General features: G+C 45.7%; 53 protein-coding genes (1 of these 53 running past the window's edge). 19 read left to right on the plus strand and 34 right to left on the minus strand.

Features of this window, described 5'->3' with window-relative positions; all coding sequences use genetic code 11:
- Nucleotides 1–886: 886 nt before the first annotated feature.
- The 4 genes from XMG48_RS08595 to XMG48_RS08610 form a co-directional block, all read right to left on the minus strand.
- Nucleotides 887–1,384: a hypothetical protein gene (locus XMG48_RS08595; RefSeq protein ID WP_173481660.1), complete on the minus strand. Its 498-nt coding sequence runs from the start codon at nucleotides 1,382–1,384 to the stop codon at nucleotides 887–889.
- A gap of 251 nt (nucleotides 1,385–1,635) precedes the next feature.
- A complete protein-coding gene (locus tag XMG48_RS08600; protein ID WP_173481661.1) occupies nucleotides 1,636–3,054 on the minus strand; it encodes a phage/plasmid primase, P4 family in 1,419 nt (472 codons plus the stop codon).
- Entirely contained in the window at nucleotides 3,054–3,251 is a 198-nt protein-coding gene (locus XMG48_RS08605) for an AlpA family transcriptional regulator (protein WP_173481662.1), read from the minus strand. Before XMG48_RS08605 ends, XMG48_RS08600 begins: the two co-directional genes overlap by 1 nt.
- Nucleotides 3,252–3,373: 122 nt before the next feature.
- On the minus strand, nucleotides 3,374–4,051 hold the full coding sequence (locus XMG48_RS08610; RefSeq protein ID WP_173481663.1) for a hypothetical protein: 678 nt from the start codon (nucleotides 4,049–4,051) through the stop codon (nucleotides 3,374–3,376).
- Nucleotides 4,052–4,360: 309 nt separating this feature from the next.
- On the opposite strand from XMG48_RS08610, the gene XMG48_RS08615 reads away from it, so the two are divergent.
- Nucleotides 4,361–4,756: a DUF3429 domain-containing protein gene (locus XMG48_RS08615; RefSeq protein ID WP_173481664.1), complete on the plus strand. Its 396-nt coding sequence runs from the start codon at nucleotides 4,361–4,363 to the stop codon at nucleotides 4,754–4,756.
- Between the two features lie 4 nt (nucleotides 4,757–4,760).
- Here the strand turns inward: XMG48_RS08615 and XMG48_RS08620 are convergent, their stop codons facing one another.
- The 9 genes from XMG48_RS08620 to bktB all read right to left on the minus strand — a co-directional run bounded on the left by XMG48_RS08620 (nucleotide 4,761) and on the right by bktB (nucleotide 15,338).
- Nucleotides 4,761–5,228, minus strand: a complete 468-nt coding sequence (locus tag XMG48_RS08620) for a MaoC family dehydratase (RefSeq protein ID WP_173481665.1) — start codon at nucleotides 5,226–5,228, stop codon at nucleotides 4,761–4,763.
- A 71-nt stretch (nucleotides 5,229–5,299) separates the two neighbouring features.
- On the minus strand, nucleotides 5,300–6,226 hold the full coding sequence (locus XMG48_RS08625; protein ID WP_173481666.1) for a branched-chain amino acid ABC transporter permease: 927 nt from the start codon (nucleotides 6,224–6,226) through the stop codon (nucleotides 5,300–5,302).
- Between the two features lie 3 nt (nucleotides 6,227–6,229).
- Nucleotides 6,230–7,108, minus strand: coding sequence for a branched-chain amino acid ABC transporter permease (locus tag XMG48_RS08630; RefSeq protein ID WP_173481806.1), 879 nt, complete (start codon nucleotides 7,106–7,108; stop codon nucleotides 6,230–6,232).
- 64 nt (nucleotides 7,109–7,172) lie between these two features.
- On the minus strand, nucleotides 7,173–8,378 hold the full coding sequence (locus XMG48_RS08635) for an ABC transporter substrate-binding protein (RefSeq protein ID WP_217363841.1): 1,206 nt from the start codon (nucleotides 8,376–8,378) through the stop codon (nucleotides 7,173–7,175).
- Between the two features lie 51 nt (nucleotides 8,379–8,429).
- A complete protein-coding gene (locus XMG48_RS08640; protein WP_173481667.1) occupies nucleotides 8,430–9,143 on the minus strand; it encodes an ABC transporter ATP-binding protein in 714 nt (237 codons plus the stop codon).
- A complete protein-coding gene (locus XMG48_RS08645) occupies nucleotides 9,143–9,922 on the minus strand; it encodes an ABC transporter ATP-binding protein (RefSeq protein ID WP_173481668.1) in 780 nt (259 codons plus the stop codon). Before XMG48_RS08645 ends, XMG48_RS08640 begins: the two co-directional genes overlap by 1 nt.
- A 257-nt stretch (nucleotides 9,923–10,179) precedes the next feature.
- Nucleotides 10,180–11,937, minus strand: coding sequence for an acyl-CoA dehydrogenase (locus XMG48_RS08650; RefSeq protein ID WP_173481669.1), 1,758 nt, complete (start codon nucleotides 11,935–11,937; stop codon nucleotides 10,180–10,182).
- Between the two features lie 14 nt (nucleotides 11,938–11,951).
- On the minus strand, nucleotides 11,952–14,075 hold the full coding sequence (fadB, locus tag XMG48_RS08655; RefSeq protein ID WP_173481670.1) for a fatty acid oxidation complex subunit alpha FadB: 2,124 nt from the start codon (nucleotides 14,073–14,075) through the stop codon (nucleotides 11,952–11,954).
- A gap of 84 nt (nucleotides 14,076–14,159) precedes the next feature.
- A complete protein-coding gene (gene bktB / locus XMG48_RS08660) occupies nucleotides 14,160–15,338 on the minus strand; it encodes a beta-ketothiolase BktB (RefSeq protein ID WP_173481671.1) in 1,179 nt (392 codons plus the stop codon).
- Between the two features lie 144 nt (nucleotides 15,339–15,482).
- Here bktB and XMG48_RS08665 point away from each other — a divergent pair, with 144 nt between their 5' ends.
- Complete coding sequence (locus XMG48_RS08665) at nucleotides 15,483–16,487, plus strand: AraC family transcriptional regulator (protein WP_173481672.1); 1,005 nt, start codon at nucleotides 15,483–15,485, stop codon at nucleotides 16,485–16,487.
- Here XMG48_RS08665 and XMG48_RS08670 read toward each other — a convergent pair.
- Together XMG48_RS08670 and XMG48_RS08675 are read right to left on the minus strand one after the other, a co-directional pair.
- Nucleotides 16,484–17,509 (minus strand): MBL fold metallo-hydrolase, encoded by a 1,026-nt coding sequence (locus XMG48_RS08670; protein WP_173481673.1) that lies wholly within the window; start codon nucleotides 17,507–17,509, stop codon nucleotides 16,484–16,486. The two genes, XMG48_RS08665 and XMG48_RS08670, sit on opposite strands and share 4 nt — an antisense overlap.
- Nucleotides 17,510–17,528: 19 nt before the next feature.
- On the minus strand, nucleotides 17,529–19,169 hold the full coding sequence (locus tag XMG48_RS08675; protein WP_173481674.1) for a fatty acid--CoA ligase: 1,641 nt from the start codon (nucleotides 19,167–19,169) through the stop codon (nucleotides 17,529–17,531).
- A 179-nt stretch (nucleotides 19,170–19,348) separates the two neighbouring features.
- Between XMG48_RS08675 and XMG48_RS08680 the strand changes: the two genes are divergently transcribed.
- The 3 genes from XMG48_RS08680 (at nucleotide 19,349) to XMG48_RS12210 (ending at nucleotide 23,253) form a co-directional block, all read left to right on the plus strand.
- Complete coding sequence (locus tag XMG48_RS08680) at nucleotides 19,349–22,099, plus strand: cache domain-containing protein (protein ID WP_173481675.1); 2,751 nt, start codon at nucleotides 19,349–19,351, stop codon at nucleotides 22,097–22,099.
- A gap of 6 nt (nucleotides 22,100–22,105) precedes the next feature.
- The gene (locus XMG48_RS08685; RefSeq protein ID WP_173481676.1) at nucleotides 22,106–22,804 is read left to right on the plus strand and encodes a response regulator transcription factor; all 699 of its coding nucleotides are present in this window, start codon (nucleotides 22,106–22,108) and stop codon (nucleotides 22,802–22,804) included.
- A 341-nt stretch (nucleotides 22,805–23,145) separates the two neighbouring features.
- Entirely contained in the window at nucleotides 23,146–23,253 is a 108-nt protein-coding gene (locus XMG48_RS12210; protein WP_371740525.1) for a hypothetical protein, read from the plus strand.
- On the opposite strand, the gene XMG48_RS08690 is transcribed toward XMG48_RS12210, so the two are convergent.
- Both XMG48_RS08690 and XMG48_RS08695 read right to left on the minus strand, forming a co-directional pair.
- Nucleotides 23,203–23,475 (minus strand): MaoC/PaaZ C-terminal domain-containing protein, encoded by a 273-nt coding sequence (locus XMG48_RS08690; RefSeq protein WP_173481677.1) that lies wholly within the window; start codon nucleotides 23,473–23,475, stop codon nucleotides 23,203–23,205. The two genes, XMG48_RS12210 and XMG48_RS08690, sit on opposite strands and share 51 nt — an antisense overlap.
- Nucleotides 23,476–23,493: 18 nt before the next feature.
- Nucleotides 23,494–24,519 (minus strand): MBL fold metallo-hydrolase, encoded by a 1,026-nt coding sequence (locus tag XMG48_RS08695; RefSeq protein WP_173481678.1) that lies wholly within the window; start codon nucleotides 24,517–24,519, stop codon nucleotides 23,494–23,496.
- A gap of 187 nt (nucleotides 24,520–24,706) precedes the next feature.
- Here XMG48_RS08695 and XMG48_RS08700 point away from each other — a divergent pair, with 187 nt between their 5' ends.
- Both XMG48_RS08700 and XMG48_RS08705 read left to right on the plus strand, forming a co-directional pair.
- Nucleotides 24,707–25,171: a DMT family transporter gene (locus XMG48_RS08700; RefSeq protein WP_173481679.1), complete on the plus strand. Its 465-nt coding sequence runs from the start codon at nucleotides 24,707–24,709 to the stop codon at nucleotides 25,169–25,171.
- Between the two features lie 38 nt (nucleotides 25,172–25,209).
- Nucleotides 25,210–26,013: an enoyl-CoA hydratase-related protein gene (locus XMG48_RS08705; protein ID WP_173481680.1), complete on the plus strand. Its 804-nt coding sequence runs from the start codon at nucleotides 25,210–25,212 to the stop codon at nucleotides 26,011–26,013.
- Between the two features lie 165 nt (nucleotides 26,014–26,178).
- Here the strand turns inward: XMG48_RS08705 and XMG48_RS08710 are convergent, their stop codons facing one another.
- The 6 genes from XMG48_RS08710 to XMG48_RS08735 are packed head-to-tail and all read right to left on the minus strand — an operon-like array spanning nucleotide 26,179 to nucleotide 33,632.
- Complete coding sequence (locus XMG48_RS08710) at nucleotides 26,179–28,065, minus strand: AMP-binding protein (RefSeq protein WP_173481681.1); 1,887 nt, start codon at nucleotides 28,063–28,065, stop codon at nucleotides 26,179–26,181.
- 41 nt (nucleotides 28,066–28,106) lie between these two features.
- Nucleotides 28,107–28,997 carry a 3-hydroxyisobutyrate dehydrogenase gene (mmsB, locus tag XMG48_RS08715; protein ID WP_173481682.1) on the minus strand — a complete coding sequence of 297 codons (891 nt, stop codon included), beginning with the start codon at nucleotides 28,995–28,997 and terminating at the stop codon, nucleotides 28,107–28,109.
- A 38-nt stretch (nucleotides 28,998–29,035) separates the two neighbouring features.
- Entirely contained in the window at nucleotides 29,036–30,133 is a 1,098-nt protein-coding gene (locus tag XMG48_RS08720) for an enoyl-CoA hydratase/isomerase family protein (RefSeq protein ID WP_173481683.1), read from the minus strand.
- 10 nt (nucleotides 30,134–30,143) lie between these two features.
- Complete coding sequence (locus tag XMG48_RS08725; RefSeq protein ID WP_173481684.1) at nucleotides 30,144–30,920, minus strand: enoyl-CoA hydratase; 777 nt, start codon at nucleotides 30,918–30,920, stop codon at nucleotides 30,144–30,146.
- Nucleotides 30,921–30,938: 18 nt separating this feature from the next.
- Complete coding sequence (locus XMG48_RS08730) at nucleotides 30,939–32,096, minus strand: acyl-CoA dehydrogenase family protein (RefSeq protein WP_173481685.1); 1,158 nt, start codon at nucleotides 32,094–32,096, stop codon at nucleotides 30,939–30,941.
- A gap of 42 nt (nucleotides 32,097–32,138) precedes the next feature.
- A complete protein-coding gene (locus XMG48_RS08735; protein WP_173481808.1) occupies nucleotides 32,139–33,632 on the minus strand; it encodes a CoA-acylating methylmalonate-semialdehyde dehydrogenase in 1,494 nt (497 codons plus the stop codon).
- 140 nt (nucleotides 33,633–33,772) lie between these two features.
- On the opposite strand from XMG48_RS08735, the gene XMG48_RS08740 reads away from it, so the two are divergent.
- The 6 genes from XMG48_RS08740 to XMG48_RS08765 all read left to right on the plus strand — a co-directional run bounded on the left by XMG48_RS08740 (nucleotide 33,773) and on the right by XMG48_RS08765 (nucleotide 39,596).
- Nucleotides 33,773–34,663, plus strand: coding sequence for an AraC family transcriptional regulator (locus XMG48_RS08740; protein WP_173481686.1), 891 nt, complete (start codon nucleotides 33,773–33,775; stop codon nucleotides 34,661–34,663).
- Nucleotides 34,664–34,675: 12 nt separating this feature from the next.
- Nucleotides 34,676–35,071, plus strand: a complete 396-nt coding sequence (locus tag XMG48_RS08745) for a GFA family protein (protein ID WP_173481687.1) — start codon at nucleotides 34,676–34,678, stop codon at nucleotides 35,069–35,071.
- A gap of 83 nt (nucleotides 35,072–35,154) precedes the next feature.
- Complete coding sequence (locus XMG48_RS08750; protein WP_173481688.1) at nucleotides 35,155–36,312, plus strand: acyl-CoA dehydrogenase family protein; 1,158 nt, start codon at nucleotides 35,155–35,157, stop codon at nucleotides 36,310–36,312.
- Between the two features lie 3 nt (nucleotides 36,313–36,315).
- Entirely contained in the window at nucleotides 36,316–37,419 is a 1,104-nt protein-coding gene (locus XMG48_RS08755) for a CaiB/BaiF CoA-transferase family protein (protein ID WP_173481689.1), read from the plus strand.
- Nucleotides 37,420–37,463: 44 nt separating this feature from the next.
- A complete protein-coding gene (locus XMG48_RS08760; protein WP_173481690.1) occupies nucleotides 37,464–39,119 on the plus strand; it encodes an AMP-binding protein in 1,656 nt (551 codons plus the stop codon).
- A gap of 72 nt (nucleotides 39,120–39,191) precedes the next feature.
- Complete coding sequence (locus tag XMG48_RS08765; RefSeq protein ID WP_173481691.1) at nucleotides 39,192–39,596, plus strand: PaaI family thioesterase; 405 nt, start codon at nucleotides 39,192–39,194, stop codon at nucleotides 39,594–39,596.
- Nucleotides 39,597–39,599: 3 nt separating this feature from the next.
- On the opposite strand, the gene XMG48_RS08770 is transcribed toward XMG48_RS08765, so the two are convergent.
- The 11 genes from XMG48_RS08770 to XMG48_RS08820 form a co-directional block, all read right to left on the minus strand.
- The gene (locus XMG48_RS08770) at nucleotides 39,600–40,214 is read right to left on the minus strand and encodes a response regulator transcription factor (protein ID WP_173481692.1); all 615 of its coding nucleotides are present in this window, start codon (nucleotides 40,212–40,214) and stop codon (nucleotides 39,600–39,602) included.
- Nucleotides 40,215–40,216: 2 nt separating this feature from the next.
- The gene (locus XMG48_RS08775) at nucleotides 40,217–41,728 is read right to left on the minus strand and encodes an ATP-binding protein (RefSeq protein ID WP_173481693.1); all 1,512 of its coding nucleotides are present in this window, start codon (nucleotides 41,726–41,728) and stop codon (nucleotides 40,217–40,219) included.
- Complete coding sequence (locus XMG48_RS08780; protein WP_173481694.1) at nucleotides 41,725–42,549, minus strand: class I SAM-dependent methyltransferase; 825 nt, start codon at nucleotides 42,547–42,549, stop codon at nucleotides 41,725–41,727. The genes XMG48_RS08775 and XMG48_RS08780 overlap by 4 nt, the downstream gene beginning before the upstream one ends.
- Nucleotides 42,550–42,596: 47 nt before the next feature.
- Nucleotides 42,597–44,288 (minus strand): AMP-binding protein, encoded by a 1,692-nt coding sequence (locus XMG48_RS08785; protein WP_173481695.1) that lies wholly within the window; start codon nucleotides 44,286–44,288, stop codon nucleotides 42,597–42,599.
- 33 nt (nucleotides 44,289–44,321) lie between these two features.
- The gene (locus XMG48_RS08790; protein WP_173481696.1) at nucleotides 44,322–44,906 is read right to left on the minus strand and encodes a peroxidase-related enzyme; all 585 of its coding nucleotides are present in this window, start codon (nucleotides 44,904–44,906) and stop codon (nucleotides 44,322–44,324) included.
- Complete coding sequence (locus tag XMG48_RS08795) at nucleotides 44,906–45,829, minus strand: hydroxymethylglutaryl-CoA lyase (protein WP_173481697.1); 924 nt, start codon at nucleotides 45,827–45,829, stop codon at nucleotides 44,906–44,908. The genes XMG48_RS08790 and XMG48_RS08795 overlap by 1 nt, the downstream gene beginning before the upstream one ends.
- The gene (locus XMG48_RS08800; protein ID WP_173481698.1) at nucleotides 45,829–47,823 is read right to left on the minus strand and encodes an acetyl/propionyl/methylcrotonyl-CoA carboxylase subunit alpha; all 1,995 of its coding nucleotides are present in this window, start codon (nucleotides 47,821–47,823) and stop codon (nucleotides 45,829–45,831) included. The genes XMG48_RS08795 and XMG48_RS08800 overlap by 1 nt, the downstream gene beginning before the upstream one ends.
- Before the next feature lie 6 nt (nucleotides 47,824–47,829).
- Nucleotides 47,830–48,624 (minus strand): enoyl-CoA hydratase/isomerase family protein, encoded by a 795-nt coding sequence (locus XMG48_RS08805; protein WP_173481699.1) that lies wholly within the window; start codon nucleotides 48,622–48,624, stop codon nucleotides 47,830–47,832.
- A 9-nt stretch (nucleotides 48,625–48,633) separates the two neighbouring features.
- Nucleotides 48,634–50,241 carry a carboxyl transferase domain-containing protein gene (locus tag XMG48_RS08810; RefSeq protein ID WP_173481700.1) on the minus strand — a complete coding sequence of 536 codons (1,608 nt, stop codon included), beginning with the start codon at nucleotides 50,239–50,241 and terminating at the stop codon, nucleotides 48,634–48,636.
- Between the two features lie 71 nt (nucleotides 50,242–50,312).
- Nucleotides 50,313–51,479: an isovaleryl-CoA dehydrogenase gene (locus tag XMG48_RS08815; protein WP_173481701.1), complete on the minus strand. Its 1,167-nt coding sequence runs from the start codon at nucleotides 51,477–51,479 to the stop codon at nucleotides 50,313–50,315.
- A gap of 21 nt (nucleotides 51,480–51,500) precedes the next feature.
- Nucleotides 51,501–51,917, minus strand: coding sequence for a MerR family DNA-binding transcriptional regulator (locus XMG48_RS08820; RefSeq protein WP_173481702.1), 417 nt, complete (start codon nucleotides 51,915–51,917; stop codon nucleotides 51,501–51,503).
- Between the two features lie 300 nt (nucleotides 51,918–52,217).
- Between XMG48_RS08820 and XMG48_RS08825 the strand changes: the two genes are divergently transcribed.
- From XMG48_RS08825 to XMG48_RS08850, 6 genes are all read left to right on the plus strand, one after another.
- The gene (locus XMG48_RS08825) at nucleotides 52,218–52,985 is read left to right on the plus strand and encodes an ABC transporter ATP-binding protein (protein ID WP_173481703.1); all 768 of its coding nucleotides are present in this window, start codon (nucleotides 52,218–52,220) and stop codon (nucleotides 52,983–52,985) included.
- Nucleotides 52,982–53,692, plus strand: coding sequence for an ABC transporter ATP-binding protein (locus XMG48_RS08830; protein ID WP_173481704.1), 711 nt, complete (start codon nucleotides 52,982–52,984; stop codon nucleotides 53,690–53,692). The genes XMG48_RS08825 and XMG48_RS08830 overlap by 4 nt, the downstream gene beginning before the upstream one ends.
- 92 nt (nucleotides 53,693–53,784) lie before the next feature.
- Entirely contained in the window at nucleotides 53,785–54,996 is a 1,212-nt protein-coding gene (locus XMG48_RS08835; RefSeq protein WP_173481705.1) for an ABC transporter substrate-binding protein, read from the plus strand.
- A gap of 62 nt (nucleotides 54,997–55,058) precedes the next feature.
- A complete protein-coding gene (locus XMG48_RS08840; protein WP_173481706.1) occupies nucleotides 55,059–55,946 on the plus strand; it encodes a branched-chain amino acid ABC transporter permease in 888 nt (295 codons plus the stop codon).
- A gap of 8 nt (nucleotides 55,947–55,954) precedes the next feature.
- Nucleotides 55,955–56,884, plus strand: a complete 930-nt coding sequence (locus XMG48_RS08845; protein WP_173481707.1) for a branched-chain amino acid ABC transporter permease — start codon at nucleotides 55,955–55,957, stop codon at nucleotides 56,882–56,884.
- A gap of 77 nt (nucleotides 56,885–56,961) precedes the next feature.
- A protein-coding gene (locus XMG48_RS08850; RefSeq protein WP_173481708.1) for an acetyl-CoA C-acyltransferase crosses the window boundary here: on the plus strand, nucleotides 56,962–57,671 show its 5' portion. 472 nt of this gene lie beyond the right edge of the window; the window shows 710 of its 1,182 coding nt (coding positions 1–710); the start codon lies at nucleotides 56,962–56,964; the stop codon falls past the right edge of the window.

Here is a 57,671-nt window from a genome sequence, read left to right on the forward strand (position 1 = left end):
TGAAAACGAATCATATAAGGTGTTACTTGATCAACTTTCAAGCATCTAAGGCGATTCGGGGCTTGCCAATGTTTTAATTGGCTAGATTCTGATTTAATTCGCAGCTGTAAACGACTGCTATGTGCCGGTAACAGCCACTGAACTAGCCACCCCTCAATCGACGTTTACCACTCCTAACGGAGTGTCATCATCTCTTATACTTCGCGCTTATGGAGTGACGTAGCTTCGTGTCGCTTCGCTAACTCAGCTACTGCCCCAGCGCTCAGTAACGAGATGGGCAGCCTTACTTCCTTGTTCTTAAGTTTAGTTTTGTTTTAATTTTTTCTTATAGAAAAATGGAACGATCTTGCCTGACTATTAATGCAGGACTGTTATCAAAACTAGGGGATATGCCCCGGAACATACTCGCTAACCATTACTCCCTAGTTCCCCTTCAGTGCCAACCAGAACCGCTATACGGCAAATTGCTCGCGTTTATTCTGGAGGTATTACTTATAGAAAAAATATATTTACTACACATACCCCCCCATACGCATATCAAATGGCTGAGGTTTACGAGTTGGCATGAATCTGTGAACTAGGGGATGAATCACACCTAGCTACCGCGCTACGCTTGCTGGATACCTTCACAAGCACCATTAAAAATAGTGCTTGCTCGGCATCAGATATTTACTCCCTAGTTTTATGAACAGGAACTAGGGGAGTGTTTTTGATTTCTTTAGAATGATGGCGTAGCCATAAGAACGTTCTCAGCCTCTGCCGAGGCTTCGTCATCTTTACCCCTTAGTCTTTTGCTTACGGAACATCGAAGCACTTCGCTTCGCTCGGGTGCTTCTAGTTCCGACGCAACGACACGGGGTAAATCTGACCACTAGGGGTGTGAGGGTTATGATTTAGTTGGCATGTCCTTCCATATCTGTGCAATTCTTTTAAAGTCTTCAGATGGTATAAACATATGTGGATTGAGCATGTAAGTACCTGGCTTTACTTGCTTCAGTACCCCTTGCTCCTCTAGTTTCCTGCGATTGCCGTTTTCACTCATCTTCTTTTTTATACTCTTGTGCAGCTCGTTGTCTTGATTCTTCTCTAGGATGATTAAGTTTGGATTCTCTACCCTTCGTTTTGGGTAACTGTTATTGATATTTTGAGTTACCAAGATGTCTTTTAAGTTGATGAAGAGCCATCTGAGGTCCGGGCTCAAATTACTCATTACTCTAAAGGTATCTATCACTATATGTTCCGGATACTCTTTGCTTGATCTTCCATTGCCTACAATAAGGTAGGGAGGCAAGTTATCGTTCGTTTGTTTGCTAATCTGAACGTTTACGCGTTCGTTAGATTTTAGTTCTTTGATGTTCTGCCCAAGTTCGGTAATTGTGGTCATTTTTAAAATCCTATGGTTGCAATCGATTTTAAGAATAAAAATCGATTGATTTGATATGTGAAAATAGATTTAAACCATTGTTATAAAAGGCTTTTTATATGTTATTTAAATAATAAATAAAGGCTGCATTTAGATGGTGTCGGCTGTAGGTGGAGTGGCGGCAATTTCCAGCTTGTACTTCACAAAAAAGTTAACTGTAAATTGCTGTCACTCGTGTCACTCGTGTCACACCTGTCACCTAGATCCAACTCTTAGCAGAGTTGAACACCCTCATAGCCTCGATCTTTGTTAGTTCGGAAATCTTTAACTTTGCCTTTCATATAGGTCTCGAAGTACCAACGTGCTCGCTTGCTAAAGCCTTGTTTGGACTCAGCGGGTTTAAGGTTGGTTTCGCACCACTCGTTGTAACGGTCGAAGAGTTGTTTGATCGGCAGTCTGCTACCTAGCTTCTCTTGAGTGTTTCTCTTTAAAAAGTCGGATACTGTATCTTGACTCTCTCTGTAGTCGTTTCCGTCTTTCAAGATCTTCTGGGGTGTTTGTAGACCATTTTCTTGCCATTCTGACAACCCTTTAAGGGCCCAGTTAAGAATGCCTGGTAACTCATTCTTGAGCTCCGCAAGGAGGTTGGGATTTCGATCTGCTTTAGGTACGACGTGTTCGAACTTAATGTATCGGAATCGGCGCCAGAAGCCTTCGTCATTCATATTAGCGTGTGGTTTGTCATTACCGTACATAACCACTTTGGTAGTTGATTTGAACGTGATCGGGTTTGAACGTAGGAAGCGTCCTGTTACCTCATCATCACCTGAGATGGATTTCAGCATTTGTGCATCAAATGTTGCGTTTTCACCAGTTTCATCTGTTATGGCAAGTCGAGCCCCAGCGAGCATTGCCAGGCTTGCTTGAGCGCCTAGGTTAAGCGTTCCACTGCGCTTCTTCATGAAACTGTCAGAGGATAGCTTAACGCCGTAATTGCCAAGTAGAGTCTTAACTAGGTCAAGGAATGTCGATTTTCCGTTAGCGCCGGTTCCGTATAAGTAGTAGATCTCCTGCTCTTGAGTACTGGCAGTTAAGAAGTACCCAACAAGACATTGTAGATAGTTGATCATCTCTTGATCACCTTGCATTGCTGTCTTTAGGAAGCTTTCCCATTTAGGGCATTTGGCGTCAGGATCGAAGCTTGTACCTAGTGACTTCATGACAAGATCACTAGCGAGGGCTGGTCTACTCGAGCCTTCAGCAATGTCGTACACCCGATCTTGAATGCCAATCAGATTGTGGTCAGCATCTAGCTTATCCATACTAAGTGCTTTTTCCTCTTCAACTATTTTGCGTACAGCGGCGATCTTGCTGGTGTTCATCGCGCTGGTAAGCCATTTCTCATCCACAATGTTCAGATGCGGGTACTTGTAATCAGCAATGTTAGAGATGATCTCCTTGTGGAAGGCTATAAGCATTCGTCGTGCATCTTCAGCCCCAATCCAGGCTCCATTACTAAAGACACGCCATTGTTTTTTGCTGTTATCGAAGACAATGTTTTCGCCATGCTCTTTGATGATCAGTTCTGCGATCATTGAGTCATGTTTGCCTTCTAGCATTTCAGTCTGATTGTGGTCTGCTAGTTCGAGATCCGCTTTGGTTGCGATAATGTTAGTGTTTAGAGAGTTCATTACGCTACCTCCTGATTACGAAGGGCGATGCGGCTATCAATCCATGCTTCTAATTCTGATTGCACCCAAGCGCTTGAGCGTTCGCTAAGTTTGATTGGTTTAGGGAATGCACCTTGTTTAGCAAGATGGTAGATGTACGAACGTGATAGGCCAGTAGCGGCAATTACGTCTGTTAATTTGAGAAGTGTAGTTTTCATTTTGTGTTTCCTTTAATCAGTTAATTTGCTCGCCGTCTTGGCGAGGTTTGATTAAAAGAAATCGAGGGTTTTGCTCCCTCACAGGTGGGGGAAGAGGATTCCCCAGGTGGGGAATTTCCTAATTAGTTCTTTTGTGTCTCCAGGTACTTCATGGCTTCAGCTAAAAGGCGTTCATCGACTTTGCTAAGGCCGTAATTGTTAATATCCAGTTCAACGGCTAGTTCTAATAACAGCTCTTTAATTTGGCTCTTATTGGGGGTTGTGCCTGAAGCGTATTTGGGGCTTTTAGCCAGATGATGCATTAGCAAACCAATAACCTTTAATGCAGTTGTAGAGGGTTTTTCTGGTGCAATCCCTGGGGCGCGGTCATTAGCATTGGAAGTAGATGGGTTTGGATTGATAAATAGATTGTCAGTGATGGCCTCATCATCGGCTTCACGATTTAAACTCGTCAGTACATAACCGTCTGGGGTGCCAAGATCAAAAAGCTCTTCAAAGTAGAGTCTGTTGTTGCCTTCATTTTCGGCTTTCCATAAGCCTTTCAGATAACCATCGGTGAGTAGAATGAAATCGCAAATGTTGTACGCATGCTCAATAAAGCTAGGTGCCTCGCGGAAGTTTTTATCAGTTACAGTGCCGTTGCAGAAGTCCTCTTCGAGTACGTAAGTGACTTCGGCCCAACGATCGAAAACATAGTAAAGCTCAACTTTGCCAGCTAAAGCTTTAGCCAGAACTTGGCGGTAGATCAGCTTTTCTTTTTCACAGTAGACTGCGAGAGGTGTTAAATCATCTAGCTGCATTTTTTAATTCATCCAAATAGTCAGCCCAGCGCTGCATCATCTCAGTTCTTTGTGCTAGGTGCTTGGTGCGGTTGTAGGCGAATTGGTATTCTATTGTATGACACTAGTTGTAACTCAATGGATTGGTAACGGCAATCCTGTTGGTGGGTTAAATGGTGGGTAAAAACTAAAAAATACGAATCGTATTTTATTAAGTTGCCGATATATATGTATTTTAATTTATTATTCTATATTCAGATACAGAATATCGAATAAGATCCTGAATACCGACAGCTGCGTAACTCATAGAAACAGTTAAGAGTATTTCGCGTGATTAAGTTAGCACACCGTCTGGGTTATGCCGGGTTGATCCCTTTCGTCGGATTGGCTTTTCAGTTTGAAGATGCAGCGTCTGTATCGGCTTTTATGAGTTATTCCGCTGTGATCCTCTCGTTTTTAGGAGGGATTCACTGGGGAGTTGCTATGCGGGATAGCAACTTTGCTTCTGATGCTCGTTTGGCCATTTGCATGCTCCCTTCACTTTTAGCCTGGTTGGCACTTTTACTCCCCCTCTATTTAGGTTTGTGGGTTGGGTTAATTGCCTTTTTGGTTTGGTGGGCCTGGGATCATACTCAGATTGAAGATGGCGATTATCGGAGATTGAGAACTCATCTAACGGTGGTCGTTTCGCTATGCCACATCTGGTTGATTGCTCATTTAAATTAGTTGACTATTTTGGAGCGAAAATTCCGCCTTTCACTCCCGCGCTGGTGCGAAATACCAATAGCGAGCTATCAAATGTTTGGCGTGTTTCCCCATGCTGGTTGATGGTTTTAGCATGAATCTTCACCACACCGCGATCTGGTTTCGACTTCGAAGGGATCACCTCTAAAATTTCTGTCTCAACGTGTAGTACATCTCCAGGACGCGTTGGTGTTAGCCAGCGAAGGGTGACTCCACCACCAATAACCCCTGAGGCAATCGGCAAGGATTTGGCAATCAGACGCATAGTGATAGAACCCACCTGCCAGCCACTTGCTGCAAGGCTCTCAAAGAAGGAGTCCTGCGCAGATTCATCTGATAGATGGAAGGGTTGTGGGTCATAGTGCTCAGCAAAGGCTACGATATTTTCATCAGTGATCTCATAGCTTTCACTCTCAAATCTATCTCCGGCATTCAGGTCTTCAAGGTAGAGCATTGATATATCCTAGTCTTAATAGATAAAAAAGGCCGACAAAATGTCAGCCCTTGTGAGAGTAACTTAAATTGTTAGAAGTTACGCTCTTTGAATTTTTTGAATTGGCCAACAATACCTGCGCGGAATGCAAGTACACAGATAACAAACACCGCACCCATAATGATGTGAATGTAGTTACCTAGGTCGCCTGTAGATAGGTAGTTTTGCATTGTTACTATGACACCTGCCCCCACCACTGGTCCCATGAGAGTGCCTACACCACCAACTAGAGTCATCAGGATAACTTCACCCGACATGTGCCAGTGAGCATCGGTAAGTGACGCTAGGTTGAAGACAATAGTCTTGGTTGAACCCGCTAGTGCTGCAAGTGCAGATGAGATAATAAATGCCAGCCACTTGTAGTTGTTAACGTTGTATCCCAGAGAGATTGCACGTGGCTCGTTCTCGCGGATAGCTTTAAGAACCTGGCCAAAAGGCGAGTGCACAGTACGCTGAATGATCGCAAACCCAATCAGGAAGATGACAGCGACCGTGTAGTACATCGCGACATTATCTGTAAGGTCGATGAGGCCAAAGAGGTTACCGCGGGGAATGCCCTGCATGCCGTTCTCGCCACCTGTGAAATCAGATTGCAGGTATACGAAGAAGGTTAACTGAGCGAGAGCAAGGGTAACCATTGCAAAGTAGATGCCTTCGCGCTTGATTGCCAATTTGCCGTAAATTGCCCCAAGTAGTGCGCCAGCTAGGGTACCCATAAGAATACCAATCTCAGTTGATACGCCAAGATTCATCATCGCCCATCCGGTAATGTAGCCGCCGGTACTTAGGAAGGCTGCGTGGCCAAAAGAGAGGATGCCAGCATAACCAAGAAGTAGATTGAATGCGGCTGCAAATAGCGCAAAGCAGAGAAGTTTAGCCAAAAAAACTGGGTAGAGTAGGTAGGGCGCCACGCCAAGCACTACTACGGCAATAATTAGATTTCGAATATTGGTATTCATCTGTTATGCCTCTTTTCCAAATAAACCAGCAGGTTTAAACATCAGAACCAGCATCATCACAACAAAAATGACTGTAGTGGATGCTTCTGGGTAGAAGTATTTAGTTAGACCTTCAACAACCCCCATGCCTAAACCGGTAGCGATAGCGCCACCGATGGAGCCCATGCCACCAATGACTACGATGGCAAATACAATAATCAAAATGCTAGAGCCCATATCCGGTGATACAGAGTAGACAGGTGCTGCAAGAACACCGGCTAAACCAGCTAGAGCCACACCAAAACCAAAGGTTAGTGTGACCATCAAGGGTACGTTAATACCAAAGGCTTGAAGGAGTTTAGGGTTCTCAGTACCTGCGCGAAGGTAAGCTCCAAGTTTGGTCTTTTCAATCATGAACCAGGTGCCTAGGCAGACCACAACTGATGCAACAATGATCCAAGCGCGGTAAGTAGGCAGGTACATGAACGGTAGTTTAATACCGCCTTTTAGTTCAGCTGGCACAGGGTAGCCCTGACCAGATGAACCGAATATGTGGGTAAAAGTACCCTGCAGCATGAGAGCGATACCGAAGGTTAAAAGTAGACTGTATAGATGGTCTAAATTAGCGATCGGACGGATTAAGAAACGTTCGATAAGTATGCCCAATACACCGACAGTTACTGGCACGACAACAAGTGCTGCCCAGTAATTCAAACCGGTCCATTTGAATGCTAATAGCGCAGCAAAAGCACCAAGCATATACATTGCGCCCTGAGCGAAGTTGATGATTCGCAACAGACCAAAAATGATGGCAAGACCTAAACTTAAAAGGGCGTAGAAAGAACCGTTTATCAGTCCTACCAGCAGTTGCCCGCTTAACGCCATAATATTGATATCGAACATGCTATTACCGATCTCAAACTGAAAGATGGGGAGCGCCAAGCACTCCCCCTTTATTTAACCGCAATTACTTAGCAGAGAAATCACACTCTGGGTTCATTGGGTTGTAAGCTTCGTTACCTGGGATAACTTTTACGATGTCGTAGATGTCATCTTCAGATTTACGGTTTGCAGGATCTTTGATCTCTACTAGAAGCATGTCGTGAACCATACGACCGTCGCCACGTAGAGACGCGTTACGAGCGAAGAAGTCAGTTGGGTTAGCAGACTTCATCTTAGCCATAACAGCGTCAGCATCGTCGGTACCTGCTGCTTCAACAGCTTTCAGGTAGTTCATAGTTGCTGAATAAGCACCTGCGTGAACCATTGTTGGGATTGAGCCGTGGATCGCTTTGAAGCGGTTGCTCCATTCACGAGTCTGCTCGTCCATATCCCAGTAGAAACCAGTTGTTAGACGCATGCCTTTAGCAACATTGCCGTCCATCGCTTTAGTATCTGTTGCGAAAACAAGCAGACCTGCGATATCAGACTGTTCTGTTAGACCGAACTCGATAGCAGCTCTTAGAGCGTTAGTTGTGTCGTTACCTGCGTTAGCAAGTGCTACAACTTCAGCGCCAGAAGCCTGAGCCTGTAGTACGTAAGAAGAGAAGTCTGTTGTACCTAGTGGAGCACGAACTGCACCTACTACTTCACCGCCGTTCGCTTTGATTACGCCGCTAGAAACACCTTCAAGCGCGTGGCCGAAAGAGTAGTCAGCAGTGATGAAGAACCACTTCTTCTTGCCTGCAGCAACCATGTTCTTAACAGTACCGTTTGCAAGAGCTGCTACGTTGTATGTCCAGTGAGCGATGTATGGAGAACAAACACCTGCTTTAGCTGTGAAAGAGTGTGAAGCTGAACCAGTGATCAGTGCGATGTTTTTGTTCGCAGAAGTCACCTGAGTTACAGCGCCTGTTACAGCTGAAGATACTAGGCCGCCGATGGTGTCTACGCCTTCGTCTTCAACCCACTTACGAACGATTGAAGAGGCAACGTCTGGCTTAAGCTGTGAATCTGCTGAAACAAGTTCGATTGGCTGACCAAGAACTTTGCCACCGAAATCATCGATAGCCATCTGAGTAGCTTCGGTCATACCCTTGCCGCCAACGTCAGCGTATATGCCGCCCATGTCGCCAATTACACCGATTTTAACTTTGCCGTCTACAGTTGCTGCAGTCGCTGTTGCTGCCATGCTAGCTGCGATCATTGAAGCGAGTAGTGTTTTACGCATCATCTTTTCTCCACATTGGATTTTTTTGTTATCTGACTATCTTCGGCTGTTTAATTAGACGCCTAGGTAGCTGTTTAGAAGCTCTGTTTTTGCTTCCAATTCATCTGCTTGAATCTCTTCAACTATGTGTCCGTGCTCCATCACGTAGTGACGGTCAGCTATCGGAGCCGCAAAGCGGAAGTTTTGTTCAACAAGCAAAATTGTTAAGCCGCGCTCTTTAAGCTGTACAAGAACATCGGCAAGTTTGTCGTTAATAACCGGTGCAAGACCTTCAGTGATTTCATCAAGTAGAAGGATGTTGGCACCTGTTCTTAGAATGCGAGCAAGCGCAAGCATCTGCTGCTCACCACCTGATAAGCGCGTGCCCTGACTCATTCGGCGCTCATATAGGTTAGGGAACATCTCAAAAATTTCATCGACGCTCATCCCGCCAGAGCGAACATTTGGAGGAAGCATCAAATTTTCCTCTACGTTCAAGCTTGCGAAGATGCCACGCTCTTCGGGACAGTAGCCAAGTCCCAAATGGGCAATGCGGTGTGAAGCCATGTTGATGGTTTCATTGCCATTAATGACGATCTGACCGCTACGTTTGCCTACCAGGTTCATGATCGCTTTTAAGGTTGTAGAGCGCCCTGAACCATTGCGCCCTAACAGGGTGACAAGCTCTCCCTCCATAACATGAAGGTCGATACCGTGCAGGATGTGACTTTCACCGTAGTAAGCGTGAAGGTTGCTAATGCGAATCTTTTCTCGATGACTATGGCTCATTAGTGTGCTCCTGCTGCATCTGCTTCGCGGCCCATGTAGGCTTCGCGAACTTGTGGATCTGCAGATACAGTTGCGTAATTACCCTCTGTAAGGATCTGGCCGCGTTGCAGAACGGTTATTTGATCGGCTAGGGTCGAAACTACCTTGAGGTTATGTTCAACCATAAGAATCGTGCGATTTTTGCTTACCTGTTTGATTAGATCCGTAGTGCGACCAACATCCTCATGTCCCATACCCTGAGTTGGTTCATCAAGGAGCATCAATTCAGGATCTAGTGCGAGTGTTGTGGCAATTTCTAGGGCGCGTTTACGGCCGTATGCCAGGTCAGTCGTAACTGTGTTTGCAAACTCTTTAAGACCTACTGATTCCAGTAGTTCCATGCAACGGTCATTAAGGCCGTTAAGAATTTTTTCTGAGCGCCAGAAGTGCATGCTGTGCCCCTCTTTACGCTGCAAAGCAACACGGACATTCTCAAGTACCGTCAGGTGTGGAAAAACTGCAGAGATTTGGAATGAGCGGATAATACCCATTCGCGCAATCTCAGCTGGCTCTTTTCGAGTAATGTCATGCCCATTGAATGTAATGACGCCCGAAGTTGGCTGAAGGAACTTAGTCAGCAGGTTGAATACTGTGGTTTTACCTGCTCCGTTTGGACCAATAAGCGCGTGGATATTGCCGCGTTTAACATTCAAGTTAACATCAGAGACGGCGGTAAAGCCTTTAAACTCTTTCGTCAAATTTTTGGTCTGGAGAATGAATTCTGACTGATTTGAAGCCATTACTTTTATTATCCCTTGGTTTCCACTTCATTTAGTGGTTCTAGCTTTTCATCCAAGGTTAAGTAGTAAGCTTGTCGTAACTATTAAGAGAATGCGACGAATTGTGTTTTGCGGGGCGGTCTTTTCAACATTTGTGACACAATTTAAATAAATGCATATTTTTCAGATGCTTAGATAATATTATCCATTGGTATTAGAGCGCTTTTTAGACAAAAAAATGCCCTGCTGTGACAGGGCAAAAGATTTAAGTCTGAAATTTAAAATTGACTGATTTCGAACTTAAATAGGGAGTTAAGACCTTTTTGTGCCAGACCTAGGTGGGTTTGAGCACGTGGAAGTAGATACTCTATGTAGAATTGAGCGGTAGCTAACTTAGCTGCAATAAAGTCGCTAGAATAGCTGTCGGTTGAGCTCGTTTTTGCTGCCGTAGCCGAGCGCGCAAGCATCCACCCGCCGCAAAGGTAACCCATGCCCATGAGGTAATCGAAGCTAACGGCCGCACCCTGGTTTAGATCTGATGCTGTTATAGCTTTTACAGCGGCTTGAGCCTCTTTCACTGAGTTGGCAAGCGCTTCCCCGATTACAGATAAACCCTCAACTTGGGCAGTTTCTTGTGCTGTATTTAACACTTCTGCTAGGAAGTTGTTCACTGTAGCGCCCTGATCTAGAAGCGTTTTGCGTCCCACTAAATCAAGCGCCTGGATTCCAGTTGTTCCTTCGTATATTGGAAGAATTCGTGCATCTCTAAAGTGTTGCGCGGCACCTGTCTCTTCAATGAAGCCCATGCCGCCATGAATCTGCACATTAAGTGAGCATACCTCCTGGGCAAGTTCAGTCATCCAGCCTTTAACAATAGGTGTGTATAGTTCAACGCGCTTTTGGGCTTCTATGTTGTCCGCGTCGTGGTGTGCACGATCAATCTCTGCAGCTGCTTCAAGGACAAATGCGCGCATCGCCTCAGTTGCAGCTCTTTGCATCAGAAGCATGCGACGAACATCAGGAAATTCGATGATGGCAAGTTTGTCGCCATTTTTTGAGCGGCCTTGGATACGATCGCGGGCATAGCTAACAGATTGTTGGCGAGCGCGCTCAGCGATTGAAAGGCCCTGTAATCCGACAGATTGGCGAGCGTGATTCATCATTGTGAACATGTACGCTAAGCCTTTGTTTGCTTCCCCAATTAGGTAACCCACTGCGCCGCCCTGATCACCAAAACTCATGACACAAGTTGGACTAGAGTGGATGCCTAGCTTGTGCTCAAGGGCTATGGCATGTGCATCATTTCGTTGTGTGTAATTACCCGACGCGTCTTTAAGAAACTTAGGCACTAAGAATAGTGAAATCCCTTTTACGCCTGCTGGAGCATCTGGAAGGCGTGCTAATACCAAGTGGACAATATTATCTGTCATCTGGTGATCGCCCCAGGTGATGAAGATTTTTTGACCTTTAACTAGGTAGTGATCGCCCATAGGTGTTGCTGTTGATCGAATGGCAGCCAGATCTGAACCTGCATCTGGTTCTGTAAGGTTCATGGTGCCCGTCCACTCACCTGTAACCATTTTTTCTAGGAACTCTGCTTTAAGTTCTTCGGAAGCGTGTTCTGTTACTGCTGCAACAGCACCCTGGTTTAGTAGAGGGCAAAGTGCAAATGCTAGATTGGCGCTCTGCCAAATTTCGTTCACAGCGGTACCTAATACATTGGGTAGATTTTGACCCATGTACTCCTCTTTAGAGGTGAGGCCGTTCCATCCGCCTTCTACAAATTGTGCATACGCCTCTTTATATCCCGCTGTCTCTTGGACGCCGTTAGAGTCCAGTTTTGGTGGGTTTTTATCACCAATAGAGTTTAATGGTGCCAATAGTTGGCTGCCTAGTTTTCCTGCTTCGTTTAAAACTATAGCGCCTAATTCGGAGTTGCACTCTTCAGCGCCAATCGTATTGCAAAGCTGATCAAACCCAATCACTTCATTGAGTACGAAAAGTGCATCATCTTGTGGGTGTTGGTAGTCACTCATGGATAATACTCCTATTAGTAAAATGTTCTGTTTTCGGTCGCGCGAGCGATGAAGCTTTCAGTTGTTTGGTATAGCGCGCCTAGCGAGGCATATTGCACTACCTTTGCTTGGAACTCTTTAATGCCTACTAGGTCGATATAACGTAGCGCACCGCCTCGGAATTTTGGAAAGCCTAGTCCGAGTATTAAACCCATATCTGCTTCGGCTGCAGATGAGACGATTCCATCTTCTAAGCAGCGAACGGTTTCCATGCACAAAGGAATCATGAGGCGATCAATGATCTCTTGATCGGTAAAGCTGCGCTGATCCGATGCATGCTCTGAAATGAGCGTAAGCGTGCTTTCTGCTGGACGTTTGAAACGATTACCATTTTCATCTTTGCCATAACTATAGAAGCCTGAGCCACTCTTCTGTCCTAGCTCACCTTTTGCAAGCAACGACTCAGCAATTACAGTACCGTCATGCCCCATGCGATCAGGGAAGCCTTGCTGTAGAACCTGATCAGCATGTACTAACACATCGATGCCAACAACATCGGCAAGGTAAGCAGGTCCCATCGGCCAGCCGAACGTCTCCATTACACGATCAATCTGCTCGAAATCTGCGCCATCTAGAAGTAGGCGGTTAAATGCATTGAAGTAGGGAAATAGAATTCGGTTAACTAGAAAGCCTGGACAATCATTTACAACAATAGGTTTCTTACCCATGGCGAGTGCGTAATTTACTGCACGAGCAACTGTTGCTTCGCTGGTTTTTTTGCCGCGAATAACTTCAACTAGAGGCATCGCATGTACGGGATTGAAAAAGTGCATACCGCAAAATTGCTCTGGACGCTTAAGCGATTCTGCCAAGCTTGTAATTGAGATGGTTGATGTATTCGAAGAGAGTACAGCGTCATCCCTTAACACACTCTCTACATCACTCAATACCATCGCTTTAACTTTTGGATTTTCGACCACAGCTTCAACAACCATATCGACATCACCAAAGCCTTCGTAATCGAGCGTTGGATTGATTTTAGTGAGTGTTTCAATCTTCTGTGCTTCGGATAGCTTACCCTTCTTAATTTGGCGATCGAGTAGTACGGTTGCTGTCGAAACACCGAGATCTAATGCAGGTTCGTTGATGTCTTTCATCTCAACCGGAATGCCGCTGATTGCAGACTGGTATGCAATACCACCGCCCATGACGCCGGCGCCAATAACTGCACCCTTGCTTACAGAACCGCCTGCTTTCGCAAAACGTTTAGCTTGAGTTTTAATGAATTGATCACTCGCAAAGAGGCCGCTTAATGCCTTGCCGGCATCGGATTGCATCAAAGTTGCAAAGCACTGAGCCTCAGCCTCGAGTGCTGAAGTGAAGTCTAATTGAGCTGTGTTACTGATTAGTTCGATGATCTCATTTGCAGCGGGTGTATTTGCATCCAACTGGGATCCAAATTTATTTAGAGCTGCAGCTTTGATGGCTTCACTGGTTTGTTCTGATGCTAGGTGTTTACGCAGACGTTGACTCTCTGTCTTTTGCTTGTTGCTGCTTAAGATTAGTGAGTTGGCGGTTTCAATTCCCGCATCATCAACAATCGCATCAACTAATCCTATCTCACGGGCTTTATCTGCCTTTAATGGTCTGCCAGATAGGATCATCTCAAAAGCCTTGTCTGCTCCAGCTAATCGAGCAACTCGAATATTTCCACCCCAGCCTGGGCAGAGACCTAGAGTAATTTCGGGTAGACCAATAAGTGCGTCCTGGGTAGCTACACGAAAATCGGTAGTTAAAGCGATCTCTAAACCACCGCCCAGCGCCATGCCGTTAATGATACTGACTGTTGGGAATGGCAGGTTTTCAATTGAATTAAAAAGGGCATGGGTTTCGTCAAGCATCTCAAGTATTGCAGCCTTCGGCTGTTTCTGTAGCTCGATTAGCTCAAGTATATTTGCACCTACAACAAAGGAAGATTTACTGCTGCGAATAATTAAGCCCAGCGCACTGCTTTCAGATTTGATCGTTTGAATCGCAGTTTTCAGTTCAGATAAAACAGCGGCGCTTAATGTGTTTACACTTGCATTATTCGAGTTGATGACAAGCTCAATTATAGAGTCTTTGCGTTGAATAACTTGGATATGTTCGCCTGTATACATCGTTCTTTTACCTTATAAAAAATGGCGGGTGAAATTCACCCGCCTAAAGACACTTCAAGGGTGATAGTGTCGAGCGAAAATTGATTAAGTTCGTTCTATTAGTGCAGCTATTCCTTGGCCGCCACCGATACATAGGCTAATGATTGCAAAGCGGCCTTGGGTGCGCTCAAGTTCGTAAAGTGCTTTTGTCGTGATGATGGCGCCCGTCGCACCAATTGGGTGTCCTAGAGATATCCCGCTTCCGTTTGGATTTAGACGATCCATAGGTAGTTTTAGCTCTTTAGCAACAGCCAAAGCCTGTGCTGCAAAGGCTTCATTGACTTCATATAGATCGATGTCATCTACAGAAAGGTTCTGGCGCGCAAGGATCTGTTGAATCGCAGGCACTGGACCAATTCCCATGTAGGCTGGGTCTACACCAGCAACGCTGTAATCGACCAGTCGTGCCATCGGTTTTAGGTTGCGACGCTGAGCCTCTTCTGCAGACATCATGACTACAGCAGCTGCCGCATCATTCAGTCCCGATGCATTACCTGCAGTTACCGTACCCTCACGTTTAAATACAGGTTTTAAATTGCTCATGTCAGTTAATGCGCAGTTGTGGCGAACATGCTCATCGGTATCGAATAGTTGTTCACCTTTACGGGTTTTCAATGTTACCGGTACGATCTGCTCTTTGAAGAAGCCATTTTCTATCGCCTTCTGAGCTCGATTATGGCTTGTGACTGCCAGTTGATCCTGCTCTTCACGGGAGATGTTGTATTTTTCTGCAAGATTCTCTGCAGTGACACCCATGTGTACTTTATTGATGGGACAGGTGAGTGCTCCCACCATTGCATCAACCATTATTCCATCCCCCATACGTTGTCCAAAACGTGCCGAAGGAAGGTGGTATGGAACTCGGCTCATCGATTCGGCACCGCCAGCGACCACTGTTTTGCAAATGCCTAATTGAATCTGTTGGGCTGCAGTTAGAATTGCCTGTAATCCACTACCGCAAAGGCGGTTTACTGTTAGTGCAGGTGTTGTTTCTGGGATGCCTGCGCCGATAGCAGCCACGCGCGACATGTACATATCTGCAGCTTCACTATGGGTCACATTTCCTATGACAGCCTGTTCGATGTCAGAGCTTTCTACGCCAGCGCGTTTAATCGCTTCGTTTATCACAAGTGCCCCAAGTTGTGTTGGTGCTTGATCCTTAAAAGAGCCGCCAAAGGTACCGATAGCTGTACGGGCAGCGCTTAGAAAAACTACTTCTTGCATGAAAAACTCCGACTTTGAATTGTTACAAAGGACACATTTTACGGATGTTAATAGGGGTTAGAATTGCAAAAACAGATCATAAATTAGCAAAAACGGACATGCTTATATAAAATAATTGCTCACTTATTACGGAATAGAAAAAGCATGAAATCTGTTCAGCAAACTATCTCCATTCACTTCGTTCATGAATTGATAAGCGCTTTGGATGATACGAGTATTGATGTGCCAATGTTACTCAGTAAGGCGGGTATAAATCCCCGTCTTCTTACTAGTCGGTTGTCACGTGTTACGCCAACGCAATTTTCCCGTTTTATTTTGTCTATTTGGCGTTCCATGGATGATGAGTTTATGGGAATGGCCAATAAAAAAGCCAGGTTTGGCTTGTTCATGCTAATGGCTAAACACGCCGTTCACTTACCTGATCTTGGCTCTTTATTGCGATATTTATGTGACTTTTATGTGCTTACTAGTAGCGCAATGAAACTGGATATAGAGGAGGATGCTGAGTGGGTGCGCCTAACACTGAAAGTCGATCCAAGTGACCACTACACTGGTCACACTTTAGAGGAGTTTTATCTGATGGTTTGGCATCGATTTGGTAGTTGGTTAGTCGGGAAAACAATAAATCTTAAAGTTATTGAATTTGCATTTTCGGAACAGCAGTATTTTTCTGAATATCAGCTCATGTACCCCTGTCCAGTTGTGTTTAATAAAACCGCTAATGCTTTGGTTTTTAAGCGCAGTCAGATGTCACTTCCTATCGTTCAAGATGAAGGTAGTTTGGATCAATACATAAGGCGCTTACCGTACGACTGGTTTACAAAGCAGGCGTATCAGCAAACATTTACTAAAAAAACCTATGACTATTTGGTGCGGGTTGGGTTTGCTGATGCATCAATTGAGAATTTGGCGAAAGGGCTGTACCTAACTTCCCGAACTTTAAGACGCAAACTTGCGGATGAAAAGAGTAGTTTCCAATCCATTAAAGATCGCGTGAGGCTGGATCAAGCAATTACACTACTTGGCCAGAAAAAATACTCAATCCAAAACATTTCAATAATGCTTGGCTTTTCTGACGCGCCTTCATTCTCTAGGGCGTTCAAGAACTGGACTGGCGTTTCGCCGCATACGTTTAGAGCTAAAAGTTAAATGGCAACGTATAGAGGAATGTCGCTCTCACCACCAATCACTTCAAGTTTCTGCTGTGCAATTTGATAGTTGATGTATGACCTCGTTTCTCCATAAGCAAGGTGGTGTTCGAACGGAGAAAGACCGCGAGGAAACAGTGCTCTTAACAGCTCTTCAACGGTACTTGGTGTTTTACAAAAGCGAGTGATTTTGTTTGCGTTTTCAAGATAACCGTTGACTAGCTCATCGATTCGAGCTGAAAGATTGGTCATAGATTTTTCATGGGAAGGCAGCACGAGTGTACTAGATGGCAATGCTTTAAGCTCAAGTAGTCCATCGATCCAAGTTTTTAATGGATTGCCTTTGGCATCACCAAATCGAACGCTTACATTAGAGCTTATTCTGGCAAGTACCTGGTCTCCTGAGATCAGTATATTTCTATCTCGGTTGAACAGTGATACGTGGGCTACGGTGTGGCCATCATTTACAAAAATGTCCCAGGTCTCGTTTTTGATTGTGATCGTGCCTGATTCAAGTTCAACGTAATTGCTTGGGAGTGGATAAAAGGCCCGTTGAAAACCCAATAATCCTTTTATGATTAGCTCGTACTCAGACTCAGGAATACCTCCTTGATGGTAAAACTCATTGAGACTGCTTGATAGGTCAGCATCTTCAGAGGGATTCATTGCTAAAAATTGATTTATTCCATCGTATTCGGGTTTGCTTACCCAAAGAGGTACTTTCCATTTTTCACAGATCCAACCTGCTACACCGATGTGGTCTACATGAGCATGAGTGGCTAGTACGGCCTTTAAAGGTCTTGATTCAGGCAGCTTTTCTAGGATGTTTTCTAGAATTTTTTGCGACTTTTCGCTTTTTATGCCTGTATCAACAAGGATCCACCCGTCGTAATCTTCCACTAGGTAAACGTTAATATGATCCAGTGCAAAGGGTAGAGGTAACCGAATTTGGTAGATGCCTTCTGCGACCTCTGTGGGGATACCCAGTAGGTTGTCTTCGGGTATTGATTGCACTGAATTCATATTGTCTAGTTTGCCGTTGTTATACGTTTGCCCGTATTACCTTTTTGTCGATTTTACCGACACTTGTTTTCGGAATCGACTCAACAATCTTAACCTGTTGAGGAATAGCCCATTTATTTATTCGGCCACTCTCTACAAACTGCATTAAGTGTTGTTGGATTTCAGTTGGCTCTATAGTTGTATCGGCAGCAGCTACGATGAGTGCAAGCGGGCGCTCATCCCACTTTTCATCTGGTATGCCAACTACAGCGACTTCGTTCACAGCTGGGTGTTGGCTAATCAGATTCTCAAGTTCTAAGGAAGATATCCACTCGCCGCCAGTTTTGATGACATCTTTGATACGGTCTTTGATCTGCAAGAAACCGCGACCATCAATTGAGCCGACATCTCCGGTATGCAGCCAGCCGTTACTCCACAGCTCTTCGCTTCGTTCGGGCTCTTTTACATACCCTTGTGTTAACCAAGGTGCACGAACCACTACTTCGCCCATAGCTTCGCCATCGTGCGGAACATCGTTGCCATTAGGGTCAACGATGCGCAGGTCAACAAGACCCATTGGAACGCCTGTTTTGATACGCGTGCTCATCTGGTTTTCGATAGACAATTCACGTGTATCGGAGTGCAGGTAGGTTATGGTCAGTAGAGGACAGGTTTCGGACATGCCGTATCCGGTATGGAATTTAATTCCTTTGGCAGCCATAGCATTTGCTAGGCCAAGTGTCGGAGCACTTCCTCCGGTCATTAATTTCCAACGCGATAGATCGGTTGTTTTGGCCTCTTCAGACTCAAGGATCATCTGGAGCACAGCAGGAACACCGTGCGAGAAGGTTACACCCTCTTCGCGGTATAGGCGGACCAGTTTGTTTGGCTCATAACGACCCGGGTATACCTGCTTAATGCCTTTCATTGTTGCTACGTATGGAATGCCCCATGCGTGAACGTGGAACATAGGCGTCATAGGCATGTAGACGTCATCAGAACGAAGCAGTGGAAGTGCGTCGTATGCCCCCATGGTGACAGCAGCATTAAGTGTGTGCAGTACCAGTTGTCGGTGTGAGAAAAAGACCCCTTTAGGGTTTCCGGTTGTGCCGGTTGTATAGAAGGTTGTAGCTACAGAATTCTCATCGAAATCAGGGAAGTCATATTGTTCAGAAGACTCTGCAAGTAACGCTTCATATTCGCCAAGTGTCGCAAGCTTTGTGGATTTTGCACTCTCTTCATCTGTTAATTGAACCACCGCTTTCACAGATGGAACCTGAGGGGCAATGTCTTCAAAGAGTTCTACAAAATCATCATGTACTAAGACCATGTCATCTTCTGCATGGTTCATCGTGTAAGCAATTTGATCTGGGCTTAGACGAATATTTACATGGTGCAAGATTGCACCAATCATTGGTACAGCAAAGTACGCTTCTAAGTAGCGATGGCTATCCCAGTCCATTACAGCAACAGTATCGCCGGCACCTACACCCGACTTTGTAAGAAGGTTCGCGAGGCGAGCAATACGTTTGTTTAGTTCAACGTAGTTGAATCTAACCTTATCGCCGTAAACGATCTCCTGGTTAGGTTCATATCTAACACCTGAAAGAAGTAGGCTCTTGATTAGAAGGGGGTATTGGTAAGCACTTTCCGTTGGCGCCAGTATTTTTGTTGTTTTCATCGGTGTTTGCTCTTCTTTAAATTTGTTGCTGGGAAAAGTTTTAATGGGATTTAGTGAGTATCTATTAAATATCTTAAGGTTTGCGCAGTTCTGTCTAAATTCCACCGAAATGTGACTGATGCAGAAATTAACTCCCATAACGAATAGACTAGCTTCTTTGGTGATGAATATTTGATTTCATGAAACAGAATAAGATTCGAAATCGCTCCATACTGCTCATCTTGGCGATGCTTGGAATGACCTTTATTGGTATCTATAGCTACTCCGTGCCTCTTATTCGTGCGGAGGTGTACAAGATTGAGCGTAACTCTGCTCGTTTGGCGCTGGATAATGTCTATCAGCTGGCGGACAAGATGTTCTCGAGTGTCGATACTTATAGGCTACAGGCGCTTGAATCACGTAAAGCTTCTTTGCGTACCATCGTTGATCTAGTGGGCGCACAGTTAAGTCGCTCTGTTGTAGCAGGCGGCGATCCAAGAGCGATTATTAAACTGTTCGAACAGCTTCGATATGACGAAGAGGGTTATATCTGGATAGCGGATCGCAACGGTGTGCTCCTATCACACCCCAACCCTGAGTTAATTGGTAAGCCAATCTCCGATAGTTCTGATGGTCAGCTCGCTAAACTCGCGAAAATACACCGCGAAGTAACAGAGAAAGGCGAGGCTTTCATTAGCTATCCTTGGCAGCCAGTTGGCAGTGAGACCTCTTCTGAAAAACTATCCTTCATCCGCTTTTTTCCTGATCTAGGTATCAGTATTGGTACCGGCGTGTTTATGGCTGATATTGAGCGACAAGTGGTTGAACGGCGCCAGCAGTTGGTTGATGAGCTCCGTTCAGCGTTAATGGAGATTAAGATAGCCAGCACTGGCTACATGTTTATTTTTGATTCAGCGGGCTATTTGGTTTCGCACCCTAACTCTAATATAGATAAGACTAATGCTACCAATTTAAAAAATCCCACCACGGGAAGGTCGATTATTTTCGATCTGAAATCAGTTGCTGACACTGGAGAAGAGCTTGTCTATGCCTGGGACTCGCCTGCTGATCCGGGTAACTATGTGCATGAGAAGATCTCGCTTGTTCGCAAATTAGAAGGCCTCGACTGGTATATCTGTTCATCTGTTTATGTGGATGAATTGCAAAGTAGCGCTTTCACTCTAAGCCAGCGAATCCTGTTGATTGCGCTTACCACAATTCTTATAGCCGTCATTGTCGGCTCTTTTGCTATTGACCGAATTCTTTCGCCTCTTCGTCGCCTTGCATCCGCTGCCCAGCGTGTAAAAGATGGTGATTTTAGAGTTCGATCAGGTATTCAGCGCGATGATGAGCTCGGCATTCTAGCTTCAACTTTTGACAGTATGGTCGCACGTATCGGGCATAGTGTGGATGCTCTTGGCCAAGAGGTTGTGCGTAAATCCAACATGGTCGAACAATTAGAGGAGCGACAAACACTTATTCTGGATGCCCTCCCTGCTCAGGTTGCTTATCTAACTAGCGATCTACGTTTCCTTTTTGTTAACCGTGAATATGCGGCGTTTTATGGATTGAACAAGGAGGGCATTATTGGTCGCAGATTAAGGGATGTTATTCCGGGATCTATGCAGGTAGAAATTGCCTCTCACATTAATCGCTGCCTCTCTGGTGAGGATGTTGTTTTTGAGTATGTTTCCGAAGGGCCAAAGGGAGAGTTAATAACGCGTCGTCGATTCATTCCTGAGTTTGATGCTGCTGGAAACGTTGTTGGCATTTTCAACCTATCACTCGATATCACAGATGAGAAAAATTCAGAGCGAAGGATGCTTGAGGCCTCTCGCATGACTGCTGCCGGCCAGTTGGCGGGCGGTTTGACGCATGACTTTAATAATTTGCTTACAGTTATAATCGGGAACCTTATAGCAGCTAAAGATCATAATGAGTCAAAGAGCATTGAGGCCAATCTATCGCCTGCGTTGAGAGCGGCCTATCGTGGGGCTGATATTATTAGGCGCTTGATGACTTTTGCTCGTGCACAGTCTCAAGAGCTAGTCGTTGTGGGAGCGGCAGATGCTATTAATGGGGTTTCAGAGCTTATAAAAAGTTCTTTGCCAGCTTCTATAGATTTTAAAGTCACAAGTATTTCTGATGCTTTAATAGAAGTTGACTTGTCGCAGTTTGAAAATGCCCTAATCAATTTAGCGCTCAATGCGCGCGATAGCATGCCCGATGGTGGTCAAATTGAAATTCGAGTGGTCAACAGTGCCAACGCATCCCTTAATGGTTTTGATGAGGCGGTTGTCCCAGGGGACTATGCACTAATAGAAGTAATAGATACCGGTTCTGGATTTAGTGGTGATGCAGTTCAGAGAGCATTTGAGCCGTTTTTTACGACCAAGAAAGGTCGTGGCTCGGGGCTTGGTTTAAGTATGGTCTATGGCTTTGCTAAGCAGTCAAATGGTTACATTAGCATTCGGAATAATCCAGATGTGGGTTCGACGATCGCTATTCTTTTACCTTTGGCAGAACAGAGTGGGGTAGAGGTGCATCAGCTCTCTGGGGATACTGAGAAATTATCGCCAGTACTGAAGGACGGGCTTTTACTGTTAGTTGAGGATGATCTTGATGTGCGTCAGGTTGTGCGTGATCAATTAACCTCTTTGGGCTTAAGCGTAGTAGAAGCCTCGGATACTGATGAGGCGCTTTTATTGATAGATGCCATTCCTGATATTGGCACCCTAATCAGTGATATTGATCTTCCGGGACGTTTTAATGGCATTGAGCTTGCTAATCATCTATGTGGTAATAAGGGTGTTGAACGTATTTTATTAATGACGGGTAACTCTGAGTATGCAGGCGAACGCTCAACTGCGGCCTGCTACGAAATATTACTTAAGCCATTTACACGAGAACAGATTGTGACTGCCCTTAATAGGACGGTAGCAAAAGGATAACGATATATGGAAAAGAATCTGATCTACGTGGTCGATGATGAGTCAGATATTTGTGATCTGATTAGATTAGAGCTAGAGAAATTTGGTTACCAAGTAGCGACCTTTAACACGGGCGCTGCAATTCTTAAAGGACTTAAGCAGCAAAGACCAGAACTCTGTGTTGTCGATTTGGGTTTGCCAGACATGGATGGGCTGACGCTGGTCGGAGAGATGGTGAATCAGTTCAACGTGGGGGTTTTGATCCTGTCAGGTCGTGGCAGTCTTCCCGACCGTGTGCTTGGTCTAGAGTTAGGTGCTGATGATTACCTCACTAAGCCTTTTGAACCGCGTGAGTTGGTCGCAAGGGTCAAGAGTCTATTGCGTCGAATCCATCGTGACGATGTGGCTAATGCTGTACGTATAGCTCGTTTTTCAGGCTGGAGTTTTGATTTGGATTCATTAACTCTTACATCACAAACAGGCGAAGAGACGATTTTAAGCACGGCTGAGGCCAATATGCTTGTCTCGTTTTTGAAGGCGCCCAAAAAGATATTAACGCGTGATCAACTTCTTGGTGATCAGATTATTCCTTACGACCGAAGTATCGATTCGCGTATGTCCAGATTGCGTAAAAAAGTCGAAGAAAATGTTAAAGACCCAAAAATTATTAAAACCGTTTATGGAGCTGGGTATATGCTAACAGTTGATGTTAGATGGGAAAATTAAGAATTATCTGGATTGATTGCTAACATCTGCTACTTAATTCAAAAACAATATAAAAACCATATTTTTTATGTCCAGGTCTAACAAGTAAATGTCTGTATTTAACATTTTTTCGTGAAATCCCTACCCCGATAATTGTACTAATTAAAAGTAGTTGCTGAGATAAATCACTCAGCAATTTCATACGTTTGCATTTAGTAATAATAAGGAACATTAAAATACATAACTCACCCTTTGAAACAAACCTTGACCAATGTGCAGCGAACTACGCGGCACTTACACCAATTAGTTTTCTGGAGCGTTCGGCTTTTGTTTATCCAGATCGCACCGCAACGGTAAATGGCTTGGTACGTCGTACCTGGAGCGAAACCTTTGCTCGCTGTAAGCAATTAGCAAGCGCCTTAAACAAGGCGGGTGTTAAGAAGGGTGACGCCACCACCAATAACCCCTGAGGCAATCGGCAGGGATTTGGCAATCAGACGCATAGTGATAGAACCTACCTGCCAGCCACTCGCTGCAAGACTTTCAAAGAAGGAATCCTGCGCAGATTCATCTGAAAGGTGGAATGGTTGAGGATCATAGTGTTCGGCAAAAGCTACGATATTCTCGTCAGTGATCTCATAGTTTTCACTTATATATTTATCGCCTGCTTTTAAATCTTCTAAATAGAGCATCGTAACGTCTCTTTAATGTTATTGGTTAGGCAGAGCTTTATAAAGTGGAATATCACTCTCAGCCCCCAGTGTTTGAATATTCTTTTCAGTCAACTGGTAGTTGATATAAGCCATCGTCTCACCATAAGCTAGGTGATGATCCAAAGGTGAGAGCGCCCTTGGAAAGAGAGCTCTCAGAATCTCTTCGGCAGTACTCGGTGTTAGGCAAAAGCTGAGTATTTTGTGAGCGTTTTCTAGATAACCTTTAATAAGCTCATCTACACGATCATGGAGATTGGAGATCGTCTTCTCATGTGATGGAAGAACCAATGTGTCTTTAGGCAGTGATTTAAGCCGCTCTAAACCGGCAATCCAAGTTTTTAGTGGGTTGCTATTAAGTTCTCCAAAACGGACGCTGACATTAGAGCTAATCCTAGCGAGCACTTGGTCGCCCGATATTAATATGCTCCGGTCCTGATTAAACAGTGATGTGTGTGCAACCGTATGGCCATCATTGATTTGTATCTGCCAGGTTTCACCATTGATGACTAATTTTCCCTCTTCCAGCGATAGGTATTTATCTGGGAGGGGGTGGAATGCTTTCTGAAAGCCCAATAAGCCTCTAATTATTAGCTCGTAATCTGTCTCAGGTATGCCTCCGCAATGATAAAAGTCGTTTAACTCTGTAGCTAGAGTAGTGTCATTTTTCGGATCCATTCCCAGAAAATGCTGTAACCCGTCATACTCCGCTTTAGTGACCCAGAGAGGCACCTGCCAGGTTTCACAAATCCAACCAGCTACACCAATGTGATCCACATGAGTGTGTGTTGCGAGCACGGCTTTAAGGGGCTTTGCTTTTGGAAGCGTATTTAAAATCTCTTTTAGAATAGTTTGCGATTGTTCGCTCTTGATCCCTGTATCCACCAGAATCCATCCGTCAATGTCCTCAATAAGGTACACATTTATATGATCTAATGCATAGGGAAGTGGGAGTCGTATTTGATAGATGCCATCAGTAATTTTTGTTGGCTTGCCAGTTAAGTTGAATAATTGATCTGAATGCATGAGCTCATTTGTGGTCGCTGGGTTATGGGGTGTCTTCTTAAAGATTTTATTTTATAGATTTTTGTGTATCGTATCGAGATACTGTCTTTGAGTTGATTTCTGTCGACCAGATAGATTGCTATCATTTCAAACAATAAAAACAATTATTTACAGTTAGGCCATGAAGGCTTTGTGGGAAGATCAGAAAATGAATAATTCAATTGTATATGCTTTGGTCATGTTGCTTGCAGGGATTGGTATACCGACTATGGCAACCCTAAATGGTGGTTTAGGTGGGCGTTTGATGAGCTCATCATTGGCTACTGCAATGGCGCTTGCATTAGGATTTACATCAGTTGCAGTTTACTTGCTCGTAACAGAGGGCTTCCCGAGTAAATTTGTTGCAGATGATCTCCCCATCTATTTCTACTTGGGTGGCTTTTGCGTTGCTTTCTATGTCATCAGCGTCACTTGGATTGTTCCTCGATTTGGCGTCTCAAATGCTATCGCTTTTGCGCTGCTTGGACAGCTAATAGCGATGAGCACTATAGATCACTTTGGGCTATTTGGTGCGCAGCAGTATGCTATTACCCTTAAGCGAATTGCTGGACTGTTGATAATGGCGTTGGGTATCTATTTAGTATTAGATAAGTCTGTTGCAAACAACCATTAAGACCTTCAATCAAAGCATTTTTATATTCGAGGTATAGAGTGAAAATACCAATATTAAAGGACGCTCTTTTTCGCAAAGAAGGAAGAGTCGCTATTTTAACCATGGACCGCGACGATGTTCGAAATGCATTGACGGGCACAAATCTAGTTGAAGATATCCTTGAAACAGTTGAGTGGATTAATCGCGATTCGGAGATTTCTGTACTCATTATTACTGGAGCGGGCTCTTCATTCAGTGCAGGCGGTAACGTTCATGATATGGCTAATCGGGAAGCAGATTTTGCTGGTGATGTTGCGGAATGTGCAACGCGTTATAGGCATGGCATTCAACGGTTACCGGTGGCACTGCAATCATTAGAGGTACCAATAATAGCAGCAGTGAATGGTGCTGCAATTGGTGCAGGATTTGATCTGGCAAATATGGCCGATGTGAGACTTGCTTCAGAACACGCAAAATTTGGTGAAACATTTCTCAATTTGGGAATTATTCCTGGAGATGGAGGGGCTTGGTTTCTGCAGCGACTAATCGGTTATCAACGTGCCTTTGAATTGACTCTGACGGGCAGAGTAATCGATGCGATAGAGGCAAAAGAACTCGGAGTTGTACTGGAGGTTGTTCCAGATGATCAGCTTTTAAACGCATCATTGGAATTGGCAAACCGCATTGCAGCACAACCTCCAAAAGCAACGCGCCTAACTAAAAGGTTGATGAAAATGGCACAGCGTATGGAGTTAAAAGACTTTCTCGATCTTTGTGCCTGTTTTCAAGGAATGTGTCATAACGAACCAGAGCACCTTGAAGCAGTACATCGATTACTGGAGTCGCTATCGAAAACTAAGTGAATTTATGTGCGCCCTCGCTACAGCCTAAGTGGTCTCGAAAGGCCAAGCAGTAAAAACTGAGGCGTTGAATTTGATGTGTAGGAAATGGCAATTTGTCTTTATTGATAAATTGCCATTTACACTGTTTGTATCAGCAGCTTTGGAAGTTACTAATTTATTGAGTTTTTATAAGCCTGCTTTAGATAATACCTGTTGGATTTCATCTAAAATCAGAGGGTCATCTATAGTTGAAGGCATTACGTATTCCTCTTTAGCAGCTATCTTACGAAGAACTGCTCGAAGCACTTTGCCTGATCTTGTTTTAGGTAGACGTTGGACTATAAATGCTTGTTTGAAACACGCAACAGCTCCAACTTGGTCTCTAACCATATTAATTAGTTGAGTGACTAACTCTTCTTCAGAGATATCCTCGCCTGCTTTAAGCACAACTAGCCCAAGAGGGACTTGCCCTTTTAGCTCATCAGGTACTCCGATAACGGCACACTCTGCTATAGCATTGTGTGCTGAAAGAATCTCCTCCATCTCACCAGTTGAAAGACGGTGACCAGATACGTTGATTACGTCATCAGTTCTACCTGTAATGTAGATGTATCCATCTTCATCGATATAACCGCCATCGCCTGTGTGGTAAAAGCCTGGGAAGCTTTCCAAGTATGAAGAGAAATATCGTTCGTTATTGTTCCAGATGCTCCAGGCCACTCCTGGTGGCATGGGCAGGGAAACGCAGATATTGCCCGCTTCTCCCTTCTCAACCTCGACACCTTCATCATCGAGAACACGGATGTCATAGCCGGGAATTGGTTTGTTAGTTGAACCTAGTCGCTCTTTTGAGGGGCTCTCCCAACCCATCATGGGTGCGGTCATTGGCCAGCCGGTTTCAGTCTGCCACCAGTGATCCAATATAGGAACATTTAGCAATTCATCTAGCCAGCCGTAGGTCGACGAATCAAGTTTTTCACCTGCAACAAATACCCATTTAAGTGAGCTGAGGTCGTACTGATTGGCGAGACTGCCGCTCGGATCCTCTTTTCGAATGGCGCGGAAGGCGGTCGGTGCACAGAACATAGAGTTGACGCCGTACTCCGCAATCACACGCCAGAATGTGCCGGCGTCTGGCGTTTTAATTGGTTTACCCTCAAAAAAGATTGCTGAGCACCCCCCCATTAACGGGCCGTATACTATAAATGAGTGACCCACGACCCAGCCAATATCTGAAGCGCCCCACCAAACATCGCCTGCCTGCATCCCGTAGACGTTGTTTAGGGCATAACTCAGTGCAACAGCATGGCCACCGTTATCGCGCACTATCCCTTTGGGCTGACCTGTAGTGCCTGAGGTGTAGAGTATATAAAGTGGATCTGAACCTTTGACGACGACACACTCTGCAGGTTCAGCATCTTTTTGAAATTCTTGCCAATCCAGGTCCCATGGCTTGTCGAGTTCCGCGGATAGCATGGGTCGCTGATAAACGACAGTGTTCTGTGGTTTGTGAGTCGCTAAGTCAATCGCTTGATCAACTAACGGTTTATAGGCGATCTGTTTGTCGAATTCGATGCCGCAAGATGCGGTAAGTATCATCTTGGGGTTTGCGTCGTCTATTCGGATAGCCATCTCGTGTGGGGCGAAACCACCGAACACGACCGAGTGCACAGCTCCTAGGCGGGCGCAGGCGAGCATCGCTACTGCCGCTTCTGGGATCATCGGCATGTAGATCAGCACCGTATCACCCTTCTTAACACCGCGTGCTTTGAGTGCGCCGGCGAACCGCTGTACTCGAGTCAAAAGATCTGAGTAGGTGATCTTCTCTTTGGTATTACTAACCGGTGAGTCATAGTAAAGAGCGACCTGATCTTGGCGACCAGCGGCTACATGACGATCTAGAGCCAGATAACAGCTATTCAGTTCACCATCGGGATACCAGCTGTAGGTGCCAAAATCTGTTTTGCTAAGTGTCGTGCTTGGTGCTTTGAACCAATCGATGCGACTCGCCTGAGACGCCCAATAAGCTTGCGGATCTTCAAAAGCTGCGCTGTATTCGTCGTCGTATCTCATAACCTTCCTCTTATATTTATTGTTGATAGTGAGTTAAGTCGTTACTGATCTTGATAGAGTTTTAAGATGCTAGAGAAGTCCAGTCCGCCATTACCTTTGCTTTTGTGTAGCATGAATAATGAGCGAGCTGCGGCACCCATTGGTGTAGGAGATGCACTCTGCTGACTCACATCCATTGCGAGCCCGAGGTCTTTGAACATCAGATCAACCTGAAAGCCGCCTTGATAGTTGTTGGACGATGGGACATTTGGCATTACGCCAGGAACTGGGTTGTATACTTGTAGAGCCCAGTTGTTGCCAGAACTCTGTTTCATGATTTCTGAGAGAACAGCTGGGTCTAGCCCATTTTTCATTCCCATATTGAGGGCTTCTGCAGTGCCAGTCATCAGTATTCCAAGCATCATGTTGTTACAGCATTTGGCGATTTGTCCTGCGCCACTATCGCCCGCGCGGAATATATTTTTGCCCATTCCTTGGAGAATCGGTTCGGCTTTAGCGAAAAGGTTTTCACTCGCACCTACCATAAATGCCAACGTGCCAGCAGTTGCAGCACCAACACCACCTGATACAGGCGCATCGATGAAGTCGATGCCTCGAGAGGCCCCTGCTGCAGCGACACGCTTGGCGGTCTCAGCGTCGATAGTTGAACTGTCGATCAACAGAGCTCCTGCCTCAACTGCATCAAATAGTGGTTGATCGCCCGTTACGTAAAGGCTCTCAACGTGCTTGCCGGCTGGAAGCATGGTGATTACAAACTCGGCACCTTTCACTGCCTCATAAGCTGAAGTGGTAGCTACTGCGCCGGCCTCTTCAGCTTGTGTAATAGCGGCACTGTTGAGGTCAAAAACCCTTACCATGTGGCCCGCTTTAACTAGATTAGCCACCATTGGGCAACCCATATTGCCTAAGCCAATAAATCCAATTGTTGCCATTTGTATTTCCTCTGTTTTTATTTTTAATGTGCTCAAGTTTAGAGCGAAGCGAGTGGGTTCTCGCTCCAGGGTGACTCGAAAAACTGCGCTACAAAGTTGCTATTAACATCTTGCACGGTTTTATAGATCCAATCAGGACTACCATCTTTATCGATCAAAAGCGCTCGGACTCCCTCGGGGAGCTCGCGATTACGACAGCACTGCACCGAAAGCACCAGTTCGGCCATAAATACCTCTTTAAGGGATAGGTGGCGAGAGCGCTGGAGTTGCTCTGCGATAATGTGTACTGAGAGAGGTGAACCATGAGAGATCGCTTTTTTCGAACGTTGAATCCATGGATCATCGCTTTCCAGTTCGTGCATCGCAGACATAAGGTCGGACAGTGAATCTTGGTCGGTGATCTGCTGGATAAATGCAAAGTGATTCTGAATAGGAGAGTCAGCCCGGAAACTGTCAGTAGAGTTCTGTTCAAACGCACGAAGCACCTGCGTCACTTTGGTGTAGGCATCGCCGCTCCAGTCGCTAGCTTGTAGCTGGGCCACCATTTCCCCATATTTACCCGCGTCGACGAAACGATCCGCAAGGCCTAAAAAGATAGCATCGGCTGCATAAATAGGGTTGCCGGTTAAGCCAAGGAACAGACCGGTTCGTCCTGGCATACGGTTGAGGAAGAAGCTTCCTCCAACATCAGGGTACAAACCAATGGTGACTTCCGGCATAGCAAGGTGTGACGTCTGAGTCACTACTCGGTGGCTACAGCCATTCATCAGTCCCATGCCTCCACCCATAACGATGCCGCTGGCCCAACATATGATTGGTTTGGGGTAGGTGTGGATCTGATAGTCGAGCTGGTACTCACGTGTGAAGTAGTTTTCAGGGAAGTTCGGCTGTTCACCTGATGTGATTGACTTGTAGAGTCCGACTACATCACCACCTGCACAGAAGGCTTTCTCGCCAGCACTCGTAAGGAGGACTGCTTTCACGCGTTCGTCGTTTGCCGCTGCGGTCAGGCGCGGTTGAATCAGCTCAATCATCTCCAGGGTTAACGCGTTTAGCGACCTTTCTGAATTGAGTGAAATTTCCAGGATAAGGTGGTTATCCTGGGTCGCGTGTTCGGTAAATAGTACGCAACTCATAATGATGCCCTTAGCAGTTTTTCCAGTTTGGCTTACGTTTTTCGAGGAAAGCATTTACGCCTTCCTTCTGGTCCTCAGAGTGGAATAGATCGACAAAAAGTTCACGCTCAAGCATATAGCCTGCATTCCAGTGATGTTTTCGGTTGTTTTGAATAAGTAGCTTACAGCTTGCAATAGACATTGGGCTCTGTTGATCCGCTTGTTTGGCCAGCTCCATAGCACGGTTGAATGATTCACCGGTTGCAACAAGCTCTTCAACTAAACCGATCTCTTTTGCTTTAGTAGCGTTTACGCGTTCGCCAAGGAGAATCATGCGCTTGGCCCAGCCTTCTCCAACCAGCATGGTTAAATTTTGAGTGCCGCCTGCACAGGGAAGTAGGCCAACTTTTGCCTCAGGTAAAGCTAATTGAGCCTGCTCTTCTGCAACACGGATATCACAAGCGAGAGCGACTTCTAAGCCCCCTCCCATAGCAAATCCATTTACAGCAGCGATAGATACGCCCCTAAAATTAGATAAAGCTTCAAATGCTTCTCCAAAATAACGTCCCATATCACGTGCTGTAGCGCGATCGCCGTCTGCAAACATATTTAGGTCTGCACCTGCACTGAAGAATTTATCGCTATCTGATTTCAAAACTAATGAAAAAATATTTCGATCTTCATTCAGTTCATTCACTAATGAAATAAGCCCTTTTAGACTCTCCTCTGTCCAAGTGTTAGCTGGAGGATTGTTCATTGTGATGATGGCTGTATGGCCTTGTTTTTCGAGTAGAAGTGTATCTGTCATGCTGTCTCCTATTTGTGATCAAAGAATTTTGGCGCAATCTTGCATTAGTGCGCGTCTAGCAATGATCAAACGCATTATTTCATTAGTCCCTTCAAGAATACGGTGTACACGGTTATCACGCAGATAACGCTCCATTGGGTATTCTTTGATGTAGCCGTTGCCTCCAAATATCTGCAGTGCTTCATCGGCGATGTTATAACCTGCATCCGTGGCAAACTGCTTCGCCATAGCGCAATAAACAGTTCGATCGGGATGTCCAGCATCTAGACGGCTAGCTGCCATACGTATCATCTGGCGAGCAGCTACTAACTGGGTCGTCATATCAGCTATTTTGAATTGCAGAGCTTGAAAATTGCTTAGGGTTTTTCCAAACTGACTGCGGTCGAGCATATAGTCGCGAGCACGTTGAAGTGCCGCTTGAGCAGTACCTATCGAGCAGGCCCCGATATTTATGCGTCCACCATCCAACCCCTTCATCGCTATCTTGAATCCATCGCCTTCGGCTCCAAGAATGGCAGAGGCAGGTACACGTACATCGTCAAAGGTGATCATTCGTGTTGGCTGACTATTCCACCCCATTTTTTGTTCTTTACGTCCGTAGCTAATACCCGGTAGTTTGGCATCTACCACAAATGCAGAGATGCCTTTCGCGCCAGCTTCACCAGTACGGGCCATAACGACTAGGACATCAGTTGAACCAGCTCCAGATATAAAGATTTTGCTGCCGTTGATTACGTAGCCATCACCATCGCGACGAGCAGTGGTTTTGAGGGAAGCTGCATCTGATCCCGCGTTGGGCTCTGTCAAACAGTAAGATGCGAATTGTTCACCAGCGGTTAGTTTTGGACACCAATCCATACGAGTATCGCTGTTGCCAAATTCCGCGATCATCCAAGTCGACATATTATGGATGGTGATGTAAGCAGTAGTTGAAGTGCAACCCATGGCTAGCTCTTCAAAGATGATACTAGCGTCAAGGCGGCTAAGACCTAGACCGCCAACATCTTCTGATGCGTAGAGTCCACAAAATCCAAGCTCTCCCGCTTTTTTAAGCGTATCAACCGGAAATATCTGCTCTTCGTCCCACATGGCCGCGTGAGGTTCGAGTTCTTTCTGTGCAAAACTGCGAGCCATATCTGCAAAAGCAATTTGGTCTTCGTTTAGTTCAAAATCCATACGCTTTTCCTTTGTTATCTTTATCTGTTAAAAGTGGATGACTTACTTTAGCTGAATAGTAGTGTTTACCCCAGTATCGATATCCTCTTCAAACCAGCGTGCTGTTACTGTTTTGGTTTCGGTGTAGAACTTAACTGCCTGTTTCCCGTAAGCGTGCTGATCGCCGTAGAAAGATTTGCGCCATCCAGTAAAAGAGAACATTGGAAGCGGTACAGGTACAGGTACGTTAATGCCAACCTGACCAACCTTGATTTCATGCTGGTATTTACGCGCGACAGCTCCAGATGATGTAAAGATCGATGTTCCATTACCGTATGGATTTGCATTGATTAACTCAATAGCATCTTCGAGAGAATCCAACTCGATGGCGCAAAGTACAGGACCAAAGATCTCCTCTTGGTATATAGACATGTCAGTAGTTACACCGCTAAAAAGTGTCGGACCCACCCAGTTACCGTCAGGAAAGCCTTCAACTTGGCAGTCAGTACCATCAAGCAGACAATTTGCCCCCGAGTCTTTGCCTTGCTGAATAAAATTGAGAACACGCTGGCGTGCTGCTGGGTTGATTAGAGGACCGTATCCAGCTTCGGGGTCATTCCATGCGCCAGGGCGAACCTTCTTCATAGCTTCGCGCAACTCAGGAATCCACTCTTTAGCACTGCCTACAAATAGTGCGACAGATATGGCCATACAGCGTTGTCCGCCTGCACCTACAGAGGCGCCTACTAAATTGTTAATAACCTGGTTTTTCGAAGCGTCAGGCATTATCACCATGTGGTTTTTTGCTCCGGCGAAAGCTTGCACGCGTTTTAGGTGTTCGGTACCTGTGCGGTAGATATGTTCACCAACTGCAACAGATCCTACGAAAGATATAGCAGGCGTGTCCTTGTGAGTGAGTAGTTGATCAACAACTTCTTTGGTGCCATGGACTACCTGGAGTAGGCCAGCTGGTGCACCAGCCTCGATAAACAACTCCGCGAGACGCATAGGTGTCAACGGGTCCTGTTCTGATGGCTTAAGTACAAATGTATTTCCGCATGCAATAGCCATGGGGAACATCCAAAGAGGAATCATTGCGGGGAAGTTGAATGGGGTAATGCCTACACAGACACCTAAAGGCTGAGTAATACTATAACAATCGATCTTGCGAGCTACGTTTTCAACAGTTTCGCCCATAGACAATGACGCGATGTTACAGGCATGTTCTACGACTTCAATTCCACGCCATACATCACCCTTAGCATCTTCAAACGTTTTGCCAGTTTCGCTTGATAGTAGGGTGGCAATCTCATCATGATGCTCTTTCAAAAGCGCCTGATAGCGAAGCATTAAGCGGGCACGTTCGCCGACGGGTGTCTCTTTCCAGGTTTCAAATGCTTTCTTAGCTGAGTCGATAGCTTGATCAACTTCTGCTTCAGTAGCGCAAGGTACCTCTGCGATAACATTTTGTGTAGCAGGATCGGTAACTGGAATGAATTTGTCTGATTGGCTTTGAACCATCTGGCCATCAATAAGTAAAGGAACACGAACAGTAATGAGAAACTCCTGATATATATTTTTTTTGTATTTCGCTTACATTTGTAGCACCGTTTTAAGTGGAATGAGATTGATAATCTTGTTTAGTTGATGGACTATATTGCGATAACAATTAATTCATTAGTAGAAGATTCATAAAAATGAGCAGACCCTCCAATTGGCCTCTACCTCCTGAAAGTGTTCGCTATTTGGTCCCAAAAGCCCTTTATAAGGAACTCTCAAATAATCCACTCAGTTGCGATCTATTCCCTAAAGCGATGGGATATTATTGCCACGCTAAAGGGCACATGATGGAACGATTGATACACGATGATTATTTGATGATTTACTGTATCCAGGGGGAGGGGGTTGTTAGTGCAAGTGGTCATTCAAGCTCAGTAAAAATGGGAGATGTATTAATAGTCCCGTCGGGCTTATCACATCGTTACACTTCGTCTCTAGCTTCTCCGTGGACAATTTATTGGGTTCACTTCGAGGGAGCGCTAGTGAAAAAATTTTGCAGTAACACTCAAGTTGAACGGTCGCCTGGAGGGTTTTATTTAAAAAATATTGGTTTTCATCCGCAGTTAACTGGTAGTTTTGATGCCTTATTGAGTTGCCGCTACTCTGCCCATGATTTGACAGTTCATATCTTTTCGGCAAGCTTGCTTCGTCAAATTTTGTCACATGTTGCGTTTCTTAAGCCGCCTGAACAGTTGCGTCGCCAACGAGAGAGTTTGGACTTAGATAGCCTTCATACACTCATGCAAACGCACCTCCATGAACAGATAGACTTAGATACTTTGGCAGCCAGTGTGAATTTGTCGAAGTACCATTTTGTGAAGCGCTACAGAGCTATTACTGGCACAACACCGATTAATCGCTTCATTCAACTTAAAATAGAGCGCGCTTGCTACTTGCTCGATACCACTGCTATGGAAATAAAGGAGATCGCATTTGAGGTAGGTTATGAGGATGCTTACTACTTTTCGCGTATCTTTCGAAAGCAGATTGGGATTTCACCTAGCCAATATCGCAAGGCTCTGACTTAAAGGAATCTAAGCATGCCTAAATACCAAGCACGCTGTAGTTGTGGACAGTTAAACGCTGTAGTTCAGGCTGATCCATTACAAGTTTTTGTCTGTCACTGCTTCGATTGTCAGCGAAGGACCGGGAGTGCCTTTGGCCATCAGGCACTGTTTGAACAGGAGTCTGTTCATATTGAAGGCGAATCAAGGGAGTACACACAGATCGGGGACGAGGGGTTTAGTGTAACGTTTAATTTTTGTCCTTGCTGCGGGAGTCAGGTTTGGTATCGCGCCGAGCGTGCTAAAGGCATGATCGGTATACCTATTGGTGCTTTTGCTGATGCTGATTTCCCAGCACCGCGTACCTCAATTTATGAGTCGCGCAAACACCCATGGGTTGAATTAGTTGGTGATGTTAAAAGACTGCCTTAATTAACTAGAAACTGAAGAAAAGGGTTTACTAGTAATTCAGATTCGGATATTAATAAGGGAAAACCCCTACAGGAGTTCCCGTAATGAATCTGCAATTGAGTGAAGAACAGCTTCTGATACAAGAGACTGCAAAGCGTATTGCCGAGTCCCAGATAGCAGATGTTGCCGCTGATCTTGATCGCACAAAAGAGATCTCCCCGCTACTAGCGAATTGCAAGTCATTAGCTGAGTTAGGTTTCATGGGGCTGAATATTGACTCTAAGTATGGAGGTACTGAAGCGGGGACTGTTGCATTTAGTCTTGCTCTAACTGAAATAGGTCGCGCTTGTGCTTCAACTGCTGTCACCATGTCTGTAACTAATATGGTTGCGGAAGTTATACAGGCGGTTGGTAACGAAGAGCAAAAAAATCACTATCTACCTAAAATCTGCTCTGGGGAATACAAAGCGGGTAGTTTCTGTCTAACGGAGGCAGGAGCTGGTTCAGACCCTGCATCTATGCGCACGAAAGCGGAGCGGGTCGAAGGTGGTTTCTCAATCTCAGGTACCAAACAGTGGATTACCAGTGCACAGTTCGCTGGTGTATTTGTTGTTTGGGCTGTCACCGATCCAAATGCACCCAAGGGTAAGGGTATCTCATGCTTTTTGGTGGATGCTGATCTCGCTGGAATCAGCATCGGCCCTGCCGAACATAAGATGGGGCAACAGGGATCAGCAACTAACGAAGTACACTTCGATCAGGTTTTTGTGAAGGAATCGGCTCTGCTGGGAAAACTTAATGATGGCTTTAGGATTGCTGTTGCTGAGTTGGCTGGTGGGCGAATCGGTGTGGGCTCTCTCGCATTGGGTATTGGGCAAGCTGCGATGGATTACGCATCGCGATATGTTACTGAGCGTCAACAATTCGGAAAAGCGATTGCCGATTTTCAGGGCATACAGTGGATGATGGCTGATCGTTATACTGAGCTTGAAGCAGCCCGACTTTTACTGATGTCAGCGGCAGATCGAAAGGATCGCGGTATGAGCTTTGCCAAAGAGGCCTCTATGGCGAAACTATTTTCTACCGAGAAGGCGAATGCTGCTTGTTACACCGCGCTTCAGCTCTTAGGTGGATACGGCTACATGCGGGAGTTTCCGCTCGAGCGGTTCAGTCGAGATGCTCGAATCACCACGATTTACGAAGGGACTAGTGAAATTCAGCGGGTCATCATTTCGCGCGAAATTTTGCGTGAATTAGGTTAGTCGATGAAACCCTTAACAGGATTAAAAATACTCGATTTTTCGACACTCTTGCCAGGGCCATATGCCACTATGTTGCTCGCGGATTTGGGGGGGGATGTCATTCGCATCGAGTCCCCTGATAAGCCAGATATTGTGCGTGATCTTGAGCCCCAAATAGAGGGGCAGTCTGCTGCATTTCGTTACCTCAATCGAGGTAAAAGGTCGTTAGCGTTAGACCTAAAAAATCCTAATTCGATAGAGATAGTTCATAAGCTTCTGGAAGAATTCGATATTGTAGTTGAGCAGTTCAGGCCTGGTGTAATGGCCAAGTTGGGACTAGGGTACGAACAACTTAAACAATACAAACCTGATTTGATCTACTGCTCAATCACTGGTTATGGCCAAGATGGGGAGTATGCCGATCGGGCTGGCCATGACATCAACTATTTAGCACTTGCAGGTATATCAAGTCATACAGGACGTGTCAGCAGTGGCCCTTGCTTAAGTGGCCTACAGATGGCTGACCTAGCTGGCGGTTCTCAACCCGCAGTGATTGGTATTTTGAGTGCGGTTATTCATCGCACCCGCACGGGGGAGGGTGCTCACATCGATATTTCGATGGCGGATAATTGTCTTGCGCTTCAGCCCTTGTTGGCGCCCGGTCAGTTAAATGGTGCGTCCGACGAAGGGCTGGAGACGCACTTTCTAAACGGTGGTGGCTTTTACGATTACTACCCCACGCGCGACGGGCGATATATGGCTATTGGTAGCCTTGAGCCCAAGTTTAAGCAACAGCTACTAGAGCAATTAAATATTTCTGAGCTGGGTGCTTTGGATGACTGTACTCTCAAAGATAAGCTGCAAGAGCGTTTTTTATCGGCAGATCAAAGTTACTGGATCGAGAAATTTGCCGCAGCTGATGCCTGTGTTGAGCCTGTACTCAGTATAAAACAGGCGGCAGAGCACCCCTTGTTCAAATCGCGAGACATGGTGGCCCATAGCAATGGCGCAGAGCTTCAAGTAGCCCCCGCCATTCGTTTTAACGGCCATTCGAATCCGTTGCCAAAGCCTGCACCGCTGTTAGGTTGCGACAACAATGAGATTTTAAAACAACTAGAGCTCTTGTAGCTCTTAGGTAGTAAAAAACAATAAAAATAGTTTAAGGAGCGAAAATGAGCGCACAAAACTACCAGAAATTCTACGACCAGTTTAGCGTTGAATCAGTTGAACAGGAGATGTTAGGTACGCTAGAGAAAGGCTTTAACGTCTGTGAAGAGATGATCGATAAGTGGTGCTCTGATCCTACCGCCGTTGCCCTTAGGCATGAGTCGGTGAATGGAACTTCATCCGCTTATACCTTTGTGGAGCTGCGTGACAGAGCTGCGCAGTTCGCCAACTATTTGACCTCGCAGGGTATTGGTCAGGGTGATCGAGTTTCTGCACTCCTGCCTCGTTCAGCGGAATTGATGGTAGTGATTCTCGGTACTCTTCGAGTTGGAGGTGTCTATCAGCCGCTCTTCACTGCTTTTGGTTCAGGAGCCATCGAATATCGAGTGCAGCAAGCGGATACGCGGTTGATCGTGACAGATCCTGCAAATCGCTCAAAACTGGATGATGTCGAAGGTTGCCCAGCGGTGCTGTTAGTTAACGCGGCTCAAGCTCCGGAGCAATATGCTCAAGAGCCTGATTTCGTTACGTCTGTATATAATCAGTCCACTGAGTTTGTCCCCGTGCGTGTGGGTAAAGATGAGCCTTTTCTGCAGATGTTTACCTCGGGTACTGTAGGCAAATCTAAGGGGGTTGCAGTACCTACGAGAGCGATACTCTCTTTCTACGTCTATATGCGCTATGCCATTGGCTTGGTGCCCGAAGATAAGTTTTGGAACGTAGCCGATCCGGGCTGGGCCTACGGTCTCTATTACGCTGTTGTAGGCCCCTTACTCTTAGGAAACACTACTCATTTCTGCGAGGCTGGCTTTACACCTGAAACCACCTATCAGATGCTTCGTAAATATGGGATCACCAACTTAGCTGCGGCTCCTACGGCTTATCGCATGTTGATGGCAAATGATGATCAATTAGGGGCGGATGAACGCTTCAACCTTCGACTTGCGAGCAGCGCGGGTGAACCGCTTAACCCAGAAGTTATTTCCTGGGTTAAACGTCGCTTGGGGTGCCCTGTGATGGATCACTATGGGCAGACAGAGACAGGGATGACCGCTTGTAACCACCATGCGTTGGACCAGTCGGTTGTTCGCGTGGGTTCGATGGGCTTTTCAATGCCAGGGCATAGAGTCGTAGCTCTAGATGCTGATTTCAATGAAGTGAATGAGGGCGAACAGGGGCAGTTGGCGGTTGATATATCTAACTCCCCCCTCTTCTTCTTTCCAGGATACACCTGGCAGGAGAAAGAGCCCTATCATGGTAACTACTATCTCACGGGTGATGTGGTACTCAGTCATGGCGATGGAAGTTTCTCGTTTACTGGTCGAGATGATGACATTATTACTACCGCAGGGTATCGCGTCGGACCGGCTGATGTGGAGAGTACGTTACTAGAGCATGATTCGGTCGCGGAATCCGGTGTGGTGGGTAAACCCGACCAGAAGCGTGGTGCAATTATTAAGGCGTATGTTGTGATTAAATCTGGTTTTGCGCCGACAGAAGAGCTGGCGGAGACGCTGCAGACTCATGTCCGTAGTCGTCTTTCGACTCATGCTTTCCCAAGAGAAATCGAGTTTGTTGACGAGCTGCCTAAGACACCAAGCGGTAAGATACAGCGTTTTGTGCTCCGCAATCGTGCTCGCGACGAAGTCGACGCCTACTAAGGTTGAGTCATCAGATTTTTGGGACTTATCTCTTAGGGGTTCTTCCTTTAAGCAAGTTCATACGAGGTAAAAATGCAGTTAGATGAGATGCGGGCATTTCTTGCCGAACAGTTTCCTCAAGGGGATCGGTTTGGCGAGTTAGTTGAGTTGGAGCCTGGAAAAGCAACAATGGTACTAGCCGTGGGTGATGATCATCTTCGCCCTGGTGGTACTGTATCAGGTCCTACCATGATGGCTTTGGCTGATGTTGCAGTCTATGCAGCTTTACTGAGTGTTATTGGCCCGGTCAGCTTGGCCGTAACCACCAATTTGAATATCAACTTTCTTCGAAAACCCAAAGCTGATGCTAACATTGTAGCGATCGCTGAGATGCTCAAGGTAGGAAAAAGGCTGGCAGTAGGAGAGGTGACTATAGTTTCGGAAGGGGATACTGATCCGGTTGCACATGCCACCATGACCTACGCAATACCGGTCTAAGTATTACTTAGGGGCTAGATTGTTGTGAAGGCGAATCAGATCGGCAATGTTGCTTGCTTGCATTTTTGCCATTACACGGGAACGGTGTACCTCTACCGTCTTTGGACTGATATTAAGCTGATCTGCAATTTCGCGATTGGCATTACCCTGCACAACTAAATCCATAACCTCCACTTCGCGCTGACTGAGGTTGGCGTATAGCTCACGAATGCGTGTCTCTTCGGTACGCAGCTCGTAATTGTCCTCGGCGAGCGAAAGTGCCTTTTTTACCAAACGTATAAGTACATCACCATCGAACGGCTTCTCTATAAAATCTATTGCGCCCTGTTTCATTGCACTAACTGCCATCTGAATATCTCCATGACCAGAGATCACGATGATAGGCATCTTAATATTCCGTTCGATCATAATCTGTTGCAGCGCCAGTCCGTTGATCTCAGGCATACGTACATCCAACAACATGCATCCAAGGCCGCCGTCGTAGCGTTCTAGAAAACTCCGAGCACTTGAAAAACACTCAACCCTGCAGTTAACCGACTCCAATAACCAACTCATCGAGTTGCGGAAGTCTTCGTCATCGTCAACGATGTATATTGTGCTATTGGTTAGCTGATCCATGGCTAGTCTCTTATCGGAAGCTTGAGTGTAAATCGAGTTCCATCTTCTGCATCACTGGTCGCATACAGCTGCCCACCGTGTGTCTCTATAATGGTTCGTGATATGGATAAGCCCATCCCTAAGCCGGTCGATTTGGAAGTATAGAAAGGTTCAAATAGTCTCTCTAGCCCCTCTTGAGATATACCGCTGCCCTTATCTTCTACATGAATAACCAGTTGCTTTTCATTCAATTCTGTCTTTATGGTAACGGACCTCTGCGATCGCTCGCAATCACTGTATGCCTCAATCGCGTTACGGATCAGATTAAGAAGTACCTGCTCAATCTGTATTTTATCGGCCACCAGAAGAGGGTCCTGCTTAGCTAACTCGAAAATGAAGCGGATATTGTGATCCAGTGCTTCCTGATAGAGGAAGGTAGAAACCTCGCGGCAGCACTCGTTAATTGAGAACTCCACCTGATGGTGCTCGGTCTTTGCCACAAATGCACGCATACGTTTGATGATATCCGATGCACGTTTCGCCTGTTGAGTGATCAGTTTCATTGACTGGGTTACAGTTTCAACCGGATTTGTAACTCCCTCACTTAAACGTAAGGCCGTTCCGTGACAGTAATTGAGAATGGTTGCGAGAGGTTGATTGATCTCATGTGCCAATCCGGCAGCCATCTCACTTACAGACATCAGACGTGACATATGTGCAATTTCAAGCTGGTGTCGTTTTGCAGCTTCCTCTGCTCTTAATTTGAGGGTTATATCGCGACCAATAATAGAATAGTAGTCGACTTTATCGTCTTCGCGGCGATTGCGGTGCGCGATGATCTCACGAATTTCAGCGACCCGCTCTAGACTATCAGGCAACTCCATCGGGATGCTGCCGTACCAGACTCCGTGATCAAAAGCGTGCTTCAAAGCATCGCATACCAGTGAGTGATATATTTCTTGAGTGAATAGCTCTGGTAGGTAATAGCTTACTGGAGTCTCTTGTTCCGTTCCTAGTGTGTGGTAGGCGGATTCATTTAGGTATGTAAGCCTGTGCGTCTCATGGTTACAAAACATGATCATATCTGAAGATGCTTCGACTACTCTTGCAAGACGTGCCATAGTCTGCTGAATCTCTTCGCGTTCGGTTACGTCGCGTGAGACACAGATGATTTCCAGCGGTTTCCCGGCTGAATCACGGATGACGCGACTAGTGGTTTCTAACCAGATGTAGTGTCCCGCTTTATGACGATAGCGATATATGTTGCTATACAACCCTTCACGGTATCGCACGCTGGCGTCACGCTTGGTGAGGTTGTCTGCATCATTGGGATGGAATGCTGCATAACCAGAAGTGCCAATGATCTCTTCAGCGGTGTACCCTAGAATCTTCTCTACCGCAGGACTGACATCTATATAGGTCCAATCAGGCGAAGTGGTATGGCGAGAGATCATATCAGTCGACTGCTCTGCAAGCAGACGATATCTGTCGGCATCTTCGCGGCAGTTTTGAAGTTCGTCGATCGGTTTTATCATCTCGCCCTTGCTAATATTTCTACGACGCGTACCGCGTTATTAGAAATATTAAACACAATATTCTTTCCCATGGCTAAAAATTCTTGTCCAAAGATCATAGTAGGCGCTAGTTTTGCACGCGACTGTTGAGAAGTTGTTTCTTTGGCTACTTGCTTTTGGCGCCAGTTAAGCGCCTCCTCTGTCCAATCTTCTATTGACTGGATGTCGAAATCTGCAGACTTCAGTAGCTCAGTCATTTTTTCTATGCTGATTATATGCGATGTCGCGCTAGAGCGTGCCCAAGGAACAGGATAGACCATCATTTCGGGTGTGGTTCCTGTAAAAATTTCGTGCAGCAATAGTGAACCTTTCTCACGCAAAAGCCTATGGCACTCGTTTAACAGCGCTTGAGTATCGGGTATGTTGAGTAAAGAATGTTGAAATATAATTAGATCAAAACTGGAGTCTTTGAAAGGTAAAGCAAGTGCATCAGCTGTTACTACTCGACCTCTGAAATCGCCCACTGCAACACGGCTAAGCTCGCGGTTAAGGCGGTTGAATTCGTGACAGATGTCGATTCCGGTGACTTGCATCGTCCCGTGTGACTCCACTTGACGCATTAATCCACCTAAACCTGACCCGACCTCCAAAACATGTAGCGGTTTCAGAGGTGTTAGTCGCTCAAGTAGCCTTTTTGATGCGCCCAAACCACCGACATGTAGTTGGTCAACTGGCGCTAGTTGAAAGTCTTCTGCGCCTTCAGAGAAATGTTTGCGAATTTGCCCGACGATCAGTTCTACATCGAGTTCATTTTGGTAGTGATTTTGAATTGTTACAGACATATTTACCTGAGAAGATAAGGGGAGTATTTAGCTCCCCTTGTTGACTATTACTCGCTCTCGATCTCTAACTCACTAATAGATATTTCACGCATCTTGAATTTCTGGATCTTGCCGGTCACGGTCATTGGGAAGCTATCAGTAAATTTGAAGTGCTTAGGAATCTTGAAGTGTGTGATCTGTCCTTTACAGAACTCCTTCAAATCATCTGCGCTTACCTCAGGTGCATTTGCAACCAGCTTAATCCATGCGACTAACTCTTCACCGAAGCGTTTGTCAGGAACCCCGATCACCTGTACGTCAGAGATGTGTGGATGGGTGTATAGGAACTCCTCAATCTCTTTCGGGTAGATATTTTCACCTCCACGAATCACCATATCTTTGATGCGGCCCACGATTTGGATATAGCCTTCATCGTCCATAATGGCGAGGTCACCTGTATGCATCCAGCGTGCCTCATCAATCGCATTGCTAGTCGCTTCTAAGTTGTTCCAGTACCCAAGCATTACGCTGTATCCGCGAGTACAAAGCTCACCAATCTCGCCTCGTGGGACCGTATGGCCCGTGGCTGGGTCCACCAGTTTCGTCTCCAGGTGCGGTTGAGTGCGACCAACAGTGGTGACCTGTTTTTCGAATGGATCACTGGCAGCAGTCTGGGTAGATACTGGGCTAGTCTCAGTCATACCGTAGGCGATCTGTACCTCTTTCATGTGTAGTTTTGAGTTGACAGCTTTCATCACTTCGGCGGGGCAGATAGAGCCGGCCATGATGCCAGTACGAAGAGTTGATACGTCGTACTTATCAAATTCCGGGTGCTCAAGTTCAGCAATGAACATTGTAGGAACACCGTAAAGTGCGGTAGCTCGTTCAGCCTCAACGGTTTCGAGCACTGACTGGGGCTCGAACGCATCGGATGGGTAAATCATTGTCGCGCCATGAGTCACACATCCGAGGTTACCCATCACCATACCGAAGCAGTGGTATAGAGGGACTGGAATAACCATGCGATCTTGATCGGTCAGGTTCATCGACTCTGCCACGAAGAAACCGTTGTTAAGAATATTATGATGCGACAGGGTGGCACCTTTCGGGAAGCCGGTGGTACCAGATGTATATTGAATATTAATTGCATCATCAGCCTGTAGTGCCGACTGAACAGATTCAAGGTGCTCACTTGAGACACCCTGTCCTAGCTCTACAAAGTCGTTCCAGCGCCACATGCCGGAATGTTTGTCTGAATCGAGATTGATCACTCCTTTTAGGTGGTTCAACTTGGTCGATTCGAGTGCTCCAACAGCAGCGTGTTGTAATTCAGGTGCTAATTCATAGAGCATGCCGCGGTAGTCGGAGCTCTTAAAAGAATCTGCGGTTACTAAATACTTGGCCTCTGATTGGTTGAGTGCATACTCAAGTTCATGTAAGCGGTAAGCAGGGTTGATATTTACTAGAATCGCACCGACTTTTGCAGTAGCGAATTGGGTAATAGTCCATTCAGCGCAGTTCGGTGACCACATGCCAACACGATCACCAGGTTCGACACCGATCGCGATGAAGGCTTTAGCCGCCTGTTCCACTCTTTCAGCCAGCTCAGCATAGGTCCAGCGGATGTTTTGATGACGCACAATTAATGCGTCATTATCAGCAAAGCGATGAGCAATTTCATCAAACTTGTCACCGATTGTAGTGCCGAGTAAAGGTGTAGTTGAAACGCCATTCGTGTAGCTTAGGTTTATTGTTTTCATTCCTTAGCTCCTTAGAGTTGTAGTGATTTAAGGTTAAGACCGATTCTGTGTGTGGTATTCAAGGTTTGGTTGCATATCGACAGCACTTGCTACGCGGTTGGTCATATTGTAGAAACCAGCGACATTGGCTATATCCCAAATGTCGCGATCGCTGAAGCCAACATCTCGGAGCGCTTGGCGATCAGCTTCGATCATAGCCTCTGGAGACTCTGTTAACTTTACTGCGAAGTCGAGCATTGCGCGCTGACGCTCGGAAAGCTCAGCTGCACGATAGTTCATCACCATTAATTCACCTAAGGTTGGATCACCAGAGTATCCCCGCACGGCGGCTCCGTGAGCTACTTGACAGTAGTAGCAGCTATTCGATGCTGAAACAGCAACAGCAATCATCTCTTTCTCTAATTTGGTTACGCCGCTTTCACCGAACATTAGCTCGTTGTAAATGCGAGAAAAGACGTCCAGTTGATCCGGTCGATGACTGTAGGCTTTTAGTACATTTGGAACCATGCCAAGCTTTTCATCACAAACATTAAAGTATTTTTGAAAATTATCTGGCAGTTCTTCTCGTGCTGGGATGCCAAGTTCGAGAGCGGTTATATGTTTTGGTTGTGCGCTCATTATTGTTCCTCCAACTGTAATCGATCAGCTCCCATTGCCAATGCGACCTTTGAGTTATTTTTCTTATCCAGTTTTTTGGTGATCCAGTGGCTAGTTTTCACTAAAGCATCCAGATTAATACCTGATGAAATGCCTAAACCTTCCAGCAAGTAGACCACATCTTCAGTTGCCACATTCCCAGAGGCACCCTTAGCGTATGGGCATCCTCCAAGGCCTGCAACAGAACTATCGATGACTGCAATTCCCTCTTCAAGAGCTGCGTAAATATTCGCCAACGCTTGCCCGTAGGTATCGTGAAAATGAACAGCCAAACGCTCTTTAGGGACGAGAGCACTCACTGCGGCCAGCATGCGCTTCACTTTTAATGGAGTTCCGACCCCTACCGTATCACCTAGCGATATCTCATAGCAGCCCATTTTGTACATAGCTTCCGCAACTTTCGCCACAGCCTCTGGATCGATATCTCCAGCGTAGGGGCAGCCAATTACTGTCGAGACATATCCGCGAACAGGAATACCAGCCTTTTCGGCGGCGGACATGACGGGCTTAAAACGCTCTAAACTTTCACTTATTGAACAGTTGATGTTTTTTTCAGTAAACGCCTCAGAAGCTGCACTGAATACGGCAATTTCATTAGCGCGACCGCTAATTGCGCCTTCAAGGCCAATCAAGTTAGGAGTTAATGCTGAATAGGTCACACCCTTCTTGCGTTCAATACCACTCATGACTTCAGTAGCATCTGCCATCTGAGGCACCCATTTCGGTGAAACGAAGCTTGCAGCTTCAATATGAGTGAGCCCAGCATCCGCCAGGGAATTGATCAGTTCAACCTTAACCTCGGTGCTAATGAATTCACCTTTTTCATTTTGAAGACCATCACGGGGGCCTACCTCAACGATTCTTACTGAATTGGGTAAATTCATTAAGCTTCAACCTCCGCGAGTGGCTCTATCGCAATAAGGTCTGCGCCTTCGCTAACCATGTCACCATCAGCATAAAAAATTGAGCTTACCTTCCCGTCGTACGGTGCGGAAATTTTATGCTCCATTTTCATAGCTTCCATAATCACAAGCGCCTGTCCCGCAGTCACCTCTTGACCTTCTTCGACTAGAACGGCGACCACCGCTCCGTTCATTGGAGCTGAGAGTGAACCTTCGTTGTTCTCATTTGTATCAGTAAATGTCTGACGATGGCGAATACATTCAAATTGTTCGCCTTGGTAAAATAGTGCCAGCTTGTCTCCATCTAAATTCCCATGAACAGAGAGTTTATGGCCATCAATCACCAGAGAAAGGAGATCCTCCGATAGGCAAGCTTTCACTTCATAGTGGATATCACCGAGACTGAGGTGATAGCAATTTCCTATCTCTAATACATTAAGATCATAGTGCTCATCATCAATCACTAACGTAACTGGCCGAGAATATGAAGAGTTCAAACGCCAGCTACTAGTTGAGCTGAAAGGGGAGAACTGGTCGCCTGGAATGATTGAGTTGCTTCGTTCAGATTCGCAAAAGAAAGCCGTAGCAATAGCAAGTAAGCGATTTTTATCTGCAGACTGTGATTTGAAAATTAGTTTTTCGTGTTTTTCAATGAATCCTGTGTCTAATTCGCATTCTCTAAATGGAGTTGAATCAGCAAGTGCATGAAGGAATTGGGTGTTAGTTTTAACACCTGAAATACGATAATCCTCAAGTGCTTGTACCATGCGATCAACGGCTTTTTCTCTGCACTCATCCCATACAATCAATTTAGCAATCATAGGGTCGTAATAGATGCTGACTTCGTCACCCTCAACAACACCAGTGTCAACTCGGACATGATTGCTTTCTACAGGCGTTCTCAGGTAGTTCAGTTTGCCTGTAGCTGGAAGGAAGTCATTCTCTGGGTCTTCAGCATATATGCGCGCTTCAAGTGCATGCCCTTTAATTGTTAGTTCGTTCTGAGCAAGAGGAAGTGCTTCGCCACTAGCTATACGAAGTTGCCATTCGACTAGGTCTAGGCCTGTAATCATTTCTGTTACAGGGTGTTCTACTTGTAGACGTGTATTCATCTCCATGAAGTAGAAGGAGCCATCTACGTCATACAGAAATTCAACTGTGCCGGCGCCAACGTAATTAATAGCCTCTGCTGCTCGAACAGCGGCCTCTCCCATCGCACGCCTGGTTTCATCTGAAAGTCCTGGAGCAGGAGCTTCCTCGATTACTTTTTGATGGCGGCGCTGCACAGAACAATCGCGTTCAGCAAGGTAAATTGAATGACCTAATTGATCACAGAAAACTTGAATTTCTACGTGGCGAGGTTGAGTAAGATAGCGTTCAATAAGCATGTCGGGATTGCCAAAAGCGTTTTGCGCTTCTCGGCGAGCAGACTGCAATGCACTATCAAACTCTTCTAATGAATTTACAACGCGCATCCCTTTACCACCGCCACCCGCAATGGCTTTGAGAAGCTGTGGGTAACCACAACGCTCTGACTCTTTGCGCAGCAACTCAGGTGATTGATCTTCACCATGGTAGCCAGGAACTAATGGAACACCTGCATCTTCCATAATTGCTTTCGCGGCAGATTTGGAGCCCATCGCAGCAATAGCGGACGAAGGAGGGCCAATGAATGTTATTCCCTGTGCTTCAAGAGCTTCTGCAAAAGAGGTGTTTTCAGATAAGAAACCATAGCCTGGGTGGACTGCTTGTGCACCTGAGCGCTTGCAGATATCTATAATCGCATCTGTGCGTAAATAACTTTCTGAACTAGGTGCAGGGCCTAATAGGAATGCTTCATCGGCCATGGTTACATGTCGCGCATTCGCATCTGCTTCTGAGTAAACCGCAACACATTTTATGCCTAAACGATGTGCTGTCTGAATAACGCGGCATGCGATCTCGCCACGGTTTGCAATTAATATTTTACTAAACATCTTGGGTTACTCCTGAATCCAGTTCGGCTTGCGCTTTTCAAGGAAGGCACCTAGTCCTTCCTGACCTTCTGGGCTTACACGAATTTCTGCTATGCGGCGAGCTGTATCATTTATTAGAGGTTCATCAATTTCTTTATTGCTAACGGCAAAGATGAGATCTTTAGCTGCATGCATTCCCTGAGGGCTGTTCCCGATCAAAATGCTTGTGAACTTTTCTAGGGCCTCATCAAATTGAGTTGAGTCACTCACTACCTCATGAACTAATCCAAATCTATATGCTTCAAGTGCATTAAATGGCTCAGCAGTTAGGAAAAATCTTCGTGATTGTCTTTCGCCAATTGCACGAACGACATATGGCGATATAACTGCTGGAATTAGTCCGATTTTCACTTCACTCAAGCAGAATCGACTTCCTTCTTCAGCAATCACGATATCGCAGCATGCGGCTAGTCCAACCGCACCGCCATAAGCAGCACCTTGAACGAGGCAGATAGTTGGTTTAGAAAATTGGTAAAGACAACGCATCAGCTCGGCAAGTCGGCCTGCATCAACGAGGTTTTCTGCATAACTGTTATTTGCTATCCGTTTCATCCAGCCAAGATCAGCCCCGGCAGAAAAGTTCTTACCATTAGATCGTAGTGCTAAGACGCGAACATCGGGATCGTTTTCGGCTTCTTTAAGTCCAGTAATGAGCTGCTCGATGATAGTGTCATCAAAAGCGTTGTGGACTTCAGGACGATTGATTACAAGATTCGCACAGCCTGATTTGGTTTTTTCGAGAAGAACTAAAGATTCAGACATATTCACCTCTTACATACGGAATACGCCGAACTTAGTGTCCGGGACCGGTTTGTTTAGCGCTGCAGAGAGCCCCATAGCTAGAACTTCACGAGTTTGTGCTGGATCTATGACGCCATCATCCCACAGTCGAGCGCTAGCATAGTATGGATGCCCCTGACGCTCATATGTGTCTAACACAGGCTTTTTGAACTCAGCCTCTTCCTCAGCAGACCAGGTTTGTCCTTGGCGCTCTAAACCGTCTCTTTTTACTGTGGCTAGAACGCCTGCTGCTTGTTCACCGCCCATCACAGATATGCGAGCGTTCGGCCACATCCACAAGAAGTTAGGGCTATAGGCTCTGCCACACATTCCATAGTTACCAGCACCAAATGAGCCGCCAATCAAAACTGTAAGCTTAGGAACATCAGCACAAGCAACTGCTGTGACTAGTTTCGCACCATGCTTGGCAATACCTTCCGATTCACTTTTTTGTCCAACCATGAATCCAGTTATATTTTGCAAGAAGATAAGAGGAATCTTTCTTTGGCAACATAGCTCAATAAAATGTGCCCCTTTCTGGGCTGAATCGCTAAACAGGATGCCGTTATTGGCCAAGATGCCTACTGGATATCCGTGGATGTGGGCAAATCCCGTAATAAGTGTTGTGCCGTATAGCTTTTTGAATTCATCGAATTCAGAACCATCGACGATACGAGCGATAATTTCTCTAACATCGAATGGTTTTTTAAGATCTGTTCCTACAATTCCGTAGATTTCATTCGCATCGAAAAGTGGTGCTTTTGGTGCTCGGATATCTCCTTCAACCTGCTTGCGGCGGTTTAGGTTAGCCACACAGGTTCGTGCGATCTGTAAAGCGTGTGCGTCATTTTCTGCATAGTGGTCTGCTACGCCTGAAATTTTACAGTGAACATCGGCACCGCCAAGATCTTCAGCGCTCACCACTTCACCTGTAGCGGCTTTTACGAGGGGAGGGCCTGCTAGGAAGATAGTGCCTTGATTGCGTACAATGATTGATTCGTCCGCCATTGCAGGAACATAAGCTCCACCTGCCGTACAAAGCCCCATTACTACCGCAATCTGCGGTATCCCTTTTGCTGACATTCTGGCCTGATTGAAGAAGATGCGACCGAAATGGTCACGATCCGGAAATACTTGATCTTGTTGGGGTAGGTTCGCACCCCCTGAGTCTACAAGGTAGATGCAAGGTAGATTGTTTTGCTCGGCAATCTCTTGCGCACGCAAATGCTTTTTAACCGTAAGAGGGAAGTAGGTGCCGCCCTTAACCGTCGCATCATTTGCGATAATCATGCATTCCTGGCCGCTAACCCTGCCAATGCCAGTAATAACGCCTGCAGCAGGTACGTTATCGTCGTAAACTTCATAGGCTGCTAGTTGTGAAAGCTCTAGAAAAGGTGAACCTTCATCCAGAAGGACGTTTACTCGATCTCGAGGAAGCAGCTTGCCGCGTGAAAGATGGCGCTCTTGATACTTAGCGCCACCCCCTTGTTCGACTAGCTTTACTTTTTCTCTAAGATCGTTGACTGCATTGGTCATGCTTGTGTTGTTGTTAATAAATTCAATTGCACGTTTATTAACCTTGCTTTGCAGTATAGGCATACACTGTTCCTCACAACTTGTATCAAATGATGATGAGGTGATGAATGACTCTCCACCTCTGATTGGTTCTGTTACTTGTTTAGGAACAGCTCTCGGCCAATAAGCATTCGACGGATTTCTGATGTGCCGGCGCCAATCTCATAAAGCTTAGCGTCGCGAAGAAGTCTGCCAGTAGGGAATTCATTGATGTAACCGTTGCCGCCGAGGAGTTGAATAGCATCGAGTGCTAGCTTTGTCGCCGTCTCTGCTGTGTATAAGATAACACCAGCACAGTCTTTACGGCTTGTTTCACCACGCATCGCAGCTTGAGCTACCGTGTATGTGTATGACTTACATGCGTTCATCAACGTGTACATATCAGCCACCTTTCCTTGCACTAGTTCAAATTCACCAATGGCTTGGCCAAACTGCTGTCTGTCACGGATGTATGGGATGGAGATATCCATCGCCGCTTCCATAATTCCCAGAGGCCCACCAGCTAGAACTAGACGCTCATAATCTAATCCAGACATAAGTACACGAACACCACCATTTAGCTCGCCTAAAATGTTCTCTTTAGGAACAGGGCAGTCGATGAAAACTAGTTCACAAGTGTTGGATCCTCGCATACCTAATTTATCAAGCTTCTGGTGACGCGAAAAACCAGGGTAATCACGCTCTACGATAAATGCTGTAATGCCTTTTGCTCCAGCAGATGTATCTGTTTTTGCGTAGATAACATATGTATCAGCGTCTGGTCCGTTTGTGATCCACATTTTATTACCGTTAAGTAGGTAATGATCGCCGTTATCACGCGCAGTTAATTTCATTGATACAACATCGGAACCAGCATTAGGCTCAGACATTGCGAGAGCCCCTACGTGTTCCCCACTAATTAACTTTGGTAAGTATTTCTGTTTCTGTTCTTCAGTGCCGTTTCGGTGAATCTGATTTACGCAAAGATTGGAGTGAGCGCCGTATGATAGGGCAACAGATGCAGAAGCTCGGCTAAGTTCTTCCATTGCTATTACGTGTGCAAGGTAGCCCATGTCAACGCCGCCATACTCTTCCTTAACAGTAATGCCTAACAGACCCATGTCTCCAAACTTGCGCCACAGGTCTTTGGGGAATTCGTTATTAAGATCAATTTCGGCTGCGCGAGGTGCGATCTCTTTTGCAGCAAAAGCATTGACTTGGTCACGCATCATTTCAATGGTTTCGCCAAGGCCAAAGTTGAGTCCAGAGTATTGTGAAATCATCGTATATTCCTATTATTTGTATTAAACAGCGTTGCGTTTGTTTGTTGATTGCTCACGAAGTTCGTTAAGTGCCTCGAGGCATCGAACCTCGGCAGCGGAAAGTTCGGTTTGGAGGTTGGCTATATCTTCAAGCTGTTGTGCCAGTTCTGCTCGCTTGGTGTTGATTACCTCTAGTAGTCGCTTGAGTTGCTTTTCACTGCCCGAACTAGTTTCGTCCCAGAGAGAGAATAGCTCGCCTATCTCAGCTAAAGAGAAGCCTAGGCGCTTGCCTCGTAGAATAAGCTTCAAACGCACGCGGTCCTGCTTGGAGTAAATTCGTGTCTGTCCTCTTCTTGTTGGGAAGAGAAGATTTTGGTCTTCGTAGAAGCGAACGCTTCGGGTGGTTAGGTCAAACTCTTTTGCAAGATCGCTAATTGAGAAGGTGGTTTGCTCGGTCATGGGCTGCCTTATAAAAAATATATAAAGCTACAATAACCCAGCTTTACGTTTACGTAAACATTAATAAGTGAAAACCTTTATTTATTATTAATGATGTGAATTTTTTCTTAAGTTGTTGAAAAATAATAATAATATTGAGTTTTTTTAGTAAAAATACCCTCTCGTATTACTAAAGTAGTACTTTGCTTTCCGGGTTATTACTTGCTAAGTTTACGCTCAAGCTAAAGCATTTTGAAAGTCGTTTTCTCATGCTGTGCTGCAATAAAAACAACATCGAATAGACGGGAAAAGCTAAGCTTCATGAGTGCCGATTACGTATTGCAGACGAAGAATCTGATTAAAGAGTTCAAGGGATTCACTGCTGTAGATAATGTGAACTTGAACATTGAGCGCGGAAGTATTCATGCGCTTATTGGTCCTAACGGGGCTGGTAAAACCACGGTCTTCAATCTGTTAACCAAATTTTTGATCCCGACCTCGGGGCAGATTCTTTTTAATGGCAACGACATTACGAATATGCGTTCCGCTGAAATTGCACGTCGTGGCGTGATTCGTTCTTTTCAGATCTCTGCGGTATTCCCTCACCTGACAGTCCTGGAAAATGTTCGTATTGCATTGCAGCGCAAAGAGGGTAATAGCTTTCATTTTTGGAAGTCTGAGAAAGTTTTAGATCGATTAAATGATCGAGCTATCGAGCTATTAGATTCGGTTGGATTGGCGGACCATGCGAACTCTTTAACGGTTGATCAGCCATACGGTCGCAAGCGAGCACTTGAGATTGCAACTACGTTGGCGCTAGATCCTGAGTTGATGTTGCTGGATGAGCCAACTCAGGGTATGGGTCATGAAGATGTTGAGACGGTTGCTGAATTGATTAAAAAGGTATCGAAGGATAGAACGATATTGATGGTCGAGCACAATCTTCATGTTGTCTCAAAACTTGCCGATAATATTTCGGTGCTACAGCGAGGCGCTATCCTTACAGAGGGTGACTATGCAACTGTTTCTGCCGATAGCCGGGTACGAGAAGCTTATCTTGGTGTTAGCGAAGAGGAGGCTGAAGCATGATGACTGGTAATGAAAAAATCCGGATTCGTGATTTGCATGCTTTCTACGGTGAGTCTCATATCCTTCACGGTATTGATCTGCATGTAATGCAGGGTGAGCTTGTAACCCTGCTGGGTCGTAACGGTTCTGGTCGTTCAACGACGTTGCGCTCAATTATGAATATGGTCGGGCGTCGCACAGGTAGCATCAATATTAATGGTGCTGAGACCCTTGAACTTCCTGCTCATCGTGTCGCTCATCTTGGCGTTGGGTTTTGTCCTGAAGAGCGTGGCATCTTCGCGAGTTTAAATGTTGAAGAGAATCTTATGCTTCCACCGACAGTTCGTAGTGATGGGATGAGTGTGGAGGAAATCTACGAAATCTTTCCTAATCTCTTAGAGCGTCGCTTTAGTCAGGGCACTCGTTTATCGGGTGGTGAACAGCAGATGTTGGCGATTGCACGTATTTTGCGTTCTGGTGCCAATATTCTATTGCTTGATGAGATTACTGAAGGGTTGGCTCCAGTAATTGTCAAGAAGCTGGGTGAGGTTCTAGTTGAGCTAAAACGTCGCGGACTAACAATACTATTGGTAGAGCAAAACTTTCGTTTTGCTGCTCCTATCGCAGATCGGCATTATGTGGTTGAACATGGCCATATAGTCGAAGAGGTCGCTAAGCATGAGCTTGAAGCTAAAACGCCTCTGTTAAACACACTTCTTGGTGTGTAAACGAACTGAGCAGTTTTTGAATTTCCTCAAGAACTATCGGTGAAGTTACTTCGGCCCTTAGGCTAATAAATATAAAAATGAAGGATATATCCATGAAATCAATTAAACCTCAGCTATTAGCAACTGCTATCGGTGCGGCTATGTCAATCAGTGCTGCAAGCGCTGCTGGCATTAGTGGTGATGTTGTTAAAATTGGTGTGCTTGCAGATATGGGTGGTGTTTACGCTGATATCTGTGGCGCTGGTTGTGTTACTGCTACTCAGATGGCAGTAGAAGATTTTGGGGGTACTGTATTAGGTAAACCAATCGAAATAGTTAGTGCAGATGACCAAAACAAAGCCGATGTTGGTGCTTCAATTACCCGTAAGTGGCTTGATACTGAAGGCGTTGATGCTGTTTCAGGTTTGGTGGCATCCTCCGTAACTGGTGCTGTTACAGAAGTTACAAAAGAGAAAGGTAAGCTTGCTCTTATTTCTACATCTGCATCGCATGCCTTTACAACTAAAGCATGTTCACCTTACAACGCTCATTGGACCTACAACGTAGTTGCACTAGCAAACGGTACAGTTAAGCCAATGGTTCAGTCTGGTAAGAAGAAATGGTTCTTCATTACTGCTGACTACGCATTTGGACATGCGCTTGAGGGTGTAGCTAGTAAAGTTGTTACTGATAATGGTGGTGAGGTGCTAGGTGCAGCTCGTGCACCACTTGGTACAACGGACTTCTCTTCATTCATTCTTCAGGCTCAGTCGTCAGGCGCAGATGTTGTCGCACTAGCAAATGCGGGCGCTGATTTCGTTAACTCACTTCAAGCGGCTGCAGAGTTTGGTTTGACTGAATCGGCTGATGTAGCTGGTCTATTGGTGTTTACACCTAACGCACAGGCGCTAGATCCAGATGTTGCTGGAGGAATGCTTACAACTACAGGTTTCTATTGGGATCTAGATGAGCAGACACGTGCGTGGTCTAAGCGTTTTAAAGAGCGTCATGGTTCTATCCCTGCAATGGGACAGGCAGGACAGTACTCTATGGTCATGCATTACCTAAACGCGGTTAAAGAAGCGGGTACTGATGAGGCTGAAGCAGTTATGGCTGTGATGAAGAAGAACAAGCCTAACGACTTCTTCGCACGCAATGCATACCTTCGTGCCGATGGTCGTATGGTTCATGATATGTACCAAGTGCGTATCAAAAAAGGTGATGAGCGAAGCTCTGCCGATGACATCTTCGAAGTACAGAATGTTATCCCTGGTGACCAGGCATTTGGTCCAATGATGGATCAGTGTAACTTCGCAGCGAAGTAATCTGACCAACGTGTGCTGATGGGTTTTATGACCCATCAGCCATTCCCTCAAAGGAAAAGGTAATGGCGTCACTTTTTGATATTAATGTTTTCGGCCTCTTTGGGCAGCTTCTAATCGGCCTTATTAATGGCTCATTTTATGCGCTTCTGAGTTTAGGACTGGCAATAATTTTTGGTTTGCTAAAAATTATTAACTTTGCTCAAGGTGCACTTTATATGCTGGGTGCCTTCATGGCATGGATGGTGCTTCAGTATTTTGGAATAAATTATTGGGCAGCTCTTTTTATTGTTCCTTTGGCTGTCGGTTTAATAGGCGTAATAATGGAGCGTTTTCTATTGCGCCGCATCTCTAATGAAGACCATCTTTACAGTCTTCTACTAACCTTCGGTATAGCGCTGATTCTTCAGGGCGTATTTACTCATATTTTTGGTTCGTCAGGCTTGTCGTACAAGATTCCTGCCGAGTTAAAAGGCGGTTTCAAACTGCCATTCATGTACCTGCCGACCTATCGTGCGTGGATTATCGTAGTCTCGGTACTTGTGTGTGGTTTGACTTGGTACATGATTGAAAAAACCAAGTTGGGCGCTTATCTACGCGCAGGCACTGAAAATCCCAAATTGATGCAGGCATTTGGTATCAATGTGCCATTGATTGTCACACTGACCTTTGGATTTGGTGTTGGCCTTGCAGGTTTGGGTGGCGTACTGGCTGCCCCTATATATTCGGTATCTCCATACATGGGGGCTGATCTATTAATCGTTGTTTTTGCGATAGTAGTTATTGGCGGAATGGGCTCTATTGGTGGAGCGATTCTTACAGGGTTGGCAATGGGTATTTTAGAAGGATTAACAAAGTACTTCTATCCCGAGGCTTCAACCACGATTATTTTTGTCGTAATGGTGATCGTGCTGTTACTTAAACCGTCGGGTCTTTTTGGTAAAGAGGCGTAGGAGTTAAGATGTTTAAAGTTTCTAAATCGACACTTATTCTTGTGGCCTTGGGTCTGATTGCGCCTTATATCCTTTACCCTGTTTTTGTGATGAAAGTGCTGTGTTTCGGTCTGTTCGCGATGGCTTTTAACCTGCTACTAGGTTATGTAGGTTTGCTCTCATTTGGACATGCAGCCTTCTTGGGTACCGGTGGCTATGTAACTGGCTACTTGGTTATGGAGACCGGCTTGTCGCCTGAGCTAGGCATACTCTGTGGCACCATTGCCGCAGGCTTGCTTGGTGCACTTTATGGTAAGTTGGCAGTTAAGCGAGAGGGCATCTATTTCGCAATGGTGACCTTAGCGCTCGCGCAGTTGGCTTTCTTCTTCTATCTACAAGCCCCATTTACGGGTGGCGAAAACGGCATGCAGGGTATACCGCGCGGTGAATTATTTGGCTTTATCGACTTAAGCGATAGTCTAAATATGTACTACACCGTTCTGGTAATTTTCCTGTTCGGCTTCTGGTTAATAAACCGTACTATCCATTCACCCTTTGGCCAGATACTGAAAGCGATACGCGAGAATGAGCCTCGTGCTGTTTCTCTTGGATACAATGTGAATGACTATAAGTGGGTCGCATTTATTATCTCGGCGAGTCTGGCTGGTTTGGCTGGTTCGACAAAAACCTTGGTGTTTCAGCTTGCGTCGTTATCTGATGCTCACTGGCATATGTCAGGAGAAGTTGTACTTATGACCCTTCTGGGTGGCATGGGAACGCTGTTGGGGCCGCTTGTTGGGGCAGCTTCTGTAGTTACTATTCAGAACTATCTTTCGGGTGGTGAGTTAGGTAATTACATTCATATCATCATGGGGCTAATTTTCGTTGTCTGTGTGCTGGCATTCCGTAGCGGAATCGTGGGTGAATTCCAGAAGTTCATGAAGAAGAATTTTAGTTAACTAATTGAGAGGCACTGCCTCTCTCTTTTTAATCTCAGGATTACGTTTACGTAAACTTTCATTTAGATAGGTAAGCCATGAACCAAGATCCAATTGTAATAGTAAGTGCAGCCCGAACTCCTATGGGAGGGATGATGGGTGTCTTTTCACACGTGAGGGCGCCAGAGCTTGGGGCTACGGCGATAAGGGCGGTCATCGAACGTGCAGGTATAGCACCAGCCGATGTTGATGAAGTTGTCATGGGTTGTGTCCTTCCAGCAGGCCTTGGTCAGGCGCCTGCTCGTCAGGCATCACGCGGGGCTGGTATACCTGATGCAGCTGGCTGTACAACTATTAATAAGATGTGTGGATCAGGTATGAAAGCGGTTATGTTGGCCCATGACCAGCTTAAGGCAGGCATGGTTGATGTTATGGTGGCTGGAGGTATGGAAAATATGAGCCAGGCGCCATACCTACTTCCTAAGGCGCGTTCCGGTATGCGTATGGGGCATTCACAGGTGATTGATCATATGTTTTGTGATGGTCTTGAAGATGCCTACGAAGGTGGCTTGATGGGTCTCTACGCTCAAAAAAGCGCTGATGATTATCAGGTTACTAGAGAGGCAATGGACGACTTCGCGATTGCTTCACTCGAAAAGGCTCTTGGTGCAATGGATCGTAAGGAATTTTCAGAAGAGATCGTTCCTGTGAATGTTAAAACTCGTAAGGGAGAGGTGATCGTCGATTTTGACGAGCAACCCGGTAACGCTCGTATTGATAAGATCCGTTCTCTTAAGCCTGCATTCAA

It is taken from the genome of Marinobacterium sp. xm-g-48, assembly GCF_013282925.1.
In the GTDB taxonomy this organism is placed as follows: domain Bacteria; phylum Pseudomonadota; class Gammaproteobacteria; order Pseudomonadales; family Balneatricaceae; genus Marinobacterium_E.

Coding starts and splice junctions, on each gene's coding strand:
- XMG48_RS08825 (WP_173481703.1), top strand. CDS start 52,218: ATGAGTGCCGATTACGTATTGCAGACGAAGAATCTGATTAAAGAGTTC.
- XMG48_RS08640 (WP_173481667.1), bottom strand. CDS start 9,143: ATGAGCCATAGTCATCGAGAAAAGATTCGCATTAGCAACCTTCACGCT.
- XMG48_RS08685 (WP_173481676.1), top strand. CDS start 22,106: ATGGAAAAGAATCTGATCTACGTGGTCGATGATGAGTCAGATATTTGT.
- XMG48_RS08795 (WP_173481697.1), bottom strand. CDS start 45,829: ATGAATTTACCCAATTCAGTAAGAATCGTTGAGGTAGGCCCCCGTGAT.
- XMG48_RS08845 (WP_173481707.1), top strand. CDS start 55,955: ATGTTTAAAGTTTCTAAATCGACACTTATTCTTGTGGCCTTGGGTCTG.
- fadB (WP_173481670.1), bottom strand. CDS start 14,075: ATGTATACAGGCGAACATATCCAAGTTATTCAACGCAAAGACTCTATA.
- XMG48_RS08710 (WP_173481681.1), bottom strand. CDS start 28,065: ATGAGATACGACGACGAATACAGCGCAGCTTTTGAAGATCCGCAAGCT.
- XMG48_RS08765 (WP_173481691.1), top strand. CDS start 39,192: ATGCAGTTAGATGAGATGCGGGCATTTCTTGCCGAACAGTTTCCTCAA.
- XMG48_RS08745 (WP_173481687.1), top strand. CDS start 34,676: ATGCCTAAATACCAAGCACGCTGTAGTTGTGGACAGTTAAACGCTGTA.
- XMG48_RS08690 (WP_173481677.1), bottom strand. CDS start 23,475: ATGCTCTATTTAGAAGATTTAAAAGCAGGCGATAAATATATAAGTGAA.
- XMG48_RS08695 (WP_173481678.1), bottom strand. CDS start 24,519: ATGCATTCAGATCAATTATTCAACTTAACTGGCAAGCCAACAAAAATT.
- XMG48_RS08680 (WP_173481675.1), top strand. CDS start 19,349: ATGAAACAGAATAAGATTCGAAATCGCTCCATACTGCTCATCTTGGCG.
- XMG48_RS08665 (WP_173481672.1), top strand. CDS start 15,483: ATGAAATCTGTTCAGCAAACTATCTCCATTCACTTCGTTCATGAATTG.
- XMG48_RS08760 (WP_173481690.1), top strand. CDS start 37,464: ATGAGCGCACAAAACTACCAGAAATTCTACGACCAGTTTAGCGTTGAA.
- XMG48_RS08775 (WP_173481693.1), bottom strand. CDS start 41,728: ATGATAAAACCGATCGACGAACTTCAAAACTGCCGCGAAGATGCCGAC.
- XMG48_RS08800 (WP_173481698.1), bottom strand. CDS start 47,823: ATGTTTAGTAAAATATTAATTGCAAACCGTGGCGAGATCGCATGCCGC.
- XMG48_RS08720 (WP_173481683.1), bottom strand. CDS start 30,133: ATGAGTTGCGTACTATTTACCGAACACGCGACCCAGGATAACCACCTT.
- XMG48_RS08620 (WP_173481665.1), bottom strand. CDS start 5,228: ATGCTCTACCTTGAAGACCTGAATGCCGGAGATAGATTTGAGAGTGAA.
- XMG48_RS08670 (WP_173481673.1), bottom strand. CDS start 17,509: ATGAATTCAGTGCAATCAATACCCGAAGACAACCTACTGGGTATCCCC.
- XMG48_RS08650 (WP_173481669.1), bottom strand. CDS start 11,937: ATGAGTGACTACCAACACCCACAAGATGATGCACTTTTCGTACTCAAT.
- XMG48_RS08840 (WP_173481706.1), top strand. CDS start 55,059: ATGGCGTCACTTTTTGATATTAATGTTTTCGGCCTCTTTGGGCAGCTT.
- XMG48_RS08830 (WP_173481704.1), top strand. CDS start 52,982: ATGATGACTGGTAATGAAAAAATCCGGATTCGTGATTTGCATGCTTTC.
- XMG48_RS08730 (WP_173481685.1), bottom strand. CDS start 32,096: ATGGATTTTGAACTAAACGAAGACCAAATTGCTTTTGCAGATATGGCT.
- XMG48_RS08645 (WP_173481668.1), bottom strand. CDS start 9,922: ATGGCTTCAAATCAGTCAGAATTCATTCTCCAGACCAAAAATTTGACG.
- XMG48_RS08810 (WP_173481700.1), bottom strand. CDS start 50,241: ATGCCTATACTGCAAAGCAAGGTTAATAAACGTGCAATTGAATTTATT.
- XMG48_RS08740 (WP_173481686.1), top strand. CDS start 33,773: ATGAGCAGACCCTCCAATTGGCCTCTACCTCCTGAAAGTGTTCGCTAT.
- XMG48_RS08675 (WP_173481674.1), bottom strand. CDS start 19,169: ATGAAAACAACAAAAATACTGGCGCCAACGGAAAGTGCTTACCAATAC.
- XMG48_RS08700 (WP_173481679.1), top strand. CDS start 24,707: ATGAATAATTCAATTGTATATGCTTTGGTCATGTTGCTTGCAGGGATT.
- XMG48_RS08635 (WP_217363841.1), bottom strand. CDS start 8,378: ATGATGCGTAAAACACTACTCGCTTCAATGATCGCAGCTAGCATGGCA.
- XMG48_RS08790 (WP_173481696.1), bottom strand. CDS start 44,906: ATGAGCGCACAACCAAAACATATAACCGCTCTCGAACTTGGCATCCCA.
- XMG48_RS08820 (WP_173481702.1), bottom strand. CDS start 51,917: ATGACCGAGCAAACCACCTTCTCAATTAGCGATCTTGCAAAAGAGTTT.
- XMG48_RS08780 (WP_173481694.1), bottom strand. CDS start 42,549: ATGTCTGTAACAATTCAAAATCACTACCAAAATGAACTCGATGTAGAA.
- XMG48_RS08725 (WP_173481684.1), bottom strand. CDS start 30,920: ATGACAGATACACTTCTACTCGAAAAACAAGGCCATACAGCCATCATC.
- XMG48_RS08750 (WP_173481688.1), top strand. CDS start 35,155: ATGAATCTGCAATTGAGTGAAGAACAGCTTCTGATACAAGAGACTGCA.
- XMG48_RS08785 (WP_173481695.1), bottom strand. CDS start 44,288: ATGAAAACAATAAACCTAAGCTACACGAATGGCGTTTCAACTACACCT.
- XMG48_RS08630 (WP_173481806.1), bottom strand. CDS start 7,108: ATGTTCGATATCAATATTATGGCGTTAAGCGGGCAACTGCTGGTAGGA.
- XMG48_RS08600 (WP_173481661.1), bottom strand. CDS start 3,054: ATGAACTCTCTAAACACTAACATTATCGCAACCAAAGCGGATCTCGAA.
- mmsB (WP_173481682.1), bottom strand. CDS start 28,997: ATGGCAACAATTGGATTTATTGGCTTAGGCAATATGGGTTGCCCAATG.
- XMG48_RS08625 (WP_173481666.1), bottom strand. CDS start 6,226: ATGAATACCAATATTCGAAATCTAATTATTGCCGTAGTAGTGCTTGGC.
- XMG48_RS08815 (WP_173481701.1), bottom strand. CDS start 51,479: ATGATTTCACAATACTCTGGACTCAACTTTGGCCTTGGCGAAACCATT.
- XMG48_RS08770 (WP_173481692.1), bottom strand. CDS start 40,214: ATGGATCAGCTAACCAATAGCACAATATACATCGTTGACGATGACGAA.
- bktB (WP_173481671.1), bottom strand. CDS start 15,338: ATGCAAGAAGTAGTTTTTCTAAGCGCTGCCCGTACAGCTATCGGTACC.
- XMG48_RS08605 (WP_173481662.1), bottom strand. CDS start 3,251: ATGAAAACTACACTTCTCAAATTAACAGACGTAATTGCCGCTACTGGC.
- XMG48_RS08805 (WP_173481699.1), bottom strand. CDS start 48,624: ATGTCTGAATCTTTAGTTCTTCTCGAAAAAACCAAATCAGGCTGTGCG.
- XMG48_RS08755 (WP_173481689.1), top strand. CDS start 36,316: ATGAAACCCTTAACAGGATTAAAAATACTCGATTTTTCGACACTCTTG.
- XMG48_RS08595 (WP_173481660.1), bottom strand. CDS start 1,384: ATGACCACAATTACCGAACTTGGGCAGAACATCAAAGAACTAAAATCT.
- XMG48_RS08835 (WP_173481705.1), top strand. CDS start 53,785: ATGAAATCAATTAAACCTCAGCTATTAGCAACTGCTATCGGTGCGGCT.
- XMG48_RS08610 (WP_173481663.1), bottom strand. CDS start 4,051: ATGCAGCTAGATGATTTAACACCTCTCGCAGTCTACTGTGAAAAAGAA.